Source organism: Salmonella sp. 32020114201800008SM (genome assembly GCF_017572025.1).
Classification (GTDB): domain Bacteria; phylum Pseudomonadota; class Gammaproteobacteria; order Enterobacterales; family Enterobacteriaceae; genus Salmonella; species Salmonella enterica.
The window spans coordinates 1-57,671 of sequence record NZ_JAGEQM010000004.1 but is presented as its reverse complement, the minus strand read 5'-3'; the positions used below and the strand labels follow the sequence as shown (position 1 = coordinate 57,671).

General features: G+C 52.6%; 54 protein-coding genes, 2 tRNA genes and 1 other RNA gene (1 of these 57 running past the window's edge). 23 read left to right on the top strand and 34 right to left on the bottom strand.

All coding sequences use genetic code 11. The annotated features are described in order from the left end of the window. The 8 genes from tdcD to garL form a co-directional block, all read right to left on the bottom strand. On the bottom strand, nucleotides 1–167 hold the beginning of the coding sequence (gene tdcD, locus J4613_RS12520) for a propionate kinase (RefSeq protein WP_001001855.1). The gene continues 1,042 nt to the left of window position 1, outside the view; only the first 167 of its 1,209 coding nucleotides appear in the window; its start codon is at nucleotides 165–167; its stop codon lies beyond the left edge, outside the window. A gap of 66 nt (nucleotides 168–233) precedes the next feature. Then, nucleotides 234–1,565, bottom strand: a complete 1,332-nt coding sequence (gene tdcC, locus J4613_RS12515) for a threonine/serine transporter TdcC (protein WP_000108129.1) — start codon at nucleotides 1,563–1,565, stop codon at nucleotides 234–236. 20 nt (nucleotides 1,566–1,585) lie between these two features. Next, a complete protein-coding gene (gene tdcB / locus J4613_RS12510; protein WP_000548368.1) occupies nucleotides 1,586–2,575 on the bottom strand; it encodes a bifunctional threonine ammonia-lyase/L-serine ammonia-lyase TdcB in 990 nt (329 codons plus the stop codon). 97 nt (nucleotides 2,576–2,672) lie between these two features. After that, the gene (gene tdcA / locus J4613_RS12505; protein WP_001094907.1) at nucleotides 2,673–3,611 is read right to left on the bottom strand and encodes a transcriptional regulator TdcA; all 939 of its coding nucleotides are present in this window, start codon (nucleotides 3,609–3,611) and stop codon (nucleotides 2,673–2,675) included. A gap of 1,259 nt (nucleotides 3,612–4,870) precedes the next feature. After that, nucleotides 4,871–5,245, bottom strand: an RNA gene (gene rnpB / locus J4613_RS12500) — RNase P RNA component class A. Between the two features lie 32 nt (nucleotides 5,246–5,277). Continuing rightward, nucleotides 5,278–6,423 (bottom strand): glycerate 2-kinase, encoded by a 1,146-nt coding sequence (gene garK, locus J4613_RS12495; protein ID WP_080194142.1) that lies wholly within the window; start codon nucleotides 6,421–6,423, stop codon nucleotides 5,278–5,280. 97 nt (nucleotides 6,424–6,520) lie between these two features. Next, nucleotides 6,521–7,411: a 2-hydroxy-3-oxopropionate reductase gene (garR, locus tag J4613_RS12490; protein WP_000178106.1), complete on the bottom strand. Its 891-nt coding sequence runs from the start codon at nucleotides 7,409–7,411 to the stop codon at nucleotides 6,521–6,523. A gap of 25 nt (nucleotides 7,412–7,436) precedes the next feature. Then, nucleotides 7,437–8,207 carry a 2-dehydro-3-deoxyglucarate aldolase gene (gene garL, locus J4613_RS12485; protein ID WP_001057715.1) on the bottom strand — a complete coding sequence of 257 codons (771 nt, stop codon included), beginning with the start codon at nucleotides 8,205–8,207 and terminating at the stop codon, nucleotides 7,437–7,439. 529 nt (nucleotides 8,208–8,736) lie between these two features. On the opposite strand from garL, the gene garD reads away from it, so the two are divergent. After that, nucleotides 8,737–10,308 carry a galactarate dehydratase gene (gene garD, locus J4613_RS12480; RefSeq protein WP_001273723.1) on the top strand — a complete coding sequence of 524 codons (1,572 nt, stop codon included), beginning with the start codon at nucleotides 8,737–8,739 and terminating at the stop codon, nucleotides 10,306–10,308. A 239-nt stretch (nucleotides 10,309–10,547) separates the two neighbouring features. Here garD and J4613_RS12475 read toward each other — a convergent pair whose 3' ends face one another. Then, a complete protein-coding gene (locus J4613_RS12475) occupies nucleotides 10,548–11,495 on the bottom strand; it encodes a sugar kinase (protein WP_111742234.1) in 948 nt (315 codons plus the stop codon). A gap of 10 nt (nucleotides 11,496–11,505) precedes the next feature. Further along, complete coding sequence (locus tag J4613_RS12470; protein ID WP_001118363.1) at nucleotides 11,506–12,339, bottom strand: DeoR/GlpR family DNA-binding transcription regulator; 834 nt, start codon at nucleotides 12,337–12,339, stop codon at nucleotides 11,506–11,508. Between the two features lie 333 nt (nucleotides 12,340–12,672). Here J4613_RS12470 and J4613_RS12465 point away from each other — a divergent pair, with 333 nt between their 5' ends. From J4613_RS12465 to J4613_RS12420, 10 genes are all read left to right on the top strand, one after another. Beyond that, on the top strand, nucleotides 12,673–13,527 hold the full coding sequence (locus J4613_RS12465; RefSeq protein ID WP_000469985.1) for a tagatose bisphosphate family class II aldolase: 855 nt from the start codon (nucleotides 12,673–12,675) through the stop codon (nucleotides 13,525–13,527). Nucleotides 13,528–13,537: 10 nt separating this feature from the next. After that, on the top strand, nucleotides 13,538–14,452 hold the full coding sequence (gene pfkB, locus J4613_RS12460) for a 1-phosphofructokinase (protein ID WP_001520582.1): 915 nt from the start codon (nucleotides 13,538–13,540) through the stop codon (nucleotides 14,450–14,452). 26 nt (nucleotides 14,453–14,478) lie between these two features. After that, entirely contained in the window at nucleotides 14,479–15,906 is a 1,428-nt protein-coding gene (locus tag J4613_RS12455; RefSeq protein WP_208293655.1) for a PTS fructose transporter subunit IIBC, read from the top strand. Further along, entirely contained in the window at nucleotides 15,893–16,699 is an 807-nt protein-coding gene (locus J4613_RS12450; protein ID WP_001175243.1) for an HPr family phosphocarrier protein, read from the top strand. Before J4613_RS12455 ends, J4613_RS12450 begins: the two co-directional genes overlap by 14 nt. 197 nt (nucleotides 16,700–16,896) lie before the next feature. After that, nucleotides 16,897–18,168, top strand: a complete 1,272-nt coding sequence (gatZ, locus tag J4613_RS12445) for a tagatose-bisphosphate aldolase subunit GatZ (RefSeq protein WP_000658627.1) — start codon at nucleotides 16,897–16,899, stop codon at nucleotides 18,166–18,168. A 14-nt stretch (nucleotides 18,169–18,182) separates the two neighbouring features. Continuing rightward, nucleotides 18,183–18,647: a PTS galactitol transporter subunit IIA gene (gene gatA, locus J4613_RS12440; protein ID WP_000080445.1), complete on the top strand. Its 465-nt coding sequence runs from the start codon at nucleotides 18,183–18,185 to the stop codon at nucleotides 18,645–18,647. 30 nt (nucleotides 18,648–18,677) lie between these two features. Continuing rightward, nucleotides 18,678–18,962, top strand: a complete 285-nt coding sequence (gene gatB / locus J4613_RS12435) for a PTS galactitol transporter subunit IIB (protein WP_000824293.1) — start codon at nucleotides 18,678–18,680, stop codon at nucleotides 18,960–18,962. Between the two features lie 3 nt (nucleotides 18,963–18,965). After that, nucleotides 18,966–20,339 carry a PTS galactitol transporter subunit IIC gene (locus J4613_RS12430; protein ID WP_000490601.1) on the top strand — a complete coding sequence of 458 codons (1,374 nt, stop codon included), beginning with the start codon at nucleotides 18,966–18,968 and terminating at the stop codon, nucleotides 20,337–20,339. A gap of 43 nt (nucleotides 20,340–20,382) precedes the next feature. Next, complete coding sequence (gene gatD / locus J4613_RS12425; RefSeq protein ID WP_000844174.1) at nucleotides 20,383–21,426, top strand: galactitol-1-phosphate 5-dehydrogenase; 1,044 nt, start codon at nucleotides 20,383–20,385, stop codon at nucleotides 21,424–21,426. 110 nt (nucleotides 21,427–21,536) lie between these two features. Beyond that, nucleotides 21,537–22,310, top strand: a complete 774-nt coding sequence (locus J4613_RS12420) for a DeoR/GlpR family DNA-binding transcription regulator (protein WP_001083899.1) — start codon at nucleotides 21,537–21,539, stop codon at nucleotides 22,308–22,310. 157 nt (nucleotides 22,311–22,467) lie between these two features. Here J4613_RS12420 and rsmI read toward each other — a convergent pair whose 3' ends face one another. Next, a complete protein-coding gene (gene rsmI, locus J4613_RS12415) occupies nucleotides 22,468–23,331 on the bottom strand; it encodes a 16S rRNA (cytidine(1402)-2'-O)-methyltransferase (protein WP_000812290.1) in 864 nt (287 codons plus the stop codon). Nucleotides 23,332–23,394: 63 nt separating this feature from the next. Here rsmI and J4613_RS12410 point away from each other — a divergent pair, with 63 nt between their 5' ends. The 4 genes from J4613_RS12410 to dolP are packed head-to-tail and all read left to right on the top strand — an operon-like array spanning nucleotide 23,395 to nucleotide 26,987. Next, the gene (locus J4613_RS12410; RefSeq protein WP_080171553.1) at nucleotides 23,395–25,437 is read left to right on the top strand and encodes a penicillin-binding protein activator; all 2,043 of its coding nucleotides are present in this window, start codon (nucleotides 23,395–23,397) and stop codon (nucleotides 25,435–25,437) included. Further along, nucleotides 25,395–25,790 carry a YraN family protein gene (locus tag J4613_RS12405; RefSeq protein ID WP_000057285.1) on the top strand — a complete coding sequence of 132 codons (396 nt, stop codon included), beginning with the start codon at nucleotides 25,395–25,397 and terminating at the stop codon, nucleotides 25,788–25,790. Before J4613_RS12410 ends, J4613_RS12405 begins: the two co-directional genes overlap by 43 nt. Before the next feature lie 21 nt (nucleotides 25,791–25,811). After that, nucleotides 25,812–26,402, top strand: coding sequence for a DnaA initiator-associating protein DiaA (diaA, locus tag J4613_RS12400; RefSeq protein WP_000893481.1), 591 nt, complete (start codon nucleotides 25,812–25,814; stop codon nucleotides 26,400–26,402). A gap of 9 nt (nucleotides 26,403–26,411) precedes the next feature. Continuing rightward, nucleotides 26,412–26,987, top strand: coding sequence for a division/outer membrane stress-associated lipid-binding lipoprotein (gene dolP / locus J4613_RS12395; protein WP_000643280.1), 576 nt, complete (start codon nucleotides 26,412–26,414; stop codon nucleotides 26,985–26,987). A gap of 66 nt (nucleotides 26,988–27,053) precedes the next feature. Here the strand turns inward: dolP and J4613_RS12390 are convergent, their stop codons facing one another. Then, nucleotides 27,054–27,689 carry an NAD(P)H-binding protein gene (locus J4613_RS12390; protein ID WP_001521094.1) on the bottom strand — a complete coding sequence of 212 codons (636 nt, stop codon included), beginning with the start codon at nucleotides 27,687–27,689 and terminating at the stop codon, nucleotides 27,054–27,056. 130 nt (nucleotides 27,690–27,819) lie between these two features. Between J4613_RS12390 and yhbO the strand changes: the two genes are divergently transcribed. After that, entirely contained in the window at nucleotides 27,820–28,338 is a 519-nt protein-coding gene (yhbO, locus tag J4613_RS12385) for a protein/nucleic acid deglycase (RefSeq protein WP_000037599.1), read from the top strand. Here yhbO and J4613_RS12380 read toward each other — a convergent pair. Further along, on the bottom strand, nucleotides 28,318–28,761 hold the full coding sequence (locus J4613_RS12380) for a YhbP family protein (RefSeq protein WP_000380404.1): 444 nt from the start codon (nucleotides 28,759–28,761) through the stop codon (nucleotides 28,318–28,320). The two genes, yhbO and J4613_RS12380, sit on opposite strands and share 21 nt — an antisense overlap. 37 nt (nucleotides 28,762–28,798) lie before the next feature. Between J4613_RS12380 and J4613_RS12375 the strand changes: the two genes are divergently transcribed. Beyond that, nucleotides 28,799–29,116: a GIY-YIG nuclease family protein gene (locus J4613_RS12375; protein WP_079951118.1), complete on the top strand. Its 318-nt coding sequence runs from the start codon at nucleotides 28,799–28,801 to the stop codon at nucleotides 29,114–29,116. Here J4613_RS12375 and J4613_RS12370 read toward each other — a convergent pair. Continuing rightward, complete coding sequence (locus J4613_RS12370) at nucleotides 29,103–29,606, bottom strand: N-acetyltransferase (protein WP_000908562.1); 504 nt, start codon at nucleotides 29,604–29,606, stop codon at nucleotides 29,103–29,105. The two genes, J4613_RS12375 and J4613_RS12370, sit on opposite strands and share 14 nt — an antisense overlap. Beyond that, nucleotides 29,600–30,124 carry an SCP2 domain-containing protein gene (locus tag J4613_RS12365; protein ID WP_000884721.1) on the bottom strand — a complete coding sequence of 175 codons (525 nt, stop codon included), beginning with the start codon at nucleotides 30,122–30,124 and terminating at the stop codon, nucleotides 29,600–29,602. The genes J4613_RS12370 and J4613_RS12365 overlap by 7 nt, the downstream gene beginning before the upstream one ends. A gap of 216 nt (nucleotides 30,125–30,340) precedes the next feature. Here J4613_RS12365 and J4613_RS12360 point away from each other — a divergent pair, with 216 nt between their 5' ends. The 3 genes from J4613_RS12360 (at nucleotide 30,341) to J4613_RS12350 (ending at nucleotide 33,408) form a co-directional block, all read left to right on the top strand. Beyond that, nucleotides 30,341–31,336, top strand: a complete 996-nt coding sequence (locus J4613_RS12360) for a peptidase U32 family protein (protein ID WP_000421309.1) — start codon at nucleotides 30,341–30,343, stop codon at nucleotides 31,334–31,336. Beyond that, complete coding sequence (locus J4613_RS12355; RefSeq protein WP_111742233.1) at nucleotides 31,327–32,223, top strand: U32 family peptidase; 897 nt, start codon at nucleotides 31,327–31,329, stop codon at nucleotides 32,221–32,223. Before J4613_RS12360 ends, J4613_RS12355 begins: the two co-directional genes overlap by 10 nt. A 177-nt stretch (nucleotides 32,224–32,400) precedes the next feature. After that, nucleotides 32,401–33,408, top strand: a complete 1,008-nt coding sequence (locus J4613_RS12350) for an LLM class flavin-dependent oxidoreductase (RefSeq protein ID WP_000130411.1) — start codon at nucleotides 32,401–32,403, stop codon at nucleotides 33,406–33,408. A 90-nt stretch (nucleotides 33,409–33,498) separates the two neighbouring features. Here the strand turns inward: J4613_RS12350 and mtr are convergent, their stop codons facing one another. The 12 genes from mtr to J4613_RS12290 all read right to left on the bottom strand — a co-directional run bounded on the left by mtr (nucleotide 33,499) and on the right by J4613_RS12290 (nucleotide 47,291). Further along, nucleotides 33,499–34,743 carry a tryptophan permease gene (mtr, locus tag J4613_RS12345; RefSeq protein ID WP_000224380.1) on the bottom strand — a complete coding sequence of 415 codons (1,245 nt, stop codon included), beginning with the start codon at nucleotides 34,741–34,743 and terminating at the stop codon, nucleotides 33,499–33,501. A 153-nt stretch (nucleotides 34,744–34,896) separates the two neighbouring features. Continuing rightward, complete coding sequence (deaD, locus tag J4613_RS12340; protein ID WP_000807244.1) at nucleotides 34,897–36,786, bottom strand: ATP-dependent RNA helicase DeaD; 1,890 nt, start codon at nucleotides 36,784–36,786, stop codon at nucleotides 34,897–34,899. Next, nucleotides 36,779–36,859, bottom strand: coding sequence for a protein YrbN (yrbN, locus tag J4613_RS12335; RefSeq protein WP_010723222.1), 81 nt, complete (start codon nucleotides 36,857–36,859; stop codon nucleotides 36,779–36,781). The genes deaD and yrbN overlap by 8 nt, the downstream gene beginning before the upstream one ends. Nucleotides 36,860–36,964: 105 nt before the next feature. Continuing rightward, nucleotides 36,965–37,849 (bottom strand): lipoprotein NlpI, encoded by an 885-nt coding sequence (nlpI, locus tag J4613_RS12330; protein ID WP_000802069.1) that lies wholly within the window; start codon nucleotides 37,847–37,849, stop codon nucleotides 36,965–36,967. Nucleotides 37,850–37,958: 109 nt separating this feature from the next. Further along, on the bottom strand, nucleotides 37,959–40,094 hold the full coding sequence (pnp, locus tag J4613_RS12325; RefSeq protein WP_001670767.1) for a polyribonucleotide nucleotidyltransferase: 2,136 nt from the start codon (nucleotides 40,092–40,094) through the stop codon (nucleotides 37,959–37,961). 241 nt (nucleotides 40,095–40,335) lie between these two features. Further along, on the bottom strand, nucleotides 40,336–40,605 hold the full coding sequence (gene rpsO / locus J4613_RS12320; protein ID WP_000059465.1) for a 30S ribosomal protein S15: 270 nt from the start codon (nucleotides 40,603–40,605) through the stop codon (nucleotides 40,336–40,338). A 150-nt stretch (nucleotides 40,606–40,755) separates the two neighbouring features. After that, nucleotides 40,756–41,700: a tRNA pseudouridine(55) synthase TruB gene (truB, locus tag J4613_RS12315; protein WP_000089674.1), complete on the bottom strand. Its 945-nt coding sequence runs from the start codon at nucleotides 41,698–41,700 to the stop codon at nucleotides 40,756–40,758. Beyond that, a complete protein-coding gene (gene rbfA, locus J4613_RS12310; RefSeq protein WP_001040199.1) occupies nucleotides 41,700–42,101 on the bottom strand; it encodes a 30S ribosome-binding factor RbfA in 402 nt (133 codons plus the stop codon). The genes truB and rbfA overlap by 1 nt, the downstream gene beginning before the upstream one ends. Before the next feature lie 220 nt (nucleotides 42,102–42,321). Then, on the bottom strand, nucleotides 42,322–45,000 hold the full coding sequence (gene infB, locus J4613_RS12305) for a translation initiation factor IF-2 (protein ID WP_000133064.1): 2,679 nt from the start codon (nucleotides 44,998–45,000) through the stop codon (nucleotides 42,322–42,324). 24 nt (nucleotides 45,001–45,024) lie between these two features. Next, on the bottom strand, nucleotides 45,025–46,527 hold the full coding sequence (nusA, locus tag J4613_RS12300; protein WP_001031038.1) for a transcription termination factor NusA: 1,503 nt from the start codon (nucleotides 46,525–46,527) through the stop codon (nucleotides 45,025–45,027). Between the two features lie 27 nt (nucleotides 46,528–46,554). Further along, entirely contained in the window at nucleotides 46,555–47,007 is a 453-nt protein-coding gene (gene rimP / locus J4613_RS12295) for a ribosome maturation factor RimP (RefSeq protein ID WP_000105461.1), read from the bottom strand. Nucleotides 47,008–47,214: 207 nt separating this feature from the next. Next, nucleotides 47,215–47,291 (bottom strand) — tRNA-Met (locus J4613_RS12290). A gap of 343 nt (nucleotides 47,292–47,634) precedes the next feature. Between J4613_RS12290 and argG the strand changes: the two genes are divergently transcribed. Then, nucleotides 47,635–48,978, top strand: coding sequence for an argininosuccinate synthase (gene argG / locus J4613_RS12285; protein WP_000207653.1), 1,344 nt, complete (start codon nucleotides 47,635–47,637; stop codon nucleotides 48,976–48,978). A gap of 197 nt (nucleotides 48,979–49,175) precedes the next feature. On the opposite strand, the gene J4613_RS12280 is transcribed toward argG, so the two are convergent. From J4613_RS12280 to rlmE, 6 genes are all read right to left on the bottom strand, one after another. Then, nucleotides 49,176–49,262 (bottom strand) — tRNA-Leu (locus J4613_RS12280). 13 nt (nucleotides 49,263–49,275) lie between these two features. Beyond that, complete coding sequence (gene secG / locus J4613_RS12275; RefSeq protein ID WP_000272680.1) at nucleotides 49,276–49,608, bottom strand: preprotein translocase subunit SecG; 333 nt, start codon at nucleotides 49,606–49,608, stop codon at nucleotides 49,276–49,278. Nucleotides 49,609–49,830: 222 nt separating this feature from the next. Continuing rightward, nucleotides 49,831–51,168, bottom strand: coding sequence for a phosphoglucosamine mutase (gene glmM, locus J4613_RS12270; protein WP_000071169.1), 1,338 nt, complete (start codon nucleotides 51,166–51,168; stop codon nucleotides 49,831–49,833). Then, on the bottom strand, nucleotides 51,161–52,009 hold the full coding sequence (gene folP / locus J4613_RS12265) for a dihydropteroate synthase (RefSeq protein WP_000764711.1): 849 nt from the start codon (nucleotides 52,007–52,009) through the stop codon (nucleotides 51,161–51,163). The genes glmM and folP overlap by 8 nt, the downstream gene beginning before the upstream one ends. A gap of 104 nt (nucleotides 52,010–52,113) precedes the next feature. Further along, on the bottom strand, nucleotides 52,114–54,048 hold the full coding sequence (ftsH, locus tag J4613_RS12260) for an ATP-dependent zinc metalloprotease FtsH (protein ID WP_001107480.1): 1,935 nt from the start codon (nucleotides 54,046–54,048) through the stop codon (nucleotides 52,114–52,116). A gap of 103 nt (nucleotides 54,049–54,151) precedes the next feature. Beyond that, entirely contained in the window at nucleotides 54,152–54,778 is a 627-nt protein-coding gene (gene rlmE, locus J4613_RS12255; RefSeq protein ID WP_000145974.1) for a 23S rRNA (uridine(2552)-2'-O)-methyltransferase RlmE, read from the bottom strand. 126 nt (nucleotides 54,779–54,904) lie between these two features. On the opposite strand from rlmE, the gene yhbY reads away from it, so the two are divergent. Then, on the top strand, nucleotides 54,905–55,198 hold the full coding sequence (gene yhbY, locus J4613_RS12250) for a ribosome assembly RNA-binding protein YhbY (protein WP_001592995.1): 294 nt from the start codon (nucleotides 54,905–54,907) through the stop codon (nucleotides 55,196–55,198). A gap of 155 nt (nucleotides 55,199–55,353) precedes the next feature. Here yhbY and greA read toward each other — a convergent pair whose 3' ends face one another. Beyond that, nucleotides 55,354–55,830, bottom strand: a complete 477-nt coding sequence (greA, locus tag J4613_RS12245; RefSeq protein WP_001148008.1) for a transcription elongation factor GreA — start codon at nucleotides 55,828–55,830, stop codon at nucleotides 55,354–55,356. Nucleotides 55,831–56,077: 247 nt separating this feature from the next. On the opposite strand from greA, the gene dacB reads away from it, so the two are divergent. Then, nucleotides 56,078–57,511, top strand: coding sequence for a serine-type D-Ala-D-Ala carboxypeptidase (gene dacB, locus J4613_RS12240; RefSeq protein WP_082318833.1), 1,434 nt, complete (start codon nucleotides 56,078–56,080; stop codon nucleotides 57,509–57,511). Nucleotides 57,512–57,671 lie beyond the last annotated feature (160 nt).

The window sequence follows — 57,671 nt, the reverse complement described above, 5'->3', positions numbered from 1 at the left end:
GCGAGGTTTATCGGCTTATCGCCATTAATAGATAAAAAGGCGTTTTCAGTATTCATCCCATCTGCTATTCCCGCCATTAAAACATCACAGGTAGCGACATCCAGTACAGAGAATTTGATAGAAGATGATCCGCAATTAATGACCAGAACGACCGGAAATTCATTCATGTAGTGCCTCCGTCGATGTCAGCCTGCGTCCACGCCCTGGGGCGGAACGCAGGCTAAACGTGAGGATTAGAACAATTTGTAGACAATATTCAGGATGGTCAGCAGACCAATCAGGGTGACGAACACGTTATCCAGACGACCACGGTACTTCGCCAGCGACGGCGCTTTACGAATGGCGTACATCGGCAGCAGGCATAACAGCGAGGCGATAATCGGCGCGCCCATCGCTTCAATCAGGTCCAGAATGTTCGGGTTTGCGTAAGCTACGACCCAGGTAGACCCCATAATGAAGATCATGCTGATGGTGTTAAGCTTGCCCATAGAGACTTTGGTTTTATCGCCTTTATAACCGAATTTCAGCACCAGGCCGTTCAGCCCTTCCAGCGTCCCCAGGTAGTGACCGAAGAAAGATTTGAAAATAGCAACCAGCGCGATGATAGACGCGCCATACTCCAGCACCGTTGCAAAAGTAGATTTTGTCCCCGACAAAGAGGCGAAATGGTTGGCCAGGTAGGAAAGTACCGGAATGTTCTGCGCTTTCGCATCCGCCATGTTCTGTGGAGAGAGCGTAAACAGGCAGCTAAAGGCGAAGAACATCACCACGGCGACCATCAGCATACTGGCGCGCGAGATGATCTGTGAACATTTACGCTCGGTAAATTCGCGGCCAAACTCTTTCTCATACTCTTCCCGCTTAGACACCACGAAGGAAGAGACGATGGGCGAAAAGTTAAAGGAGAACACCATGATAGAGATGCCCAGCCACACCGTAACCAGTATGCCATCGTGCCCGGTCAGCGCGATATTACTGAGATCAACCTGATCGATAACCGCCGAGTTCCAGTAAGGAATCAGCGATAATGAGATTAGCACCAGGCTGGCGATAAACGGCCATACCAGGTAACTCATCACCTTAACCATCAGATCTTTACCAAACCAGATCACAAAGGCCATCAGCAGCAGCAAGAACAGCGCCACGAAACCGCGATTCAACGCTGGCATCTGCAACTGGTTTTCCCAAAACGTCATGAACGTGTTAGTGATGGTGACGCCATAAATCCACAGCAGCGGACAAATCGCAAAGAAGTAAAGGAACGTGATAACTACCCCGCCCGTTTTACCAAAGTGCTCTTCGACCGTTTCCGTAATATTGCCGGACGGATTAGATCCGGATAAACACAGACGCGCCAGCGCCCGGTGACAATAGAACGCAATGGGGTAAGCTAAAACCAGCATCAGCAGAATGGGGATAAGCCCGCCAAACCCGGCGCGGATAGGGAAAAACAGCACCCCGGCGCCAATGGCGGTACCAAATAAACCCAGCGTCCACGTCGTGTCCGATTTACGCCATGACGACTGTTTTGCCTGGCTGGATACAATGCTATCAGTAGTACTCATATCCTATCCTCACGAAAAGATTAAGCGTCAACTAAACCCGTAATTTGTGATACACGAGAAAGATCGATATTGCCGCCAGAAATAATACTGACCGTTTTTCTGTTCTGAATATGGCTATCTAATTTCCCGCTTAATAGTGCGGCGCAGGCCAGAGCGCCAGCGCCTTCAGTAATAACCTTATTGCGCTGAATTAAAGCGATCATGCTGTTACGAATTTCATCTTCGCTAACCAGAACAATGTCATCGACTAATTCACGAACAATTTCATAGGTTAAATTACCCGGGCGGGAGACATCACAACCATCCGCCAGGGTGCCGGTCGTTCGGTGCGTGGTTATTTCGCCAGCGTAATAAGACGCCGCCATACCGTGAACATTTTCGGCCTGTACGCCGATAACTTTAATGGTCGGGTTAATCGATTTAATCGCAATGGCAATACCTGCAATTAAACCACCGCCGCCAATAGGCACGATGACATTATCGACATCGTACAGATCTTCCATAATTTCCAGACCAATAGTGCCCTGCCCGGCAATGACTTTTGGATCGTCGTAAGGCGGAATAAAAATGCGGCCTTCGGTTTCGACAATTTCACTCACCTTAGCAATGGTGTCATTGAAGTTGTCACCGTGGAGCACCACTTCCGCCGAATAATCACAGGTGGCCGCCACTTTTGACTTTGGCGCGCCCTTCGGCATCACGACTTTGCCGTCAATACCCAGCATTGCGCAAGAAAGAGAAACGCCCTGTGCATGATTACCTGCGGAACAGGCCACGACGCCTTTACGTTTTTCCGCCTCCGTTAACGAGCTAAGTTTGTTAAAAGCGCCACGAATTTTAAATGAACCCGTACGCTGCATATTTTCAAACTTGAGAAATATTTCGCCTTTGCAACGTTCACTAAAATAGTTAGAGCGAGGCATTCCCGTTTTATATATCTTCCCCGCCAGTCTTTTTTTCGCTTCGAGGATATCTTCAATTGCAACCGGGAGATCGTATGTAATGTGCATTATAACCTCTTAACCTGGGTATTAAAAATAAGTTACCGTTGCCCACTGTTCAAAAGAAACAGGTGGCGTCAATTTCGCTAAATATGTTTATTCCATATCATTCAATTTCTATTAACTGCCTGCGTCTGCATCCATTATATGATGAATATTGCTTAGCCAATTCTACTAATACTGAAGCGGCTTTTTTGATACGATAATTTTTAGACCATACCGCCGCATAACGTGCGACGGGTAACGTGTCTTTGATTGGTATCGTGATAAATTGATTAGAGCCAAAAGGCGTGGTCATATCGCAGGGAATAACAGTTAAGAAATCAGCATTGAGAACAAGATTATATATTGTGACAACGGAATCTGTTTTAACAATGTTTTCGATGCTGATGCCATTTCGTTGTAGAGTGGTGAGTAATTCGCTGTAGTAGCCCATATTCGTTTGCGGCAACACCCACTGTTCGTCTTTTAACGATTCCAGTGTGATGGTGCCGGTGCATGTTCGGGACTTGCTGGCTACCAGGACAAACTCTGATTCAAACAGCGGCTCGACATGCAGATCCTGTAGTTGCATTTCATTACTGAGCGTACCGATAGCAAAGTCCAGCCGCCCGTCGCGCAGGGCCGGCAGGAATGAAGAGAGCTGGGCTTCGTACATGGATACCTGCGCTTTTGGAAAGACCTCTTTGAACTTATGAATCATATCGGACATGAAGGTAAAGCCAATCAGCGAAGGAAAGCCAAACGAGACGTCGACAACGGTATTGCACGTCATACTGTTCATCTCGTTGATCATGTTTTTCATTTCGCGGGTGATAGATTCAGACCAGGAAAGCAGTACCTGTCCCGCTTCGGTCAACGTAACGCCGGTATTTTTGCGTACAATTAGCTCAACGCCAAAATAGGCCTCAACATCGCTAATGATTTTACTGACGGCGGGTTGGGTTAACCCTAACGATTTTGCGGCAGAACCGATAGAACCACTTCTAATGACTTCCTGAAAGACCACCAAATGCTGTGTTTTAGGGAGAACAAGAGTATTCATATCTACCGCTCTGAAATAACATTGTGAACGGCAGGAAGTGTAGCAAATTAAATCTTAAAGGTTATGTGCGACCACTCACAAATTAACTTACCACAATTTTTACATGGTTTTTATTAAATAAAGAAAACCTGATATTTCAATAGGTTATAAAAATAAAGCAGTAACTTAGCCTGATTTCAATCAAAAAACAGGGGCGGGATAACGATATATTATGGCGATAACCAGCCTATTTTATCTCCTATTTTTGATATCCCATGAAGACGATATTTCAATCAATTACGGGACATTTTATCGGCAATTCCAGCGTTAAATTTAAAGCATAATTTCTCAAATTTAAGTATAAACCGAAGGTAAATGCGCTTAAAAACCGTTACGCGTCACATTTTTTTACCTTATTTGTTTGTAAAGAAACATTTAATAAAATTTTAACCAAAATATTTCATACATTTAATTTTCATTTACAACAAATAATTTACACCGCTTTCTTGCTGTTTTTCAGGATGTAATTTTGTGAAAGAAATCGATTGCTTTTCACTTCAACTAAAAATAGCGCAATCCATAGCGTTTTGTGTTTCTCATCACAAAAACGAATAATATTATGTCACCACGGCTGTCAATTAATTGCCGGATGGTGACGCTGGCGTCTTCTGGAACCTCTATACCCCTCACCGGCCTGATAAGCAAAAACCCGCCAGCTTACACTGACGGGTTTTATGAAGAGATGATACTGACCGATAAGCCGCTTTCTTTTGGGTATAGCGTCGTGGACAGTCATTCATCCTGTCGTCCGGTAAAAGCAAAAACCCGCCGAAGCGGGTTTTATGAAGAGGTGAAACTGACCGATAAGCCGCTTTCTTTTGGATATAGCGTCGTGGACAGTCATTCATCCTGCCGCCCTGTAAAAGCAAAAACCCGCCGAAGCGGGTTTTATGAAGAGGTGAAACTGACCGATAAGCCGCTTTCTTTTGGGTATAGCGTCGTGGACAGTCATTCATCCTGCCGCCCTGTAAAAGCAAAAACCCGCCGAAGCGGGTTTTATGAAGAAGTGAAACTGACCGATAAGCCGCTTTCTTTTGGGTATAGCGTCGTGGACAGTCATTCATCCTGCCGCCCTGTAAAAGCAAAAACCCGCCGAAGCGGGTTTTATGAAGAAGTGAAACTGACCGATAAGCCGCTTTCTTTTGGGTATAGCGTCGTGGACAGTCATTCATCCTGCCGCCCTGTAAAAGCAAAAACCCGCCGAAGCGGGTTTTATGAAGAGGTGAAACTGACCGATAAGCCGGGTTCTGTCGTGGACAGTCATTCATCTAGGCCAGCAATCGCTCACTGGCTCAAGCAGCCTACCCGGGTTCAGTACGGGCCGTACCTTATGAACCCCTATTTGGCCTTGCTCCGGGTGGAGTTTACCGTGCCACGGACTGTTACCAGCCGCGCGGTGCGCTCTTACCGCACCCTTTCACCCTTACCTGATCCCACTTGCGTGGGCCATCGGCGGTTTGCTCTCTGTTGCACTGGTCGTGAGTTTCCCCCCCAGGCGTTACCTGGCACCCTGCCCTATGGAGCCCGGACTTTCCTCCCCTCCGCCCGTCTCCCCGAAAGGACGACGACGAAGCGGCGACTGTCTGGTCAGCTTCGGCGCGCAGTATAGAGGGTTCGCGCGACTTTGTCACCCTGCGCTGCGCATTCCTATCGCCAGAGCGGCAGCAACATTTCTGGATGCCCGATAAATATTGTCAAAAGCGCCCCGAAAAGCCTCCTCCAGCGTCACGATGCGCGTGAGTACGCTAAAGACAGCGTCGATGCCATAATGATGCACTATCCCTACATCGTGCGTCAGGCTGCCGGCAATGCCAATCACTGGCTTATGATATTTTTTCGCCACATTCGCGACGCCAATCGGCACTTTACCGCGAATACTTTGGCTATCAATCCGCCCTTCTCCCGTCACCACCAGCGTACAGTCGTGGATATGCTCCTCCAGGTTCAGTGCCGCCGTGACAATTTCGATCCCGCTGCGTAATTCCGCACCGAGAAAAGCCATTAACGCCGCCCCCATACCGCCTGCCGCGCCTGCGCCGGGCGCCGCCTTTACGTCGACATTCAGCGATTTTTTTATGATGTCGGCATAGTGAGCAAGATTTCTGTCCAGCTCAACAATGTTCTCTTCGGTCGCGCCTTTCTGCGGCCCAAAAATTCGTGATGCGCCGTTGTCGCCGAGCAGAGGATTAGAGACATCGCAAGCGACACGAATCGCGCAGAGTTTTAAACGGGGATCGAGCTCTGAAATATCAATGTCGCTTAGACAATGAAGGCTTCCGCCACCGTAACCGATATCCGCGCCGTTTGCATCGCGCAGTTTTGCGCCTAACGCCTGCATCATCCCTGCGCCGCCGTCATTTGTCGCGCTGCCGCCAATGCCGATAATGATATTGCTTGCGCCGCTTTCCAGCGCCTGCAATATCAGCTCCCCCGTTCCCCGCGAGGTAGTAATCAAAGGGTTGCGTTTTTCTGGTGGAACCAGCGCCAGTCCGCTGGCCGCCGCCATTTCAATAAACGCGGTTTTACCATCCCCGGACATTCCCCAGCAGGCTTTCACTTTTTCACCCAACGGCCCGGTCACCCATGCGGTGCGTTCAACGCCCTGCGTCGCGGCAATCATGGCTTCGACCGTTCCTTCGCCGCCATCGGCAACCGGAACAGAGACATATTGCGCATCGGGGAAAATTTCCCGAAATCCTTTTTCTATCGCCTGCGCTACCTCGGCGGCAGAAAGGCTTTCTTTATAGGAGTCGGGGGCAATTACGATTTTCATAGTGGTAGCCTGTTACTGCACAACGCCGGATGGCGTTTCACTTATCCAGCCTGAAATTCAGGCCCGGATCGCTACACGCCATCCGGGCACAACGTCGTTAGCGAGTGACTTCCACTTTCGCCAGTTTTTCGTAGTAGCACGCCAGCGCGCTATGGTCGTCATTACCGTGTCCATCCGCGCGTAACGCCTGCATCATTTCCATAACGGCGGCGGTCAGCGGGAGCTGCGCGCCAACGCCGTGGGAGGTATCCAGCGCATTCGCCAGATCTTTAATGTGCAGATCGATACGGAAACCTGGTTTAAAGTTTCGGTCCATGACCATCGGCGCTTTCGCATCCAGTACCGTGCTGCCAGCCAGACCGCCGCGAATCGCCTGATAGACCAGATCCGGGTTGACGCCCGCTTTAGTCGCCAGCGTCAGCGCTTCAGACATGGCGGCGATATTCAACGCCACGATCACCTGGTTAGCCAGTTTTGTGACGTTGCCTGCGCCGATATCCCCGGTATGCACCACGGAACCCGCCATCGCTTTCATCAGGTCGTAGTACTTGTCGAAAATGGCTTTATCGCCCCCCACCATCACCGACAGCGTGCCATCAATCGCCTTCGGCTCGCCGCCGCTGACCGGCGCATCCAACATCTCAACGCCCTTCGCCTTCAGCGCATCGCTGATTTCACGGCTTGCCAGCGGCGCGATAGAACTCATATCAATCAATACGGTTCCCGGCTTCGCGCCTTCGATGATACCGTTCTCGCCCAGCGCAACCTCTTTCACATGCGGAGAGTTAGGCAGCATCGTGATGATGACGTCACACTGTTCAGCGATCGCCTTCGCCGTAGAGGCCGTTTCCGCGCCTGCGGCAATGACGTCGGCAATCGCTTCAGGATTACGATCGGACACCACCAGCGAATACCCTGCTTTCAGTAAGTTTTTGCTCATGGGCTTACCCATGATGCCTAAGCCAATAAAGCCAACTTTCATCGTCATAGCGTTCTCTCTTTCCATACCAGGATTATTTTTTAAAGGTGTCGGCAAGCTTCTGCGTGCTGGCGCGGAATGCGCCTAAATCGCTGCCAACGGCGACAAAGGTCGCGCCCCATTCCAGATAACGGCGGGCATCCGCCTCTACCGGCGCCAGAATGCCGCAAGGTTTACCGTGCGCTTTAGCGCGGGCGAAAATATGTTGAATCGTCTGCTGCACGTCAGGGTGAGAAGCATTGCCGAGATGACCCAGCGCGGCGGCCAAATCGCTTGGGCCGACAAAAATGCCATCAACGCCTTCCGTTGCGGCGATGGCATCAACATTGTCGACACCCAACTGGCTTTCGATTTGAACAATAATGGTGATGTTTTTGTTCGACTGCGCAAAGTAATCAGGCACCGTACCGAACATATTCGCGCGGTGAGAAACGGAAACGCCGCGAATGCCTTCCGGCGGGTAACGCGTCGAGGCGACGGCGCGAGCCGCTTCCTCTTGCGTTTCAACAAAGGGGATCAGGAAGTTATAAAACCCAATATCCAGCATCCGTTTGATAATGACCGGTTCATTGGTTGGCACACGTACCACAGGCGCGCTGGCGCTGCCTTTCAATGCCATTAACTGAGGAATTAAGGTGGTCACATCGTTCGGCGCATGTTCGCCATCCAGCACCAGCCAGTCAAATCCCGCCAGACCAAGAACTTCGGTGGTGATTGGGCTTGCCAGTGCAGACCAGCAGCCAATCTGCACCTGTTGCGCCGCCAGCGCCGCTTTAAACTTATTCGGGAAAATAGCGTTATTCATCGCTTATACCTTCGCTTATTTCTTTAATTCTCTACATGTGATGCCGCCACCATAACTTATAGCAACGACAATAAAATGCTTATCTGAAATCAGAATGGGTCTCCGCATTCTATTTCTAATGTGGTACACATCCTGTAGCACAATATACCGTTCTGATACCTTTATCGTCTTTTATTATTATCATGGTATTTTCAAATAACTCGTCAGATACACTGAATTCGCCATTCAGTATAAACAGCCTATGGCGGATAATCATTGTGCAAACGCTCATTAAAAAGGGATTATTTAACGCTTATTTTTGAGCATACGCCCATGATACTGGGCGCTAATGCACACATTTACGCTTTACCCGGCCTACATAAAAAATTTCATAATTTGCGGTGATCTGGATCACATTCTTATATTTATACTCCTGTCATTCTTATTTCATTATGCATGAACTTTATTTCTTATATTGAGATTTAACGATTTAACCATAACCAAAATAGATAATCCTATTTCTATCATCCAGGCTGGAGAATGTTGAACAATGGCCAATATCGAAATTCGCCAGGAATCGCCATCGGCGTTTTATATAAAAGTACATGAAACCGATAATGTCGCAATTATTGTTAATGACCACGGTCTTAAAGCCGGAACACGTTTTCCGGATGGCCTGGAACTGACTGAACATATTCCGCAAGGCCATAAAGTTGCTCTGACGGATATCCCCGCTCACGGCGAAATCATCCGTTATGGCGAAGTCATCGGTTATGCGGTACGCGACATCCCGCGCGGAAGCTGGATCGACGAGTCGCTGGTTGAACTGCCAAAAGCGCCGCCGCTGAATACGCTACCGCTGGCGACCAAAGTACCGGAACCGCTGCCGCCGCTGGAAGGCTATACGTTTGAGGGCTATCGTAACGCCGATGGCAGCGTCGGCACCAAAAATCTGCTTGGCATTACCACCAGCGTGCACTGTGTGGCGGGCGTGGTCGATTATGTGGTGAAAGTGATTGAGCGCGATCTCCTGCCCAAATACCCGAATGTCGATGGCGTTGTAGGGCTAAACCATCTGTACGGCTGCGGCGTGGCAATCAACGCGCCGGCGGCGGTCGTGCCGATTCGCACGATTCATAATATCGCGCTCAACCCCAATTTTGGCGGCGAAGTGATGGTGATTGGCCTCGGTTGCGAAAAACTGCAGCCGGAACGACTGCTGGAAGGCACCGAGGATGTCCCCGCCATCGCCGTTGAAAGCGCCAGTATTGTGCGTTTACAGGACGAGCAGCATGTCGGCTTTAAATCAATGGTCGACGATATTTTACGGGTCGCCGAACGCCATCTGACGAAACTGAACCAACGCCAGCGCGAAACCTGCCCGGCCTCCGAGCTGGTCGTCGGGATGCAGTGTGGCGGCAGCGATGCGTTTTCCGGCGTCACGGCAAACCCGGCGGTGGGTTATGCTTCCGATCTGCTGGTACGCTGCGGCGCGACCGTCATGTTCTCGGAGGTCACCGAAGTGCGCGATGCCATTCATCTTCTGACGCCGCGCGCCATCAACGAAGCCGTGGGTAAACGCCTGCTGGATGAAATGGCCTGGTACGATAACTACCTTGATATGGGGAAAACCGATCGCAGCGCTAACCCGTCCCCTGGCAACAAAAAAGGCGGTCTGGCGAACGTCGTGGAAAAAGCGTTGGGCTCTATCGCTAAATCGGGTAAGAGCGCCATTGTCGAAGTATTGTCGCCGGGCCAACGCCCCACCAAACGCGGCCTGATTTACGCCGCGACGCCCGCCAGCGATTTCGTCTGCGGCACGCAGCAGGTCGCTTCCGGCATTACCGTACAGGTCTTTACCACCGGACGCGGCACGCCGTACGGGCTGATGGCGGTGCCGGTCATTAAAATGGCGACGCGTACCGAGCTGGCGAACCGCTGGTATGACTTAATGGATATCAATGCAGGCACCATCGCCACGGGTGAAGAGACAATCGAAGATGTGGGCTGGAAGCTGTTTCACTTTATTCTCGATGTCGCCAGCGGCCGGAAAAAGACTTTCTCAGATCAATGGGGATTGCATAACCAGCTGGCAGTGTTTAACCCGGCACCTGTGACCTGATCTATTCTGGAAAGCGCCTCGCAAAACATGGCTTAAGGGCCATGTTTTCATATGTTTGATAAACTGCGCCATGTTCATACCGGATATGGCAAAAACATCTAACCCACCATAAAACCATTCAAATTCAATAAATTGAAATTCTATGCCAGGCGCAACCTTACGTTTCTCACTAATTTGAGTCGCAGCACATGCAATTTGAGGTATGTCGAATATAACGACAGCCTATTAATCACCTTTACTTAATTCTGCTGCCTCATCAATTCTTTAATTTGTACCAGCGTGGACGTGCCTTCCATCGGCCCACGCGCAGAGATAGCCAGCGATCCTGCGGCATTAGCATGGGCTAAAGCATCGGGTACGGAATATCCCGCAAGAAACAGGCTGACAAAGGTTGCGCCAAAGCAATCGCCAGCGCCTGTAGGATCAACCACCTTCACCGGATACCCAGCCACATGATGTTGTTCGTCTTTTGAATAGTAACTGGCTCCACGGGCGCCACGTTTAATGATGACATGGGCAATTCCACGCTTGTGAAGCCTTGCGACAATTTTCTCTTCATCGCGGGATTTGCTCAGGCCGAAATAATCCAGTTCGCCATCGCTTGGCAGGAAGAAATCCGTGTAATCAAGAATATATTCAAAGGCCTGCGACATTTCGCGGATCTTTAGCATCTCTTTACGGATATTAGGATCGAAAGAAATTGTGCCACCATTTTCTTTTACAATGCTAATCGCCTTGCGTACGGCATCGATCAAACGAAAGGAAAATAATGACGATCCCATAATATGAAAGTGGCGATATTGCCTGAGTAATGTTTCATCAAGGTGGTCGGCACTCAGCAAACCGCACGCACTGTCCGGCATGTTGAAAATAAAATCTCGCTGGGCCTGGCTTCGGTAGCTGACAAAAGCACTACCTGTTGTGGCGTTCGGCAGTACGGAAATTCCCTGTACATTTACGCCATCGCGCGACAATCGGGTAATATTCATAACGCCAAAGGCATCGTTGCCAACACAGCTAAACAACAATGAACGAAAACCAAGTTTAGCAACCTGATCGGCAAATATGGCAGGCGCCCCACTGGGATACGGCCCCCAAAATTCCCCCGGTGAGGAAAATCCTTGGTTCTCTTTTTTTGCCAGAAACTCGACGAGCAATTCACCCAATGTTGCGATTGTTATGTTCATGCGTTGTCCTTCATCTTGCCTGATGCAGGGTCGGGTTTATCCAGGTCAGACATTCGTTATTGGTATAGCTGTTGGTTAAGCCGTCGGCCAGAAACCGTGAGTGGTACTCAGCGGCGACAATCTGTGGCGTAATAATCGCGCTCAGCGTATTCAGTTTTCCTACCGGATAACGCGCCACATCATGAATCGGACGCTGCGCCACCACGGCAATACTCTGTCCACTAAGGCGCAGGCATTCACTTAGCAAAGCAGCTGCACTTTCGTTTTTCACGTTGAGCGTGCCATCCTCGCTGATATGGTCCACCATCACCAGACAACATGACGGTTGAAATTGTTGCAAAGATTGGATGGCGATTTCGCCCCCCAACGCCTGACCACTATGCCCCAGTACACCGCCCAACAACACAATTTCACCATCGATATAATCACGGGCCGGTGCAACATGGCTAAGATCGTTGATGATAAGGCACAGATCCCGATAATCGCCCAGGAAAGGAAGCGCTTTACGCAACACCTCTCCGGCCCCCAGAAACACGGTATCGTCGTCGCAGACCAGACGGGCAACTTGCTTAGCCAGTTCAAGCTCTACGCTATGCTCTAACGCCTGCGACTGCACCACTTCATGGCTTACCGCTGCTCTGACGGGTTGGGCCGTGTAAATCGCTCCGCCAAAGGAGCGTTTCAGATAGCCTTGCTGCTCCAGGTAATTGAGATCATTACGGATCGTTACCCCTGAAACCGATAACATTTCAGCCAAATCGTCTACTTTTATTTCGCCGTTTTTACGGACGATTTCGGCAATGTCCAGACGCCTTTTCAACAGGCTGGTAGATGGTTTTGCCACAACATACCCTTTTTTTCCGCTTCGTCGGGAAGTTATCCCGTGCTTTAACTTTCATTTTTAAACTTCTGACAGGGGATGTCAATTTTGCACCACGTCACCGAATGCTCAATGGAAAACATCACAATAAAATCAAGTAATTATAGAATTTTCATATCTCCCATTTACTTACAAAACAAAATTTAAATCCACACTTTTTCTTTCATTTAAGAAAAATTATCCTGCTTTTGTGTTGATGATCACAATCATGTGTGGCAATGATCGTTACATTACTTTCAAAACGAAGGTTATTTTTATTTTAAACTTTAATTTCGAAAGTTATAAACGGAGACCACTATGTTCATTATTTCCAGTAAAAATATGCTCCAGAAGGCCCAGCATGCAGGCTATGCCGTGCCAGCCTTTAACATCCATAACCTGGAAACCTTGCAGGTGGTGGTAGAAACCGCCGCAGAAATGCGCTCACCGCTGATCGTTGCCGGAACACCAGGCACGTTTAGCTATGCCGGAATGGGTAACATTGTGGCGATCGCGGGCGATCTGGCTCGTGAATACAATCTGCCACTGGCCATTCATCTGGATCATCATGAATCGTTAGCCGATATTGAAAGCAAAGTTATGGCAGGGATCCGTTCAGTCATGATCGATGGTTCCCACTTTCCCTTTGAAGAGAATGTGGCGCTGGTGAAAAGCGTGGTCGATTTTTGCCATCGCTACGACACCAGCGTGGAGGCAGAACTGGGCCGCCTTGGTGGGATCGAAGATGATTTAGTGGTAGACAGCAAAGATGCCCTTTACACCAATCCACAGCAAGCACGTGAGTTTGTGGCGCGCACCGGCATTGATTCGCTGGCGGTTGCTATCGGCACGGCACACGGCATGTATGCCGCTGAACCTAAACTTGATTTTGAGCGACTGGCAGAAATACGCGCTCTGGTGGATATCCCTCTGGTATTGCATGGGGCATCTGGTTTGCCGGAAAGCGATATTCGCCAGGCCATCAGCCTTGGGGTATGCAAAGTCAATGTTGCCACCGAACTGAAAATCGCCTTCTCCGACGCCTTAAAAGAGTATTTCCTACAAAACCCGAAAGCCAATGATCCCCGCCACTATATGCAACCAGCAAAACAGGCGATGAAAGAGGTGGTACGCAAAGTAATTCATGTTTGCGGCTGTGAAGGGCAACTGTGAGGAATCGCCTGTGATCTACACGCTAACACTTAATAGCGCGATTGATATGAATATATTTAGCGATCCTTTACAGCCAAATATTGTCAATCGCACTCACCACACCGAGTTTTGCCCAAATGGTAAAGGGGTAAATGTTGCGCTGGTTCTGGATCACTTTCAAATACCTGCGCATATATTAGGCATTTTTGGTGGTTTCACCGGGCATTATATTGTAGAAAGCCTGCGTACCCGAAAAATGCCAGTCACACCAGCATGGGTAGAAGAACCCACGCGGATTAATATTTTCATTCATGACGGTAAGCAGGAATATAAACTGGTCAACCCTGGCTCATATATTCCAGATGAATGTAAACAACAAATTATCACGATTATTTCGCAACTGCCCGATGCAGACTATCTGGTGATAAGCGGCAGCCTGCCACAAGGTATTGAAAGCCGCTTTTACGCAGAAATTATGCATATTTGTCAGCAAAAAAATATCGGCGTAATTTTAGATATTAGTCATCCGTCATTACGTCAGTTACTGGAGTTCAAACCGTTATTAATTAAACCAAATGATGAAGAGGTTAAAGCAATATTCGGTTTAACTGTCTCTGACGACAATGATGCGAAAAATACTCTAACCACTTTACATGCACTTGGTGCACAAAATGTTCTGCTAACCCTTGGCGCTAAAGGAATGTATTTCTCCAATGGGATTGATTACTGGTTTTGTAGCGCGCCAACGGTTGATTTGGTGAGCTCCGCCTGTGCAGGCGATGCTGCACTGGCCGCCTTTCTCAGCCAGTGGTTATCTACAGGAGAAGTGGAATATGCCTTATCTCTTGCCAGTGCAACAGGAGCTGATGTCGCAAGTTCTGCCGGACTAGGCCAACTTGCGGCAATAGAAACCTTACTTTCGCAAATCCACGTCAGAAAGCTGTAGGTTAAATTACAATATAAGGTCTGCTTATGAAAAAGATCATTGCAGTGACCGGCTGCCCTACCGGTATTGCGCATACATTTATGGCTGAAGAAGCCTTAAAAAATGCCGCGAAAAAATTATCTGTTGAAATAAAAGTTGAAACCAATGGTGCCAGTGGCGTTGAAAATGCTATTCAACCTGCTGATCTGGTAGATATTACCGGAGTCATTATTGCGGCGGATAAAGATGTCTTACCTGATCGCTTTAATGGTTTACCGGTTATTGAAGTACCGGTAAAAGAAGCAATCCATCATCCTGCGGAGCTGATTAACAAAGTTATTAATGGTGAAGCCCCAATACGTAAAGGCGAATCAACCACCAGCACGGAAATTATCGAAAAAGAATCACTGGGGCGACAAATTTATAAGCACCTGATGAGTGGTGTTTCAAATATGCTACCTTTTGTAGTTGCCGGAGGCATATTAATTGCGGTGTCGTTTTTATGGGGAATTTATTCCGCTGATCCTAATTCAGCTGAATACAATGCAACCGCCGCAATGCTAATGAAAATCGGTCAGCAAGCCTTTTCGATTATGGTTCCGGTCTTTACCGCTTATATTGCATTCTCTATTTCTGGCAGACCAGGGATGGTGGCTGGATTTGTCGGCGGCTTACTGGCAAATGCTACCGGCGCAGGATTTCTTGGTGGGATAATTGCCGGATTCGCCGCCGGTTACCTGATGTTATGGGTAAAGAATCGACTCGAAGGCTTACCGCGTCAGTATGAAAGCCTGAAATCGATTTTTATTATGCCGCTCATTGGCGTACTGGTTATTGGCGTGTTGATGTCGCTGCTTGGGCAACCTGTCGCAGCTATCAATAATAGCATGATGAACTGGCTGGCATCGCTACAGGAAGCGAATCCAATATTGCTGGGTATTGTGGTGGGTGCAATGTGCTCCTTTGACTTTGGCGGCCCGGTAAACAAAGCCGCTTATGTCACCGGCACGCTTTTACTGGGCCAGGGCAACTTCTACTTTATGGCTGGTGTGTCTGCCGCATGTATTACTCCACCACTGGTAATTGCTCTGGCGACCACCTTCTTTCCAAAAGGTTTTAGCGAGGAAGAACGTGCCGCAGGCATGGTTAACTATATCCTCGGTTGTACACACATCACTGAAGGCGCGATTCCTTTCGCAGCGAAAGATCCTTTGCGTGTCATCCCGATGATGATGATTGCTTCCAGCATTTCCGCAGTACTTAGCTACAGCTTGCGTATTCAGGTTCCGGCTCCTCACGGCGGCTTCTTAATTTTACCTTTGGTGAGTCAGCCGCTGGCCTGGGTGTTATGTATCCTTGCGGGCTCTGCATGTGGTGCGGTGATGCTTGGCCTATGGAGATTGTGGGCTGTGCGCAAAAATTCAGTCAACACAACTCCTGTAGCAAAGGCTGGAGGTCAGAATGCAGCTCTGTGAACACGATATTTTTATCAGCGATGAGCGTCTCGATAAAGTCACCGCTCTGCACCGTGTGGTGGAAAAGTTATCTGCGGCTGGCAATACCACGACTGACTATTTACGCGGCATGTTGGATCGCGAAGCACAGATCTCCACTTATCTGGGAAATGGAATCGCGATCCCACACGGTACGCCAGAGTCTCGCGATGCGGTATTACAAACCGGTGTAAAGGTAATCGTTTTTCGCCACGGCGTTGACTGGGGTGACGGCAATACCGCGTATCTGGTCACCGGAATTGCCGCGCGCTCCAATGAACATCTTGAGATTTTGCGCCAACTGACTCGCGTGCTCAGCGATGACGCTATTCTGCAAGCACTGGCTAAAGCCGAATCCCCCAGTCAGGTTTTAGCGCTACTGACTGGATCGACGACCAATACGCCAGCAGCCGTGGAGTTGCAGGAGGGTGAGCAGGCAACGTTTGTCATCCATAATCCGCATGGTTTACATGCCAGACCCAGTGCGGTACTGGTGAAGTTTATCAAACAGTTTCAAAGCCACATTACGGTAGAAAATCTGGATAGCGCCTCCGGCCCGGTGGACGGGAAAAACCTGATGCGAGTGGTGTCGCTCGGCGCGAAAAAGGGGCATCGCTTGTTGTTCCGGGCGCAGGGCGAAGATGCACAGCAGGCACTACGTGAAATCGGGGAGCTTATCGCCTCTGGTGCAGGCGAGATGATCACCGTTCCCGTTACCCCACCACCAGAAGTCATGCAGCCAAAGCGCAGTTGGCTATCTCGATTGTTTAATTAGCCTTCATTTGTTCCTCCGTGCCCGCTCCGGCGGGTACGGTTTTTCATGACAAAGTGAAGTTACAGACATTACACACCATTTCGTTACCTTACATTTCCTTTCGCAACTTTCATTTATCAGATCAAAATCACAAAACAACATTACGAAAGCCTATAAATTCTTTCGAAGAAGAAAAACGAAAGAACTCGGAGATAAAAGTGAAAGAAATAATTGCTCGTCATAAAGCAGGAGAACATCTGGGCATCTGTTCAGTTTGTTCTGCTCATCCCCTGGTTATCGAATCAGCTCTGCTTTTCGATCTCAATACTGACAACAAGGTATTGATTGAAGCCACATCCAATCAGGTGAATCAGTTTGGCGGTTATACCGGAATGAAACCGGCTGATTTTCGTGATTTTGTTTATGGCATTGCTCAGGAAGTGGGATTTCCACGTGAGCGGTTGATTCTTGGCGGCGATCATTTAGGGCCTAACTGCTGGCAGAACGAACCGGCAGCGGCGGCAATGGAAAAGTCAGTTGAGTTAATAAAAGCGTATGTCGCCGCTGGTTTTAGCAAAATTCACCTGGACGCGTCGATGTCCTGCGCTGACGACCCGACACCGTTGGATCCGATGGTCGTTGCACGCCGTGCCGCCGTGCTTTGTAAAGCAGCAGAAGAGACCGCAAACGAAGAACAAAAATGCCATCTGACTTATGTCATCGGCACGGAAGTGCCCGTTCCTGGCGGTGAAGCCAGTACCATCGGCAGCGTTCATGTCACCCGCGAAGTCGATGCTGCCCGTACGCTGGAAACTCACCAAATCGCGTTTCGTGAATCAGGTCTGGAAGAAGCACTGTCACGCGTGATCGCCATTGTGGTGCAGCCGGGCGTTGAATTTGATCATACCCAGATTATTCATTATCAGCCGCAGGCGGCACAGGCGCTCTCCGCATGGATAAAAGAAACGCCGATGGTCTATGAAGCGCATTCGACTGATTATCAGACGCGACAGGCCTACCGTGCGCTGGTACGCGATCATTACGCCATTCTGAAGGTCGGCCCGGCGCTCACTTTCGCGCTGCGCGAAGCCATTTTCGCACTTGCGCAAATGGAAAACGAGCTGATCTCCCCGGAACAACGTAGTCGGGTACTGGAGGTCATTGATGAAGTTATGCTAAACGAACCGGGCTACTGGAAAAAATACTACCGTCCAACCTGGAGCCAGGCGATGGTCGACATCCACTTTAGTTTGTCTGACCGTATTCGCTATTACTGGCCGCACCCGCGTATTCGTCAAAGCGTAGAGAAGTTAATCGCCAATCTGAACAACGTCACATTGCCGCTGGGATTAATTAGCCAGTTTATGCCCGTACAGTTTGAACGCCTGTCTGAGGGCGTGCTCACCCCTACGCCGCATAACCTGATTATTGACAAAATTCAGGATGTTCTGCGCGCTTATCGCTTCGGTTGCACGCCGGATGTCGCCTGAATAATGGAGAATTTATGAGCCAACTATTTGTCCGAACCGGAATCACATTCGACTCGAGCCAACAGGCGCTGGCGCACATTGGCAAAGAGATGCTGGCGAAAGGCGTGGTACATGATAGTTATCCGCAGGCGCTGGTGGAACGTGAAGCGTCTTTTCCTACCGGCATTGCGCTGGAGCGTCACGCCGTCGCTATCCCTCATTGCGAGGCGGTTCATGCGAAATCACCCGCTATCTATCTGATTCGTCCAGATAAGCCGGTCATGTTTCAACAGGCGGATGATGACGAAGAGATTGCCGTTTCGTTAATCATCGCCTTAATCGTTGAAAACCCGGCGGCACAGCTAAAACTTCTGCGCCGCCTGTTTAGTGAGCTACAGAACCCAAGCACCCTCGATGCCCTGTTAAGCGCGCCGGATGCCGAACTGGCGATACGCTTTCAGGAAACCATCCTTGAGCCTGAGCAGTGCGTCCAGGTTTGATAATAAATTGATAATAATGAGGAATACCCTATGAAACGTAAAGTAATTGTGGCCTGTGGCGGTGCGGTTGCAACCTCAACGATGGCTGCGGAAGAAATTAAAGAGCTATGTGATGCCAACCATATTGAGCTCGACTTAGTGCAGTGCCGGGTCACCGAAATCGAAACCTATATGGACGGCGCCGATCTTATCTGTACCACTGCCAGGGTCGATCGCGCCTTTGGCGATATTCCCGTCGTTCACGGCATGCCTTTTGTTTCCGGCGTGGGCATTGAAGCATTACAGCAAAAAATTCTGTCCATTCTCATGGGGTAACGTATGTTTAGCGAAATAATGCGTTATATCCTCGACTTAGGCCCAACGGTGATGCTGCCTCTGGTGATCATCGTGTTCTCTAAACTGCTGGGAATGAAGCTTGGGGATTGTTTTAAATCGGGTTTGCATATTGGTATCGGCTTCGTGGGTATTGGTCTGGTCATCGGCCTGATGCTGGATTCTATCGGCCCCGCGGCGAAAGCCATGGCGGAACATTTCCAAATCAATCTCCACGTTATTGACGTCGGCTGGCCGGGTTCATCGCCCATGACCTGGGCGTCACAAATCGCGCTGGTCGCGATCCCTGTCGCCATCGGGGTTAACGTCCTGATGCTGGTGACCCGCATGACCCGCGTGGTGAATGTCGATATCTGGAATATCTGGCACATGACCTTCACGGGCGCCATGCTGCATCTGGCGACCGGTTCATACTGGCTGGGGATTCTGGGCGTTGTGGTTCATGCCGCCTTTGTCTACAAACTGGGGGACTGGTTTGCCAAAGATACCCGCGACTATTTTGGCCTCGAGGGGATTGCAATCCCACACGGCTCATCCGCGTACCTGGGCCCCGTGGCGGTGCTCGTTGATACCATTATCGAGAAAATTCCGGGTCTCAATCGTATTCACTTTAGCGCAGATGATGTCCAGAAACGCTTCGGACCGTTTGGCGAGCCGGTGACTGTCGGCTTCGTGATGGGGCTGGTGATTGGTGTACTGGCAGGCTACGACGCCAAAGCCGTTCTGCAACTGGCGGTCAAAACCGCAGCGGTGATGCTGCTTATGCCACGCGTCATTAAACCTATTATGGATGGCCTAACGCCTATCGCGAAACATGCGCGTAAACGTCTACAGGCCAAATTTGGCGGGCAGGAGTTCCTGATAGGCCTTGATCCAGCGCTACTGCTCGGTCATACCTCTGTTGTCTCCGCGAGCCTGATATTCATTCCGCTGACCATCCTGATTGCCGTCTTAGTACCGGGGAACCAGGTGCTGCCGTTCGGCGACCTCGCCACCATCGGTTTCTTTATTGCGATGGCGGTTGCGGTACACCAGGGCAACCTGTTCCGCACGCTGATTTCAGGTGTCATTATCATGGGCATCACCCTGTGGATAGCCACCCAGACGATTGGCCTGCATACCCAACTGGCTGCCAATGCCGGAGCGCTAAAAGCTGGCGGACAAGTCGCCTCGCTGGATCAGGGCGGTTCCCCCATCACCTGGCTGCTGATTCAACTTTTTACCTGGCAGAATATCGTCGGCTTCGCCGTCATTGCCATTATCTATCTGGCTGGCGTACTGCTGACCTGGCGTCGCGCCCGACAGTTTGTCGCGGCTGAGAAAGCCACGGCGCTACAGCAAAGTCAAATCGCCTCTTAATTTTAGGGGAGCAATCGCTCCCCTCACCTTCCTGGAGAATGTTATGAAATCAGTGGTTATTCACGCTGAGGGAGACGTGCGCGTTGAAGAACGCCCCTTACCACAACTGCAAGCCGAGGACGATGTGTTGGTCAAGGTCGTTAGCTCAGGGCTTTGCGGGTCGGATATCCCGCGTATTTTCGCGCAGGGCGCCCATTATTATCCTATTACGTTAGGTCATGAATTCAGCGGCTACGTTGAATCCTACGGCACAGGCGTAACGGATATGCAGCCCGGCGATGCCGTCGCTTGTGTCCCGCTTCTTCCCTGCTTTCACTGTCCGCAATGCGAACGCGGTTACTTTTCTTTATGCAAACAGTATCAGTTTGTAGGATCGCGCAGCGAAGGCGGTAATGCGGAATATGTGGTGGTCAAACGGGCCAATCTTTTCCGCTTGCCGTCTGATATGCCAATTGAAGATGGCGCGTTTATCGAACCGATTACCGTGGGCTTACACGCCTTTCATCTGGCGCAGGGCTGCGAGGGGAAAAACGTAATTATCGTCGGGGCCGGGACAATTGGCCTGCTGGCCTTACAGTGCGCGCGGGAACTGGGCGCGCGAAGCGTAACGGCGATTGATATCAATCCGCAGAAACTGGAACTGGCGAAAGCGCTCGGCGCAACGCATACCTGTAATAGCCGGGAAATGACCGCCGACGACATCCAGACCGCGTTGTCCGACATTCAGTTTGATCAACTGGTTCTCGAAACGGCAGGAACTCCCCAGACCGTCTCGCTGGCTATCGATATCGCCGGGCCGCGCGCGCAACTGGCGCTGGTGGGGACGTTACATCACGATCTCACCCTGACAACGCGTACATTCGGGTTAATTTTGCGTAAAGAGCTCACGCTCCTCGGCAGTTGGATGAACTACTCCGCGCCATGGCCAGGAGAGGAATGGGAAACCGCAGCGCGCCTGTTGGCTGAAAAACGTCTTCAACTGACCCCTCTCATTGCCCATCGCGGCGATGCGGAAAGCTTTGCAGAAGCAGTCAAAGCGCTTAATGGCGCGCCCATGCAGGGCAAAATCTTACTTCAACTTTCCTGATGGTACGAGCCAGCAACCTGCGCTGGCTCACATTTCCTTTCGAAATTTAGCGTTCACCTTTCGCAATCCTTCGATTAAACTAGTTACAGTTAATTATCAGGCAAATCAATATGAACTCATTTGAGCGAAGAAATAAAATTGTCGACCTGATTAATACGCAAGGCAGCGTGCTGGTGATGGACCTTTCAAATACCTTTGGTATTTCTGAAGTGACTATCCGTGCTGACCTGCGTCTGCTGGAAGAGAAAGGCCTTGTCACCCGTTTTCATGGCGGCGCGGCAAAACCGGGAAGTCATCTGGCGGAAGGCGACAATCAGGAAGTCATTCTGGAAGATCGGTATCAACTCGCCAGCGATCCGAAAAAGCGGATTGCCCAAGCGGCTGCGGCAATGGTTGAAGAAGGAATGACCATCATTCTGGATAGCGGGAGCACAACATTACTGATTGCGGAAGCGCTCGCGCGAAAAAGCAATATTACGGTGATCACTAACAGCTTGCCTGCCGCTTTTACGCTATCAGAAAATAAAGATCTCACGCTGGTGGTCTGCGGCGGTACGGTACGGCATAAAACCCACTCAATGCACGGCACGATTGCGGAACGATCGCTACACGGCATCAGCGCCGATGTCATGTTTGTCGGGGCGGATGGTATTGATGCGACAAACGGTATTACCACGTTTAACGAAGGTTATTCCATTAGCGGCGTCATGGCGGCGGCGGCACACAAAGTTATCGCGGTACTGGACGCGACCAAATTTAACCGTCGCGGCTTTAACCAGGTATTGCCGATGGACAAGATCGACTGTGTGATAACCGATGACACCATCAGCAAACAGGATAAAGCGGCATTAGCGAAAACAGGCGTGGAATTAATGATCGTCTAAAAAGGAGTCGGTTATGCGTTGCTGATCGCGAGAGTAAGCCCGAAGGAAAGGTCCGGCCCGCTATCACCGCCCAATGCCCCCATCAATTTACCCACATCAATCACCTGATTGAGTATTAACGTGATGGCGATAAAAGGCGGTTCCCGGGCGCTCGCTTTTACTCTTCCTGCTGCCCCAGCGCATACTTATACAGCGCATTTTTCTTCACGCCGTGAATTTCTGCTGCCAGCGCCGCCGCTTTTTTCAGCGGCAATTCGGCCTGTAGCAGCGCCAGCGTGCGCAGCGCGTCGGCGGGCAGGTCGTCTTCTTGCGCTTTATGGCCTTCGACAATCAGCACCATTTCGCCTTTGCGACGGTTTTCATCTTCTTTGACCCACGCCAGCAGCTCGCCGACCGGCGCGCCGTGAATGGTTTCCCAGGTTTTGGTCAGCTCACGCGCCAGTACCACATAACGGGATTCTCCCAATACCGCGACGATATCTTCCAGGCTATCTAACAGGCGGTGGGTTGACTCATAAAAAATCAGCGTTCGCGGTTCCGTTTCAATGGCTTTTAGCGCATCACGGCGGCCTTTGGATTTCGCCGGTAAAAAGCCTTCATAGCAGAAACGGTCGGATGGCAGGCCAGCGGCGCTCAGGGCGGCAATCGCCGCACACGGCCCCGGTAGCGGCACCACGCGAATCCCCGCTTCGCGACAAGTACGCACCAGGTGGTAGCCCGGATCGTTAATCAGCGGCGTACCGGCGTCGGAAACCAGCGCAATGTTCTGCCCTTCTTTTAGCTTCGCGACCAGCGTTTCCGCTTTTTGTTGTTCGTTATGGTCGTGCAGCGCGAACAATCGGGCATTAATCCCAAAATGTTGCAGCAATAAACCGGTGTGACGAGTATCCTCGGCGGCAATCAGATCTACAGCCTGTAACACCTCCAACGCACGCTGGGTAATATCCGCCAGATTACCGATAGGAGTAGGTACAATAAAGAGTTGGCCCTGAGAATTATCCGCCGATTCGTTTTGTTTCATTGTGTCGTCCGTATTGCCGATTTAATATTGAGCATTGCGTAAAAAAATATCACTGGATACAGTATGGTACCCTCAACATTTTCTCGTTTGAACGCCGCACGCGCGCTGCCTGTCGTCCTGGCTGCGCTACTTTTCGCCGGGTGCGGCACCCAGGCGCCAGATCAAAGCGCAGCCTATATGCAGGGTTCAGCGCAAGCTGACTCCGCCTTTTACCTGCATCAGATGCAGCAAAGCGCAGATGATAGCAAGACCAACTGGCAATTACTCGCCATTCATGCACTGCTGAAAGAAGGAAAAAGCCAGCAGGCCGTCGAGTTGTTCAATCAACTCCCGCAAAATCTGAACGATACCCAGCGTCGCGAACAGTCTTTATTAGCGGTAGAAATCAAACTGGCGCAAAAAGATGTCGCAGGCGCGCAGGCCTTGCTGGATAAACTAAAACCCGCCGACTTTGCGCCAAATCAACAAGCGCGTTACTGGCAGGCGCAGATCGTTGCCAGCCAGGGACGCCCGTCGCTTACCCTGTTGCGGGCGTTAATCGCCCAGGAACCGCTACTGGCGGCGAAAGATAAACAAAAAAATATCGACGCCACCTGGCAGGCGCTCTCCGCCATGACGCCGGATCAGGCCAGGACGTTAGTTATCAACGCTGATGAAAATGTGCTTCAGGGCTGGCTGGATCTGCAACGCGTCTGGTTTGACAACCGCAACGATCCAGACATGCTGAAAGCTGGGATCGCCGACTGGCAAAAACGCTACCCGCAAAATCCGGGGGCGAAAATGCTGCCGACGCAGCTCGTCAATGTACAACGTTTCAAACCGGCTTCCACCAGCAAAATCGCTCTGCTGCTGCCGCTGAACGGTCAGGCTGCCGTGTTTGGCCGTACCATCCAGCAAGGTTTCGAAGCCGCGAAAAACCTCGGCACCCAGGCGGTAGAGATGCAGCCTGCCGCCGCGCCTGATGCGCCAGTAGAACCTGGCGTGGAGGAGACGCAACCACAAATGACCAACGGCGTCGCCAGTCCGTCGCAGGCCTCGGTGAGCGATCTGACTGATGACGCTCCAGCCCAGTCCGCTACGCCAGTCAGCGCGCCACAGACTCCCCCTGCTACAGCAAGCGCGCCGGCGGATCCCTCCGCTGAATTAAAAATCTATGATACCTCTTCCCAGCCGTTGGATCAGGTGCTCGCTCAGGTTCAGCAAGACGGCGCCAGTATCGTGGTCGGGCCGTTGTTGAAAAACAATGTGGAAGCGCTGATGAAAAGCAACACGCCGCTCAACGTGCTGGCGCTCAACCAGCCGGAAACGGTACGTAGCTTCCCTAATATCTGCTATTTCGCGCTCTCTCCGGAAGATGAAGCCCGTGACGCGGCGCATCATATTTATGACCAGGGCAAGCAGTCGCCGCTGCTGTTGATCCCACGCAGCGCGCTTGGCGATCGCGTGGCGAACGCCTTCACCCAGGAGTGGCAAAAACTGGGCGGCGGCATCGTGTTACAGCAAAAATTCGGCTCCGTAGCCGAGCTGAAAATGGGCGTGAACGGCGGCGCGGGTATCGCGTTGACGGGCAGTCCGGTCGCCGCCAGCGTGCCTGCGCAGCCTGGCGTCACCATTGGCGGTCTGACCATCCCTGCGCCGCCGACCGACGCGCAAATCACCGGCGGCGGACGCGTAGACGCGGTCTATATTCTGGCTACGCCGGAAGAGATTGGCTTTATCAAACCGATGATCGCCATGCGTAACGGCACCCAGAGCGGCGCGACGCTGTATGCCAGCTCTCGCAGCGCGCAAGGCACCTCCGGCCCCGACTTCCGTCTGGAAATGGAGGGTTTACAATACAGTGAAATTCCTATGCTGGCAGGCGGCAATATGCCGTTGATGCAGCAGGCGCTGAGCGCTGTACATAACGACTATTCTCTGGCGCGGATGTACGCCATGGGCGTGGATGCCTGGACGCTGGCGAACCACTTTTCGCAGATGCGTCAGGTGCAGGGGTTTGAGATCAATGGCAATACCGGCGCATTAACCGCCAGCCCGGATTGTGTGATTAACAGGAAGTTATCATGGCTCAAATACCAGCAAGGGGAGATTGTTCCCGCCAGCTAACGCGTAAACAGGCTGGCGACGCGTGGGAAGCTGCCGCGCGTCGCTGGCTGGAAAGCAAAGGACTGCGGTTTATCGCCGCCAACGTGCGCGAGCGCGGCGGCGAAATCGATCTGATCATGCGCGACGGAAAAACGACGGTTTTTGTTGAGGTCCGCTATCGGCGCTCCGGGCTTTATGGCGGCGCGGCGGCTAGTGTGACCCGCAGCAAGCAACACAAATTATTACATACTGCCCGCTTGTGGCTCGCCCGCCAGAATGGGAGTTTTGATACTGTGGATTGTCGGTTCGATGTGTTAGCCTTCACCGGAAATGAGATTGAGTGGTTTCGGGATGCGTTTAACGACCACTCATAATTGAAGATTTTAAGGATTAGCGTGCTCGAAAGAATCAAAGTTTGCTTTACAGAAAGCATTCAAACTCAAATTGCTGCGGCGGAAGCGCTTCCGGATGCCATTTCCCGCGCCGCCATGACGCTGGTTCATTCCCTGCTTAACGGCAACAAAATCCTCTGTTGTGGAAACGGGACGTCCGCGGCCAACGCACAGCATTTTGCTGCCAGCATGATTAACCGCTTTGAAACGGAGCGACCCAGTTTACCCGCCATTGCACTAAATACCGATAATGTGGTCTTAACTGCGATCGCTAACGATCGCCTGCACGATGAAGTTTATGCAAAACAAGTCCGGGCGCTGGGACATGCAGGCGATGTTTTATTGGCGATCTCTACGCGTGGTAATAGTCGCGATATCGTAAAAGCCGTTGAAGCAGCCGTCACACGTGACATGACCATTGTGGCGCTAACCGGGTATGACGGGGGCGAGCTGGCCGGACTATTAGGGCCGCAGGATGTTGAAATTCGTATCCCTTCACACCACAGCGCGCGCATTCAGGAAATGCATATGCTGACGGTAAACTGCCTGTGCGATTTGATCGATAACACGCTTTTTCCTCACCAGGATGATTAAGGAGTACACATGAAGGCATTTTCGCCGCTCGCAGTCCTTATTTCTGCGTTGCTATTGCAAGGTTGCGTCGCCGCCGCGGTAGTGGGTACGGCAGCCGTCGGCACCAAAGCCGCAACCGACCCGCGTAGCGTGGGCACCCAGGTGGATGACGGAACGCTGGAACTGCGTGTCAGCAGCGCGCTGTCGAAAGATGAGCAAATCAAAAAAGAGACGCGCATCAATGTCACGGCTTATCAGGGCAAAGTTTTGTTAGTGGGCCAGTCGCCAAACAGCGAACTCTCCGCACGCGCTAAACAGATAGCGATGGGCGTTGAAGGCACCACCGAGGTCTATAACGAGATTCGCCAGGGTCAGCCTATCGGCCTGGGGACCGCCTCTAACGATACCTGGATCACCACGAAAGTTCGCTCACAGCTACTGACCAGCGATCAGGTAAAATCGTCAAACGTGAAAGTCACCACCGAAAATGGCGAAGTGTTCCTGCTGGGCCTGGTGACTGAACGTGAAGGTAAAGCGGCAGCGGACATCGCCAGCCGGGTGAGCGGCGTGAAACGCGTGACCACCGCCTTTACGTATATTAAGTAACCGGTGTGCCGGGTGGCGATAAGAATGTGTAAACCGCGTCGCCATCCGGTAAATCATCCGGCTTCGCTATTCCGCTTTTTCCCGCAGTTGCGATGAGGTCAGAATCGTCACGCCTTCTTGTGCTGGCGCCAGCGCTTCCGCCAGCATGGCCCGCGCCACATCCCGCGCATCGATCGATTTCCAGTTTCCTGGCAACAGCCGGAATAGCGGAGCGAAAAGCGTTTCATTCACCCGCCGCGTTGTTCTGTCGCCGAGCAGCATAGAAGGTCGGGCAATCGTCAAACGAGGCCAATTTTGCGCGATTAACGCCTCCTCCATTTCTCCTTTCACCCGATTGTAGAAAAACGGAGAGTGCGCGTTTGCTCCCATTGCGCTGACCACCACCATGTGCTGCGCACCCAGTCGACGTCCGGTCAGCGCAGTATCAACCACCAGCGTATAATCCGCATGAATAAACGCCGCTTTACTTCCCGCTTCACGCCGGGTCGTGCCCAGGCAGCAAAAAACAATATCTACCGGGTCGGTCACCTGAGCTAACGCATCGGTAAGCTGCGGATCGTGAGGGTTATAAACGCCGACAATATCCGTCAGCGGGCGACGCGTCGGCGCGGCGATAGCGCTCACCTGCGGCGTGTTGATTAACATTCTCAGCAGATGTCCGCCGACCAGTCCGGTCGCGCCGGTAATCAGTACCTGACTCATCCTCGCTCCTTTACAGATTTGTCCACCTTGCACTCTCGGCCCTATCGACCAGGCTTAATAGTCTACGAGGTAAGTATCCATCATTGTGGAAAATTTGCCTTACCCGACGCCACCACTGCGGAGGAAACGCATGAGTAAGAAAATTGCCGTTTTGATTACCGATGAATTTGAAGATTCAGAATTTACCTCGCCGGCTGCAGAATTCCGTCAGGCCGGCCATGAGGTCATCACCATCGAAAAAGAGGCGGGTAAAACGGTGAAAGGAAAAAAAGGCGAGGCCAGCGTCACCATTGATAAGGCTATTGATGACGTTCGTCCCGACGAGTTCGACGCCTTGCTATTGCCGGGAGGTCATTCGCCGGACTACCTGCGCGGCGACAGCCGTTTCGTGGATTTTACCCGCGATTTCGTTAACAGCGGTAAACCGGTTTTTGCCATTTGCCACGGCCCACAGTTGTTGATCAGCGCCGATGTCATTCGTGGCCGCAAACTCACGGCGGTGAAACCGATTATTATCGATGTGAAGAATGCGGGCGCGGAATTTTACGATCAGGAAGTCGTCGTCGATAAAGATCAGCTGGTGACCAGCCGCACGCCTGACGACCTGCCGGCATTTAACCGCGAGGCGCTACGCCTGCTGGGCGCGTGAGTCGCGTAACCAGTGCAGTTTTTTACCAAACCCCAGCGTGTTGTCGGTGAATTTAATTTCATCCAGCCGGATTTCCCATACCGGCGCTGGCAGCACCCTGGCGACCGGGAAGCGACGAAGGTAAGCTTTACGCGCGGCGTCGCTCTCCTGCCCCTCCAGACGGCGAATTTCCCCTTTAAACTGCACGCCGCGAATGCGCGCCACCGTTTTCGGCTGACCATTGACCGTTCCCGCAACTGGCGCGCACGCGCCGGACATTTGCGCATGGCGGGTTTTATCATCCGTTAACAGATACAGCGCGACGTTTTGCGCATCGAACAAATAAAACGCATTGGCGCACCACAGCTCTCCCTCATGGTGTACGCACCAGGTCACCACGTGTTGTTTCGCCAGCCAACGGCCAATAGCGGTAAGTGTGTCCATCTTTATTCTCGCTTATACTGGGAACCTGAAAATTATCATGCTGATGGCGACAATGGCACCCTGGTATCTGTATCTGATTCGTACTGCAGACAATGCGCTTTACACCGGAATAACCACCGATGTGGCGCGTCGTTACAGGCAGCATCAAACGGGAAAAGGCGCAAAAGCATTACGGGGAAAAGGCGAGTTAACGCTGGCGTTTGCGGCGCAGGTCGGCGATCGCTCGCTGGCCCTGCGCATAGAGTATCGCATCAAACAGCTCACAAAGCGCCAGAAGGAGCGCCTTGTGACGGAACGCGAAGCGTTTGAGGCGCTGCTGTCCAGCCTGCAAACGCCGGTGCTTAAAAACGATTGAAGTGGTCGTGATACTCCACCAGCCCCGTCACGCCCTCCAGCGCATCCTCAGCCAAACGGTGTACCTGGAAAGCGCTTTCCGTACCGGGCCAACGGCAGTGAAGATCGTAATGTGCGGCCAGTTCAAAACCGAAGCGGCTATATAACGCCGGATCGCCCAGCGTCACGACCGCCGCGTAGCCGAACTCGTTGAGCGAATCCAGCCCTTCATACACTAACTGGCGCGCCAGTCCTTGCCCGCGATACTTTTCATCGACCGCCAGCGGCGCCATGCCGACCCACTGTAAATCTTCGCCCTGCACATCAACCGGGCTAAAGGCGACATAGCCCACCACCTGGCCTTCATCATCCGTGGCCACCAGTCCGAGCGTCAGAAAACCATCTTCACGCAAATCGTGAACCAGCTTCGCTTCCGCATCGCTTTCGAATGAACGGCGTAACAGCGCATCAATACCAGGCGCATCAATGGGAATTTCTACTCGAATTAGCATGGTTCACCTACCGAGGTCTGTTTGGTTTCCGGCGAGTTTTTCATTCCCGCCTCAACAAAATCCGCCAGTTGCAGCAGCATAACGCGTAACGCTTTCGGCATCTGCTCCAGTTCGATGGCGTCCATCAGATTCTTCACATACAACCCTAACTCAGTATCGCCTTCAATGACCAGTCGACGCTGGAAAAAGAGCGTATCCGGGTCCTGTTTACGGGCAGCTATCATTAGCAGATCGCTGGCGTCGGCGCTAAAACTGACGTCAGCATCCGCCTGCTGGCTAACGATCAGCTTTTCATTTTCAACCGTGGTATACCATTTTAAGTCGATGTCACGAACATGAATGCTTAACCAACGACCTTCGAGGAATTCCAGCTCTCCATCGGCCAGCGCCTGACGAAACTGCCAGCTCAGAACCTGTTCCAGAACCTGGCGCTTTAGCGCAAAGGGCGTCAGTTTAACCGGTACACTCATCAGAGACGGGCCAGCATGGACTAAGCGTGAACGCAGTTTATCTAACACGAGCTTTACTCCCTGTTTCAATAGTCCTGTTATTTTGCCATATCCAATAAATCACATGGCGGCGTAAATCAACAATTGGGTCTGATTTTCTACCCCATTATTGGTGTTACCAATACGCCTTTAACTGCCTTAAATCAAAAATTGTCGCAGCAAGGTTAACTAAAATCCCTGTTCGTTAACAATTTTGCGTCTCAGACGTAACCCTCAGGATAAATTATGGAGCTGCTCTGCCCTGCCGGAAATCTCCCGGCGCTGAAGGCGGCCATCGAAAACGGCGCTGACGCCGTTTATATCGGGTTAAAAGACGATACCAATGCCCGTCATTTTGCCGGCCTTAACTTTACCGAAAAAAAATTGCAGGAAGCGGTGAGTTTTGTTCACCAGCATCGCCGCAAATTACACATCGCCATTAATACTTTTGCGCATCCGGACGGCTATGCCCGCTGGCAGCGCGCCGTGGATATGGCGGCGCAGCTTGGCGCCGACGCGCTGATTCTTGCCGACCTCGCTATGCTGGAATATGCCGCAGAGCGTTACCCGCATATTGAGCGCCATGTTTCCGTTCAGGCCTCGGCAACCAACGAAGAGGCGATTCGCTTTTATCACCGCAACTTTGATGTCCACCGCGTAGTACTGCCGCGTGTACTGTCGATTCACCAGGTAAAACAACTGGCCCGCGTCACGCCGGTGCCGCTGGAAGTATTCGCGTTTGGCAGCCTGTGCATTATGGCGGAAGGTCGCTGCTATCTTTCTTCTTACCTGACGGGGGAGTCGCCCAATACCGTCGGCGCCTGCTCTCCCGCCCGCTTTGTCCGTTGGCAGCAAACGCCGCAGGGGCTGGAATCGCGCCTGAATGATGTCCTGATTGACCGTTACCAGGATGGCGAAAACGCAGGCTACCCAACGCTGTGTAAAGGCCGCTATTTAGTGGACGGCGAGCGCTATCACGCGCTGGAGGAGCCAACCAGCCTGAACACGCTGGAACTGCTGCCGGAGCTCATGGCGGCGAACATCGCTTCGGTGAAGATCGAAGGCCGCCAGCGCAGCCCGGCCTATGTCAGCCAGGTGGCGAAAGTGTGGCGCCAGGCGATCGATCGCTGCAAAGCCGCCCCGCAAAACTTCGTTCCACAGCGCGACTGGATGGAGACGCTCGGCGCGATGTCCGAAGGCACCCAAACCACGCTTGGCGCATATCACCGTAAATGGCAGTGAGAGGAGCTATGAAATATTCCTTAGGACCGGTGCTTTATTACTGGCCGAAAGAGACGCTGGAAGATTTTTATCAGCAGGCCGCAAAAAGCAGCGCTGACGTCATTTATCTGGGCGAAGCGGTGTGCAGCAAGCGTCGCGCAACCAAAGTCGGCGACTGGCTGGAAATGGCGAAATCCCTCGCCGCCAGCGGTAAGCAGGTGGCGCTCTCCACCCTGGCGCTGGTACAGGCGTCATCTGAATTAAGCGAGCTGAAACGCTATGTGGACAACGGCGATTTTCTGCTGGAAGCCAGCGATCTTGGCGTGGTGAATCTGTGCGCCGAGCGCAAACTGCCGTTTGTCGCCGGCCATGCGCTGAACTGCTACAACGCGGTCACGCTGCGCCGGTTGCTGAAAGAAGGCATGGTACGCTGGTGTATGCCGGTGGAGCTGTCTCGCGACTGGCTGGTGAATTTGCTTAATCAGTGCGATGAACTGGGCATCCGCAATCAGTTTGAAGTGGAAGTGTTGAGCTACGGCCATCTGCCGCTGGCCTACTCCGCTCGCTGCTTTACCGCCCGTTCGGAAGACCGCCCGAAAGATGAGTGCGAAACCTGCTGTATCAAGTATCCAAACGGTCGTGACGTGTTCTCGCAAGAGAATCAGCAGGTGTTTGTGCTTAACGGTATTCAGACCATGAGCGGCTATGTCTATAACCTTGGCAACGAACTGACGTCGATGCAGGGATTGGTCGATATCGTGCGCCTGTCGCCGTTGGGTACGGAGACATTTGCCATGCTTGATGCCTTTCGCGCTAACGAAAACGGCGGCGCGCCATTAGCGCTTGCCGCGCATAGCGACTGCAACGGCTACTGGAAGCGGCTGGCCGGGCTGGAGCTACAGGCCTAGCCGGATGGCGGCATAAAGACCTTATCTGGCCTACAAATAGCGATCCCGTAGGCCCGATAAGCGCAGCGCTATCGGGCATTGTTTTTGCCGTCAGTCTCATAAAGCTCACTTTGTTAACAACATTCGCTAATCTTTAATGCAGTATTAAAAGATTAACCGGTAACAAAGTGAGCCGTTATGACTGACAAAACTATTCCGTTCTCGGCGCTGGATCTGGCGCCGATCCCTGAAGGAGCTTCGGCAAAAGAAGCCTTCACGCACTCGCTGGATCTCGCACGGCTGGCTGAAAAGCGCGGTTATCACCGCTACTGGCTGGCAGAACATCACAACATGACCGGTATCGCCAGCGCGGCGACCTCGGTATTGATTGGTTATCTGGCGGCCAATACCACAACATTACATCTTGGCTCCGGCGGCGTGATGCTGCCTAACCATTCACCGCTGGTGATTGCCGAGCAGTTCGGCACGCTGAATACGCTCTATCCGGGACGTATCGACTTAGGGTTGGGACGCGCGCCGGGTAGCGATCAGCCGACGATGCGCGCGCTACGTCGCCATATGAGCGGCGATATCGATAACTTTCCACGCGATGTCGCAGAGCTGGTGGACTGGTTCGACGCTCGCGACCCTAATCCGCATGTGCGCCCGGTGCCCGGCTACGGCGAGCAGGTCCCGGTCTGGCTGCTGGGCTCCAGCTTGTATAGCGCACAGTTGGCGGCCCAGCTTGGCCTACCGTTCGCCTTTGCTTCGCATTTCGCGCCGGATATGTTGTTCCAGGCGCTGCATCTGTACCGTACCCAGTTCAAACCTTCAGCGCGGCTGGAAAAACCGTACGCGATGGTGTGTATCAATATTATCGCCGCCGACAGCAACCGCGACGCCGAATTCCTGTTTACCTCTATGCAGCAGGCTTTTGTGAAGCTACGCCGTGGAGAAACCGGCCAACTGCCGCCGCCGATTGAGAATATGGAGACCTTCTGGTCGCCATCCGAGCAGTATGGCGTGCAACAGGCGCTGAGTATGTCGCTGGTCGGTGATAAGGCGAAAGTCCGCCACGGGCTGGAATCCATCCTGCGGGAGACCCAGGCGGATGAAATTATGGTAAACGGGCAGATTTTCGATCATCAGGCGCGGCTGCATTCGTTTGATTTGGCGATGGATGTGAAGCAGGAATTGTTGGGGTAGTGCGTTGTTTTGCCCGGTGACGCTTCGCTTACCGGGCCTACAGCATCAAGTAGGCCGGATAAGGTGCAACCGCCATCCGGCACAATAACGTTACTGGTACACCGGCAGCAAATTAAAGCTCGACAGAATATGGATAACCGCGTTGCCAACACCGAAGACCAAAATCAGGGCAATCATCGGTTTACCGCCCCAGACGCGGAATTTCGGGCTGCCGAAACGTTCGCGAGATTTACGCGCCAACAGCGCAGGCACAATGGCCGCCCAGATAGTTGCAGCTAAACCTGCATAGCCAATGGCGTACAGGAAGCCGTTCGGCCACAGCAGGCCACCGACAATTGGCGGCACAAACGTCAGCAGTGCGGTTTTAAAACGCCCCATTGCCGAGTCATCCAAACCAAACAGATCCGCCAGATAGTCAAACAGCCCCAGCGTCACGCCAAGGAAGGAACTGGCGACAGCAAAGTTAGAGAACACCACCAGCAGCAGATCCAGGCTGCGGCTGTTCAGCACGCCGCTCAACGCCTGTACCAGCACATCAATATTGCCGCCTTTCTGCGCAATGCCGATAAATTCCGGACGCGGGATGTTGCCCATCGTCCCCAGCAGCCAGACGGAATAGAGCGCCAGCGCCAGTAACGTCCCATAAATCAGGCATTTGACGATGGTGCGCGGATCTTTGCCGTAATATTTCATCAGGCTCGGTACGTTACCGTGATAACCAAAAGAGGCCAGACAAAATGGCAGCGTCATCAGCAGGTACGGCGTATATGACGCGTGGCTTTCAGCCACGTTAAACAATGTGGTCGGCGTGACGTGCCCCAACAGGCTGCCGAAGGTCAGGAAGAAAGTAATCACTTTCGCGCCCAGCACAATCGCCGTCATCCGACTGACCGCCTTCGTACTCAGCCACACAACAAACGCCACCAGCAGCGCAAAGGCAAAACCTGCCGCTCGCGCCGGAACGTTCAGCGACATCTCAGCAAAGGTATGATGCAGAATTGAGCCGCTCGCCGAGATATAGGCGTAAGTCAGGATGTAGAGCACAAAGGCAATGGAAATACCGTTGACAATGTTCCAGCCTTTCCCCAACAGATCTTTGGTGATGGTGTCGAAACTCGAACCAATGCGGTAGTTAAGGTTGGCTTCGAGGATCATCAGCCCGGAGTGCAGCATACAAAACCAGGTAAAGACCAGCGCCGCCATCGACCAGAAGAACCACGCCCCGGACATGACCACCGGCAGGGAGAACATCCCCGCGCCAATGATGGTGCCGCCGATAATCACCACGCCGCCAAGCAGCGAAGGTGACGTTTGGGTGGTGGTAAGTGTTGCCATTCAGCTCTCTCTCCAGTCATTTATAGTATGACTATCTCTCAATACGCTGCACTGTACCAGTACACGAGTACAAAAGAAATAAAAAAAGCCCCGATTGTGACGATCGGGGCTGTATATTTTACTTTACGCTGTGAATGCGCAGGTCAGCGTGAGTTACGCATCACCGCCGAAACGACGGCGACCGGTAGAGTCATCACGACGCGGACCACGGCTTTCACGACGTTCGCCGCTGAAGCGACGACCATCACCACGACCGCCTTCACGACGTTCGCCGCTGAAATTACGACCGCCTTCACGACGCTCGCCACTGAAGCTACGACCACCGCCGCGACGTTCGCCGCCCGCGTGCGGAACAGCATCACCCAACAGCTGCATATTCATCGGCTTGTTCAGAATGCGGGTACGCGTGAAGTGCTGGAGCACTTCGCCCGGCATACCTTTCGGCAGCTCGATGGTGGAGTGAGACGCGAACAGCTTAATGTTACCAATGTAACGGCTGCTGATGTCGCCTTCGTTAGCGATAGCGCCCACGATATGACGAACTTCAACGCCGTCATCACGGCCCACTTCAATGCGGTATAACTGCATATCGCCAACGTCACGACGTTCACGACGCGGACGATCTTCACGATCGCCACGCGGGCCACGGTCGTTACGATCGCGCGGACCACGGTCATCACGGTCACGGAATTCACGCTTAGGACGCATCGGCGCATCCGGCGGCAGAATCAGCGGACGCTCGCCCTGCGCCATTTTCAGCAGTGCGGCAGCCAGCGTTTCGAGATCCAGCTCTTCACCTTCAGCAGACGGCTGGATTTTCGCCAGCAGCGCACGGTACTGATCCAGATCGCTGCTTTCCAGTTGCTGCTGAACTTTCGCGGCGAATTTTTCCAGACGGCGTTTACCCAGCAGTTCTGCGTTCGGCAGTTCCACTTCCGGAATGGTCAGCTTCATGGTGCGTTCGATGTTGCGCAGCAGACGACGCTCGCGGTTCTCAACGAACAGCAGCGCGCGACCGGCGCGACCCGCACGGCCGGTACGACCGATACGGTGAACGTAGGACTCGGAATCCATCGGGATATCGTAGTTCACCACCAGGCTGATACGTTCAACGTCCAGACCACGTGCCGCAACGTCGGTAGCGATCAGGATGTCCAGACGACCATCTTTCAGGCGTTCCAGAGTCTGCTCACGCAGCGCCTGGTTCATATCGCCATTCAACGCGGCGCTGTTGTAGCCGCTACGTTCCAGCGCTTCTGCTACTTCCAGGGTCGCGTTTTTGGTACGCACGAAGATAATCGCCGCATCAAAGTCTTCCGCTTCCAGGAAACGCACCAGCGCTTCGTTTTTACGCATACCCCAGACAGTCCAGTAGCTCTGGCTGATGTCAGGACGGGTAGTCACGCTGGACTGAATGCGCACTTCCTGCGGCTCTTTCATAAAGCGGCGGGTAATGCGACGAATCGCTTCCGGCATGGTGGCGGAGAACAGAGCGGTCTGATGACCTTCCGGGATCTGCGCCATAATAGTTTCAACGTCTTCGATGAAGCCCATACGCAGCATTTCGTCGGCTTCATCCAGCACCAGACCACTCAGTTTAGAGAGGTCGAGGGTGCCGCGTTTTAAGTGATCAAGCAGACGTCCCGGCGTACCGACAACGATCTGCGGCCCCTGACGCAGGGCGCGTAACTGCACGTCATAACGCTGACCGCCGTACAGGGCAACCACGTTTACGCCGCGCATGTGTTTAGAGAAATCCGTCATGGCTTCGGCAACCTGTACCGCCAGTTCGCGGGTTGGCGCCAGCACCAGAATCTGAGGTGCCTTCAGCTCAGGATCAAGATTGTTGAGCAGCGGTAAAGAGAACGCTGCGGTTTTGCCGCTACCGGTCTGGGCCATGCCCAGCACGTCGCGACCGCCCAGCAGATGCGGAATGCACTCTGCCTGGATTGGAGATGGTTTTTCGTAACCCAGATCGGTAAGGGCTTCAAGGATAGGAGCCTTCAGCCCCAGATCTGCAAAAGTGGTTTCGAATTCAGCCATGTAGTACGTGTGCCTCAAAATTAATGGCGGCCAGTCTACATAACTCATCATGAAATTGATCTGCAATTTTCATTGAAAAGTGTGAACCGGCTCAAAGTAGGTGTATTAACGAACAACAACGCCCTCACCCGCGAAGGTGATGGCAATCAAAAAGATTACGGGCTGATATGTTCGTCAGCTATTGCTGGTCCGATTCTGCCAGGTCATCTTGGTCCTGGCCCAGGAGCGATAATTCCAACAATGCGTATCGGTGCTCAACAAAGTTATGAACGTTGTTGGCCACCGCCAGTTTGAACAGAGCCGTGGCGCTGTCCAAATCCCCCAGACTTAGGTAATACTTACCTAAATAGAAGTTGGTTTCACTGAGATGCTCAGCGAGCGAGGTGTTATCCGTTGCGTCCGCCTTGAGCCTTTCCATCAGCGTTGCTTCGCTAATGTCGCCCAGGTAGAACTCGACAATGTTCCATCCCCATTGCTCTTTATCCGATTTTTCGAAGCGTGCTTTTAACGCTTCTTTCGCCTGCTTCTCATTAAGCTTCTGCTCAACAAGATACAGCCACAGGCTGCGGTAAGGATCATTGGGATCGTCTTGATAAAACGCCAGCAGATCATCTTGCGCTAACTTATCACGGCCGCCGTAATACAATGCGATACCGCGGTTTAAGTGCGCGTAGTTGTAAGTTGGATCAAGCTCTAGTACAGAATCAAACGCTTCATAGGCAGCATCAAAATTGCCTGCCTGCGTTAAATAAATGCCTAAGTAATTGAATACTTCAGGCATATCCGGTCTGATTGCCAGCGCTTGTGAAAAATCATTTCGCGCTAATGCCCTCAAACCAAGACTATCATACAACACTCCGCGCTCATATAAAAGCTGTGCGCGTTCGTCATCGGTTAAAGCCCGACTGGCAAGAATCTGTTCCATACGCGCCAGAATCACTTCCTGCTGTAAAGTCGGTTGCAATGGTACTGCGAGGACTTCACTTTTACGCCAGGCGGAATTACTGCATCCTGCAAGCGTAAGTGCTGTCGCAACGAAACACCAGCGCAAAAAAGGCTTCATTTCCCACTCCCGAAGACAACGATTGAATGAACGTCCTGTTCCCCGGTGGCTCAACAAGGCGTCCAGCCAGGTCTAAAGCCCTCCGCACTGCGGAGGGCAAAAGGCTACCTTACTCGGCCTGTTCGCTCGCCGGAGCTTCCGGCGCAGCCGCAGGTTGAGACTGCTCGGTTGCTTCTTTAATGCTCAGACGTACACGGCCCTGGCGGTCAACTTCCAGAACCTTAACCGGGACTTCCTGACCCATCTGCAGATAATCGGTCACTTTCTCTACACGCTTATCCGCGATTTGAGAGATGTGAACCAGACCTTCTTTACCGCCGCCGATGGCAACAAACGCGCCAAAGTCAACGATACGGGTCACTTTACCATTGTAGATACGGCCGACTTCGATCTCTGCGGTAATCTCTTCGATACGACGGATAGCGTATTTCGCTTTTTCACCGTCGGTCGCCGCGATCTTCACAGTACCGTCATCTTCGATTTCGATGGTGGTGCCGGTCTCTTCAGTCAGCGCGCGGATCACAGAACCGCCTTTACCGATCACGTCTTTGATCTTGTCCGTGCTGATCTTGATGGTATGGATACGCGGCGCAAATTCAGAGATATCGCCGCGCGGCGCGTTGATCGCCTGTTCCATCACGCCCAGGATGTGCAGACGCGCACCTTTAGCCTGGTTCAACGCAACCTGCATGATCTCTTTGGTGATACCTTCAATTTTGATATCCATCTGCAGCGCAGAGATACCGTCGCGGGAACCCGCCACTTTGAAGTCCATATCGCCCAGGTGATCTTCGTCGCCCAGAATGTCAGACAGTACAACGTAGTTGTCGCCTTCTTTCACCAGACCCATAGCGATACCTGCTACGGCGGCTTTAATTGGCACGCCAGCGTCCATCAGCGCCAGAGAAGCGCCGCACACGGAAGCCATAGAGGAAGAACCGTTGGATTCGGTGATTTCAGACACCACGCGAACGGTGTACGGGAATTTATCCATGTCCGGCATCACTGCCAGCACGCCGCGCTTCGCCAGACGACCGTGACCAATTTCACGACGCTTCGGAGAACCGACCATGCCGGTTTCGCCTACGGAGTACGGAGGGAAGTTGTAGTGGAACAGGAAGCTGTCAGTGCGCTCGCCCATCAGTTCATCAAGCACCTGCGCGTCACGGGCAGTACCCAGAGTCGCGGTAACCAGCGCCTGCGTTTCACCACGGGTAAACAGAGCGGAACCGTGAGTACGCGGCAGTACGCCAGTGCGCACGTCCAGACCACGGATCATGTCTTTTTCACGGCCATCAATACGCGGCTCGCCTGCCAGTACGCGGCTACGCACCACGTTTTTCTCGATGGCGTGCAGGATTTCGCCCAGCTCGTTAGCATCCAGAGTTTCATCTTCTGCAATAAGCTGCTCGATGGTTTCGGATTTGATTACGTCAACCTGAGCATAGCGTTCTTGTTTATCGGTGATGCGGTACGCGTCGCTCAGACGAGATTCAGCCAGCGCAGCAACACGCGCGTTCAACGCGTCGTTGACGGCTTCCGGCTGCCAGTCCCAACGCGGTTTACCGGCTTCTTTCACCAGATCGTTGATCGCCTGGATAACAACCTGCTGCTGCTCGTGACCGAATACCACCGCGCCCAGCATAGTGTCTTCGCTCAGCAGTTCAGCTTCGGATTCCACCATCAGCACAGCCGCTTCGGTACCGGCAACCACCAGGTCCAGCTTGCTTTCTTTCAGCTCGTCCTGGGTCGGGTTCAGCACGTACTGGTCATTGATGTAACCTACGCGCGCCGCGCCGATTGGGCCGTTGAACGGAATGCCGGACAGCGACAGCGCAGCGGATGCGCCGATCATGGCAACGATGTCTGGGTTAACCTGCGGGTTAACGGAAACGACGGTCGCAATAACCTGCACTTCGTTAACGAAGCCTTCCGGGAACAGCGGACGAACCGGGCGGTCAATCAGACGCGCAATCAGGGTTTCGCCTTCGCTTGGACGGCCTTCACGACGGAAGAAGCTGCCCGGGATACGACCAGCAGCGTAGGTACGCTCCTGATAGTTAACGGTCAGTGGGAAGAAGTCCTGGCCTGGCTTGGCTTTTTTCTGGCCGACAACGGTAACGAATACGGCGGTGTCATCCATGCTTACCATAACAGCGGCAGTGGCCTGACGCGCCATCATGCCAGTTTCCAGCGTAACGGTATGCTGACCGTACTGGAATTTACGAACGATCGGATTAAGCAAAATAATATCCTTTCCAATTTTTGACGGCATAATACGCGCCGTCGTTAATACCCGATCTTCTGCGCATCCTCGCGACTAATGACAACCCTAACCCTGATATGGGTAAAGCCTCTCATTAGCCGCGCGAACCTCTGCAACGGAAGATCATTCATAGCAACAATACATTAGTTTCCAGCGAATTGCTGCCATCTGCTGGAAAAAAGGGGCCATGAAGGCCCCCTCTTTCTGAAACTCGAAAGAATTAGCGACGCAGACCCAGACGCTCAATCAGCGCGGTGTAGCGTGCAACATCTTTACGTTTCAGGTAGTCGAGCAGTTTACGACGCTGAGAAACCATACGCAGCAGACCACGACGGCTGTGGTGATCTTTTTTATGCTCTGCAAAGTGACCCTGCAGGTGGTTAATCTGTGCAGTCAACAGAGCAACCTGAACATCGGTAGAACCGGTGTCGTTTGCGTCACGACCGAACTCAGAAACGATTTTAGCTGTAGCTTCAGTACTTAGAGACATTTTAAAACTCCAAAGTATTTAAGAATGAGAGGACGCCGATCTCTAATTCAGCGATCCCAGTGTACGCCGCGTAAACTGTTAAATAATTTACGCGACGTTAAGCGGCGGTATTCTACTCGCAGCGCTCTCTTATCGCAAGACGAAGCGACATTACGCTGGGTACTCTACTACCAGCCGACGAGGCGCGACACGGCCTTCGTCGTCAATTTCGCCCATACCGATAAATTTATCGTCTTCACCTTCCGTCACACGAACCAGTCCCTTCAACGGCGCGCCCGTGGTACGAACCGGGTTGCCATTTTTGAAGTATACCGAAGATGTTAACGGCAGATTAACAACAGGGTAGTCCGAAGCTGGACTGTCCATTGGCATCAATAATGGATCGAGCAACTGCGCCGCCGGAACGCCCTGCTGCTCCGCCTGTGCTACCAGCGTCTGCAAATGCTCCAGCGTCACCATACGATCCACCGGATACTTGCTGACCGTCAGACGACGCAGGTACGTTACGTGCGCGCCACAGCCCAGTTTTTCACCTAAATCATCAATAATGGTACGAATATAGGTGCCTTTGGAGCAGTGAACTTCCAGCTCCAGCTCGTTACCTTCATGGCGAATAAACAGCAGCTCATAGACGGTAATCGGGCGGGCTTCGCGCGGCACTTCGATACCCTGGCGGGCATATTCGTACAGCTTCTTGCCCTGATACTTCAGCGCCGAATACATCGAGGGAATCTGTTCGATATCCCCACGAAAGGTCTCCAGCGCGCTCGCAAGCTGCTCAGCGCTGAAAGTCACCGGACGCTCCTGCACGATTTGACCATCGGCGTCAGAAGTATCCGTGCGCTGCCCCAGACGGGCAATAACACGATAGCGTTTGTCAGAATCCAGCAGGTACTGCGAAAATTTGGTCGCTTCGCCGAGGCAAATCGGCAACATGCCGGTCGCCAGCGGGTCCAGCGCGCCGGTATGCCCGGCGCGGTTGGCATTGTAGATGCGCTTAACTTTCTGCAGCACGTCATTGCTGGACATACCCTGCGGCTTATCCAGCAGCAGAACGCCGTGAATGTCGCGGCCACGACGACGAGGACGACTCATCAGTCCTCCTTGCTGTCGTCCGGGTTCACACGACGTTCTTCGTCATGTTTCACCACGTTAGTCACCAGGTTGGACATACGCATCCCTTCCACCAGCGAGTTGTCGTAGAAGAAGGTCAGTTCCGGTACGATGCGCAGACGCATCGCTTTACCCAGCAAGCTGCGGATGAAACCAGACGCTTCCTGCAACGCTTTGATGCCCGCTTTTACTGCGTCTTCATCTTTGTCGTTCAAAAAAGTGACAAACACTTTGGCATAGGCCAGGTCACGGGACATTTCGACACCGGAAACGGTGGTCATCATACCCAGGCGCGGGTCTTTAATTTCGCGCTGCAGGATGATTGCGATCTCTTTTTGCATCTCTTGCGCTACGCGCTGAGGGCGACCAAATTCTTTCGCCATAATAAATTCTCCAGAATAAAGACAAAAAAGGGGCCATAAGCCCCTTTTTAAATTTCTTGCCGGGTGGCGCTTCGCTTACCCGGCCTACGCCTAATCATCTTCTAAGGATTTTGGATTGCAACAAGGCGGCAAGCTCGTAAATCCCCGGGAGCATAGATAACTATGTGACCGGGGTGAGCGAGCGCAGCCAACGCCGTTGCGGCCCAAAAGACGACGAAGATTAAGCGATGGTACGTTGGATCTCGATAATCTCGAATACTTCGATCATATCGCCAACGCGAACGTCGTTGTAGTTCTTCACGCCGATACCACATTCCATGCCGTTACGGACTTCGTTAACGTCATCTTTGAAGCGGCGCAGGGATTCCAGCTCGCCTTCATAGATAACCACGTTGTCGCGCAGTACGCGGATTGGGTTATGGCGTTTAATCGTACCTTCGGTAACCATACAGCCCGCGATCGCGCCGAATTTCGGCGATTTGAACACATCGCGCACTTCAGCCAGACCGATGATCTGCTGTTTCAGTTCCGGAGACAGCATACCGCTCATCGCCGCTTTCACTTCGTCGATCAGGTTATAGATGACGGAGTAGTAACGCAGATCCAGGCTTTCAGATTCGATCACTTTACGCGCAGAGGCATCGGCACGAACGTTGAAGCCCACCAGAATGGCGTTGGACGCCGCAGCCAGGGTCGCGTCGGTTTCGGTGATACCACCTACGCCAGAACCGATGATCTTCACTTTCACTTCGTCGGTAGACAGTTTCAGCAAGGAGTCGGAGATCGCTTCCACAGAACCCTGTACGTCGGCCTTCAGCACGATGTTCACTTCGTGAACTTCGCCTTCGGTCATGTTGGCGAACATGTTCTCGAGTTTAGATTTCTGCTGACGCGCCAGTTTAACTTCACGGAATTTACCCTGACGATACAGAGCGACTTCACGGGCTTTCTTCTCGTCACGCACCACGGTCACTTCGTCACCGGCAGCCGGAACGCCGGACAGGCCGAGGATTTCCACCGGAATGGACGGACCCGCTTCCAGCACTTCCTGACCCAGTTCGTTACGCATCGCACGCACGCGGCCGTATTCGAAGCCACACAGCACGATATCGCCCTTATGCAGCGTACCTTCGCGTACCAGAACGGTTGCAACCGGACCACGACCTTTATCCAGGAAGGATTCGATCACCGCGCCGCTCGCCATACCTTTGCGTACCGCTTTCAGTTCCAGAACTTCGGCCTGCAGCAGGATAGCATCAAGCAGTTCGTCAATACCGGTACCCGCTTTCGCAGACACGTGAACGAACTGGCTTTCACCGCCCCACTCTTCCGGCAGAATGCCGTACTGGGACAGTTCGTTCTTAACGCGATCCGGATCGGCTTCCGGCTTATCGATTTTGTTCACTGCAACCACGACCGGCACACCTGCCGCTTTCGCGTGCTGGATAGCTTCGATAGTCTGCGGCATCACGCCGTCGTCTGCCGCTACCACCAGAACCACGATATCCGTTGCCTGGGCGCCGCGAGCACGCATAGAAGTAAACGCGGCGTGACCCGGGGTATCCAGGAAGGTGATCATCCCGTTGTCAGTTTCAACGTGGTAAGCACCGATGTGCTGGGTAATGCCGCCCGCTTCGCCAGAGGCCACTTTCGTGGAACGAATGTAGTCCAGCAGAGAGGTTTTACCGTGGTCAACGTGGCCCATGATGGTCACAACCGGTGCGCGCGGTTCAGCAGCAGCGCCGGTATCACGGTCGCTCATTACCGCTTCTTCCAGTTCGTTTTCACGACGCAGGATAACTTTGTGGCCCATCTCTTCGGCAACCAGCTGTGCGGTTTCCTGGTCGATGACCTGGTTGATGGTGGCCATAGCACCCAGCTTCATCATCGCTTTGATGACCTGAGAGCCTTTAACCGCCATCTTGTTCGCCAGTTCGCCAACGGTGATGGTTTCACCGATCACCACGTCACGGTTAACGGCCTGAGCGGGCTTCTGGAAGCCTTGCTGTAAAGAAGACCCTTTACGCTTGCCGCCTTTACCGCCGCGAACCGCAGCACGCGCTTCTTCGCGATCGGCTTTGGATTCGGCATGTTTGCCTTTTTTCGCCGGACGCGCCGCTTTTGCATTACGGCCACGACCACGACCGCCTTCTACTTCACGATCGTTTTCGTCTTCGGCCTGGCGCGCGTGCTGAGAAGTGGTGACATGATAGTCACTGGTGTCTTCTACTGGCTCAGGCGTTGCGGTCCATTTGTTTTCTTCCGCCATGCGGCGAGCTTCTTCTGCTACACGACGCGCTTCTTCTTCGAGTTTGCGACGTGCTTCTTCTTCCGCTTTACGCTTCAGCTCTGCAGCTTCATTCTCACGGCGGGCTTTTTCGGCCTGGGCGGTTTTGGTCATATCGTCAGTCTGTTGATTGCTCACTTTGTCTTTTTCCGCAGCTTCACGTTTCGCTTTTTCAGCGGCTTCACGCTTAGCTTGTTCTGCGGCCTCGCGTTCAGCTTTTTGTTGCGCCTCGCGTTTGGCCTGTTCTTCTGCCTCACGACGGGCTTGCTCTTCCGCTTCACGCTGCGCCTGCTCTTCCGCGGCCAGGCGTTCAGCCTCTTGCGGATCGCGTTTCACAAAGGTGCGCTTCTTGCGGACTTCGATTTGTACCGATTTACTTTTTCCACCGGTACCTGGAATATTCAGGGTGCTGCGCGTTTTACGCTGCAGCGTCAGTTTATCGGGACCAGAAACCGCTTCGCGGTTCAGGTGCGCCAGTAAAGTCTGTTTTTCTTGTGCGGACACAGAGTCGTCAGCAGATTTCCGGATACCTGCATCAGCAAACTGCTGTACCAGGCGATCCACGGAAACCTGTCTCTCTGCGGCCAGCGCTTTTAGGGTTACATCTGTCATGCTGTTCCTTCCTGCTACAGTTTATTACGCTTCGTCGCCGAACCAGCAAATATTACGGGCAGCCATAATCAGCTCACCGGCTTTTTCGTCGGTCAACCCTTCGATATCAGCCAGATCATCAATGCCCTGGTCGGCGAGATCTTCCAGCGTACAAACACCACGAGCCGCCAGTTTGAAAGCCATATCGCGATCTAATCCTTCCAGATTCAGCAGATCGTCAGCCGGTTTGTTATCACCGAGGCTTGCTTCCTGGTCCTGCGCCAGAGTGGCCAGTGCGTTTTTAGCACGCTCGCGCAGTGCTTCAACGGTCGGCTCATCAAGGCCGTCAATTTCCAGCAGTTCTTTCATTGGCACATAGGCCAGTTCTTCGAGCGTGGAGAAACCTTCTTCTACCAGAACGGTCGCGAACTCTTCATCAATATCAAGATATTTAGTAAAGATCTCGATAGCGGCATGTGCTTCAGCCTGATGTTTAGCCTGCAAGTCATCAACGGTCATTACGTTGAGTTCCCAGCCGCTCAATTGCGAAGCCAGGCGGACGTTCTGACCATTACGTCCGATCGCCTGCGCCAGATTACCGGCTTCAACGGCGATATCCATGGTATGTTTATCTTCGTCCACCACGATAGACGCGACGTCTGCCGGCGCCATCGCATTAATGACGAACTGCGCCGGGTTATCATCCCACAGCACGATATCGATACGCTCACCGCCCAGTTCGGTAGAGACCGCCTGAACGCGCGCGCCGCGCATCCCCACGCAAGCGCCGACCGGATCGATACGTTTATCGTTGGTTTTCACTGCGATTTTCGCACGAGAACCCGGATCGCGAGCCGCCGCTTTAATTTCAATCACTTCTTCGCCGATTTCCGGCACTTCGATGCGGAACAGTTCGATCAGCATTTCCGGCTTGGAACGGGTGACAAACAGCTGCGCGCCACGCGCTTCCGGTCGAACAGCATACAGCACGCCGCGGATACGGTCGCCCGGACGGAAGTTTTCACGCGGCAGCATATCTTCACGCAGAATCACCGCTTCAGCGTTACCGGCCATCCCTTCGGATTTAATTTCCAGAGAGATATTGTCGCGGTTCACTTTCTTCACCACGCCAGTGACGATTTCGCCTTCCTGGTCGCGGAACTGATCGACAACCATCGCCCGTTCAGCTTCACGGACCTTCTGTACGATAACCTGTTTCGCAGTCTGCGTGGTGATACGGTCAAAGGTGACAGATTCAATCTGATCTTCAACATAGTCGCCGACATTCAGGCTTTCGTCTTCAAAACGCGCCGCTTCCAGCGTAATTTCCTTCGTCGGCATGGTCACTTCTTCAACGATCAACCAACGGCGGAAAGTATCAAAATCACCGCTTTTACGATCGATTTCTACACGAACATCGATCTCCTGCTCATATTTTTTCTTTGTTGCTGTCGCCAGCGCACTTTCCAGCGCTTCAAAAATTTTCTCGCGTGGCAGCGCTTTTTCGTTGGAGACGGCTTCAACAACAGCCAAAATTTCTTTGTTCATCGCGGGCTTTTCACCTCATCCAGACTGTTAAAAGTGGGGAACCAGGTTCGCCTTCTGGATATTACTCAGCGCGAACACTTCATCTTTGCCTTCGACTGTGACGGTAATCATTTCACCGTCCACCGCTTTGATAATGCCCTGCCACTTGCGACGGTTCTGTACCGCCATGCGAAGAACCAGCGCAACTTCTTCACCCTGGAAACGCGCATAATGATCGGCAGTGAACATAGGACGGTCGAGACCCGGTGACGAGACTTCAAGGTTGTAAGCCACGGAGATAGGATCTTCAACGTCCAGCACCGCGCTTACCTGGTGGCTCACATCAGCACAATCATCAACATTGATGCCATCTTCACTATCAATATAGATGCGCAGTGTGGATGTGCGACCGCGAATAAATTCGATGCCGACCAGCTCGTAGCCTAAGGCTTCAACTGGCGCTGTAATCATCTCTGTTAATTTTTGCTCTAATGTGGACAAGCCCACCCCCAAGACATAAAAAAAGGGCCTAAAGCCCAGTTATTCTGTAGTCAGATAACAAAAAACCCCGATAAATCGGGGCTTTAGATAACTGAACCCTATAACCGCAACGGCGGTCTGGTGTACCTTCCGAAAGAATTTTTTTCAAATCCAGCTACGAAGGACATAATCTTCACAGTATATTTGAAAAAGAACTCTAAGGGAAAGTGGTTGCGGGGGCCGGATTTGAACCGACGACCTTCGGGTTATGAGCCCGACGAGCTACCAGGCTGCTCCACCCCGCGCCTGAAACGTGGCAAATTCTACTCGTTTTGGGCAAAATTTGCAAATACTGCTGGGATTTGGTACCGAGGACGGGACGTAAAATCTGCGCACAGTATAGTGACCAGGCATGAGTTATGTCAACCCTATTCCCAATATGCAGATGAATGAATATCACTCTTCGTTATACTCATCCCACCTCTCCGGCTTATACATGCATTTCACAACGTTATTTCAGTAAACCTTCACTAAACGCTTCCTGTCTCTGCTAAAAGATGATTAAATGAAAACTCATTTATTTTGCATAAAAATGCACTAAAGCAGAAACCGATCTCATTATCAGTCAATCAAGCAGGGTTCTATTCTATGACGACGATTCTTAAGCATCTTCCAGCAGGTCAACGTATTGGTATCGCTTTTTCCGGCGGTCTGGACACCAGCGCCGCGCTGCTGTGGATGCGACAAAAAGGAGCTGTCCCATATGCCTATACTGCGAATCTGGGACAACCGGATGAGGATGACTATGACGCCATTCCTCGTCGCGCAATGGAGTATGGCGCAGAGAATGCTCGCCTGATTGATTGCCGCAAGCAGTTGGTTGCAGAAGGGATCGCAGCGATTCAGTGCGGCGCTTTCCATAATACGACTGGCGGACTGACCTATTTCAATACCACGCCGCTGGGCCGTGCCGTAACCGGCACGATGCTGGTCGCCGCGATGAAAGAAGACGGCGTGAATATCTGGGGCGACGGCAGTACCTATAAAGGCAACGATATTGAACGTTTCTATCGTTACGGCCTGCTGACGAATGCTGAATTACAGATTTACAAACCGTGGCTGGATACCGACTTTATCGATGAGCTGGGTGGTCGCCATGAGATGTCTGAATTTATGATTGCCTGCGGTTTCGACTATAAGATGTCAGTCGAAAAAGCCTACTCCACCGACTCCAACATGCTCGGCGCCACGCATGAAGCGAAAGATCTGGAGTTTCTTAACTCCAGCGTCAAGATCGTCAACCCGATTATGGGCGTGAAGTTCTGGGACGAGAGCGTGAAGATCCCGGCAGAAGTTGTGACCGTCCGCTTCGAGCAGGGTCACCCTGTTGCCCTGAACGGTAAAACCTTCAGCGATGATGTTGAGATGATGCTGGAAGCGAACCGCATCGGCGGCCGTCACGGCCTGGGTATGAGCGACCAAATTGAAAACCGCATCATTGAAGCAAAAAGCCGCGGTATTTATGAAGCCCCCGGAATGGCACTGCTGCACATCGCTTACGAGCGTCTGTTGACCGGTATTCACAACGAAGACACCATTGAGCAATATCACTCTCATGGTCGTCAGTTGGGCAAACTGCTGTATCAGGGCCGCTGGTTCGACTCGCAGGCGCTGATGCTGCGTGACGGCCTGCAACGTTGGGTCGCCAGCCAGATTACCGGTGAAGTGACGTTGGAGCTGCGTCGCGGCAACGACTACTCCATCCTGAACACCGTGTCAGACAACCTGACCTATAAGGCTGAGCGTCTGACCATGGAGAAAGGCGAGTCCGTATTCTCACCGGACGATCGTATTGGCCAGTTGACCATGCGTAATCTGGACATTACCGATACCCGCGAGAAACTGTTCGGCTACGCGAAAGCGGGTCTGTTAACCGCCTCTTCCGCGACCGGTCTGCCGCAGGTTGAGAATCTGGAAAACAAAGCGAAGTAAACATTTATCATTTTAAGGCCGCGAAAGCGGCCTTTTTTATGCGCGGAATATAAGGTGTCTGTAGGCCTGATAAACGTAGCGCCATCATGGGTTGTAATAATGTCGGATGACGGCGTAAACGCCTTATCCGACCTACAGACAACCACAAATAACAGACGAAAAAAAAGACGCTTTTCAGCGTCTCTTTTCTGGAATATTGGTACCGAGGACGGGACTTGAACCCGTAAGCCCTATTGGGCACTACCACCTCAAGGTAGCGTGTCTACCAATTCCACCACCTCGGCACGGATACTGCTATTAGCGCGGGATATCGCTGGTCGGCTGGGCCGGTGCAGCAGGTTGAGTCTGCTCGGTCTTCGCCGGCGCGCTCAGATTTTCCCACTCGCTTCCTTTATTGGTTTTGTTGCTATTGATATTACCCAACACCAGACTGATGATGAAGAACAGCGTCGCCAATACCGCCGTCATTCGGGTCATGAAGTTACCAGAACCACTTGAACCAAATAGCGTAGCGGAAGCGCCTGCTCCGAAGGAGGCTCCCATATCAGCGCCTTTACCTTGCTGCAGCATGATCAGACCTACAAGGCCAATTGCCACAATAAGGAAAACAACTAAAAGAGCTTCGTACATAATCAACCTGTTCCTTGCGGAGTTGCCGCGTACCAATGCTTCTACCAATAAAGCGGGATTTTTACTGTTTCCCACTGAAGCGGGTGTGAATACTAACCAAAGCGAATGACCTTCGCAAGGGCAATTTAAGCGCATTGTATCAACTGCGGAAAAAAACAGCAAAAGCGTTGTTTTTTGCGGGCCGTAAGGCGGCAACCGCCGCCTTTTTAGTCACTTAAACGCTTAAACGGCTTTTACCGCATCCGCGATACGATGGGCGAATGCCGTAACCTGCGCTTCATCCTCGCCTTCAACCATCACGCGAATCAGCGGTTCGGTACCGGATTTACGTAGCAGTACCCGCCCACGATTGCCGAGCGTGGCTTCTACGTCCGCCGTTACCGCTTTCACCGCTTCATTTTCCAGCGGATCGCCGCTACCGGCGGTGTAACGCACGTTAACCAGAATCTGCGGGAACATTTTCATACCGCTGCACAGATCGTGCAGACTCATATGATTACGCACCATCGCCGCCAGAACTTGTAGCCCCGCTACAATACCGTCGCCAGTGGTCGTTTTATCCAACAGAATAACGTGACCAGAGTTTTCCGCGCCGATGCGCCAGCCTTTTTCCTGCAATTTTTCCAGCACGTAGCGGTCGCCCACTTTCGCCCGGGCAAACGGAATGCCAAGCTGCTTGAGCGCCAGCTCCAGCCCCATATTGCTCATCAGCGTCCCCACCGCGCCGCCGCGCAGTTGCCCCTGGCGCAGCCCTTCGCGCGCGATGATATACATGATCTGATCGCCATCGACTTTATTGCCTTCATGGTCAACCATGATGACCCGGTCGCCGTCGCCGTCAAGCGCGATGCCGAGGTCCGCCTTCTCCGCCAACACGCGCGCCTGCAACGCGCGCACGTCGGTCGCGCCCACTTCTTCGTTAATGTTGACGCCGTTTGGCTCACAGCCGATGGCGATAACGGTCGCGCCCAGCTCGCGCAGCACATTCGGCGCGATATGGTAGGTAGCGCCGTTGGCGCAATCCACAACCACTTTCAGGCCATTGAGGCTCAGTTCGTTCGGGAAGGTGCCTTTACAGAACTCAATATAGCGTCCGGCGGCATCGACGATGCGGCTCGCTTTCCCCAGCTCGGCGGAGTCTACGCAGGTGATCTCTTTTTCCATTTCGGCTTCGATGGCTTCTTCCACATCGTCAGGCAGTTTCGTACCGTCGATAGAGAAGAATTTAATGCCGTTATCATAGAACGGGTTATGCGAAGCCGAGATAACGATACCCGCCTCCGCGCGGAAAGTCCGCGTCAGATAGGCGACGGCTGGCGTTGGCATAGGTCCGGTAAACGAGGCCGACAGTCCCGCAGCGGCAAGGCCCGCCTCCAGCGCGGACTCCAGCATATAGCCGGAAATACGCGTATCTTTACCGATAATGATTTTACGCGAGCCATGACGCGCCAGCACTTTTCCGGCAGCCCAACCCAGTTTAAGCACGAAATCAGGTGTAATGGGGGCATTGCCTACACGTCCGCGAATCCCATCGGTACCGAAATATTTACGATTACTCATAGCGTTTGTTTCCCTTTGCAGACAGAGTGGCTTCCACCACCCGCATTGCCTCTACGGTTTCTTTGACGTCATGGACGCGAATGATCTGCGCGCCCTGCATCGCGGCAATTACCGCGCACGCAAGGCTGCCGTTCAGACGGTCTGATGGTCCCACGTTAAGTAACTGACCAACCATCGTTTTACGTGACATGCCCACCAACAGCGGCAGGTTAAAATGATGAAACTCACCCAGTCGCGCCAGTAAGGTATAATTGTGAGAGAGATTTTTACCGAAACCGAATCCTGGGTCGAGCAACAATTTCTCTTTTGCGATGCCGGCCTTCTCACAACGTGCTATTTGCTCAATAAAGTAGCGATTCACCTCGGCAAAGACATCGTCATATTTCGGCGCCTCCTGCATGGTTTTGGGGTTGCCCTGCATGTGCATAAGACTGACCGGCAAGCCGGTTTCCGCTGCCGCTTCCAACGCGCCGGGTTCGGAGAGTGAACGGACATCATTGATAATATGCGCGCCCGCCCTTGCCGCTTCACGGATCACCTCGGGTTTAGAGGTATCCACAGAAATCCACACTTCAAAACGTTGCGCGATTGCTTCCAGTACCGGAATAACGCGATCCAGCTCTTCTTCCACGCTCACTTCTGCCGCGCCTGGTCGCGTTGATTCCCCCCCCACATCAATAATTGTCGCCCCGGCATTCACCATTAAATTCGCATGTTTCACCGCCTCAATCAGCGTGTTATGCGCGCCGCCGTCGGAGAACGAATCCGGCGTTACGTTCAGGATACCCATAACATGCGGATGAGTGAGATCGAGCGTGGCGCCCTGAGCGAAGAGTTTCATGGTCAAAATCCCTGTTTTATTTGTGGTGAGTTAAAAAAAGAAAAACCCCGGGGCAAGCCCCAGGGTTTCGGTGAGCGCTAAACATAATGTTGCACAACAAACGTTTATTTGTCGCCCAGCTGCTCTGACATCGTGTTGCCCGGGTTCGGCGTGCGTGGTTCATCAACCGGACGCGGCGCCTGAGGCGTACCATTGCTGTCAGAGTTATTGGTGCCGTTTGGATCTTCCCAGCCCGCAGGCGGACGCACTTCACGACGCGCCATCAGGTCATCAATCTGCGGCGCATCGATGGTTTCATATTTCATCAACGCATCTTTCATCGCGTGCAGAATATCCATATTGTCAGTCAGGATCTGACGAGCGCGATTGTAGTTACGTTCAATCAGCGCTTTCACTTCCTGGTCGATGATACGCGCAGTTTCATCAGACATATGTTTCGCTTTTGCGACGCTACGGCCGAGGAACACTTCGCCCTCTTCTTCCGCATACAGCAGCGGACCAAGTTTGTCGGAGAAGCCCCACTGAGTCACCATGTTACGCGCCAGGTTAGTCGCGACTTTAATATCGTTCGACGCCCCGGTAGAAACATGTTCGGCACCGTAGATGATCTCTTCCGCCAGACGACCGCCGTACAGGGTGGAGATCTGGCTTTCCAGTTTCTGACGGCTGGCGCTGATCGCGTCGCCTTCAGGCAGGAAGAAGGTCACGCCCAGCGCACGACCGCGCGGGATAATCGTCACTTTGTGCACCGGATCGTGTTCCGGCACCAGGCGACCGATAATCGCGTGGCCCGCTTCGTGGTACGCGGTCGACTCTTTCTGCGCTTCCGTCATCACCATGGAGCGACGTTCGGCGCCCATCATGATTTTGTCTTTCGCTTTCTCGAACTCAACCATCGACACAACGCGTTTGTTGCCGCGTGCGGCAAACAGCGCCGCTTCGTTGACCAGGTTCGCGAGGTCAGCACCGGAGAAGCCCGGCGTACCGCGCGCAATGATCGCCGCATCAATATCCGTCGCTAACGGTACGCGACGCATATGCACCTTCAGAATCTGCTCACGACCGCGCACATCCGGCAGGCCTACCACCACCTGACGGTCAAAACGGCCTGGACGCAGCAGCGCCGGGTCCAGAACGTCCGGACGGTTAGTTGCGGCGATAACGATGATACCTTCGTTACCTTCGAAGCCGTCCATCTCAACCAGCATCTGGTTCAACGTCTGCTCACGTTCATCGTGACCGCCGCCCAGACCTGCGCCACGCTGGCGACCTACGGCGTCGATTTCATCGATGAAGATAATGCACGGCGCCGCTTTCTTGGCCTGTTCGAACATGTCACGCACACGAGACGCGCCGACACCGACGAACATTTCCACAAAGTCAGAACCGGAAATCGTAAAGAATGGCACCTTCGCTTCACCCGCAATGGCTTTTGCCAGCAGGGTTTTACCGGTACCCGGCGGGCCGACCATCAGGACACCTTTCGGAATTTTACCGCCCAGCTTCTGGAAACGGCTCGGTTCACGCAGGTATTCGACCAGTTCCGCCACTTCTTCTTTCGCTTCGTCACAACCCGCAACGTCAGCAAACGTGGTTTTGATCTGATCTTCCGTCAGCATACGCGCCTTGCTCTTACCGAACGACATGGCGCCTTTGCCACCGCCGCCCTGCATCTGACGCATGAAGAAGATCCAGACGCCGATCAGCAACAGCATCGGGAACCAGGAAATGAAGATAGAAGCCAGCAGGCTTGGCTCTTCAGGTGGTTCGCCAACAACCTTGACGTTTTTAGTCAGCAGGTTATCAAGCAGCTTCGGATCATTAATCGGAATGTAAGTCGTGTAACGGTTACTATCTTTCTTGGTAACGTTGATCTCACGTCCGTTGATACGCGCTTCGCGAACCTGGTCCTGATTGACCTCTTGCAGGAAGGTAGAGTAATCCACCTTACGGCCATTAGACTCGCTGGGCCCAAAGCTCTGGAATACTGACATCAGCACAACGGCAATGACCAGCCAGAGTATTAGGTTTTTCGCCATGTCACTCAAGGGATTAACCTCTTATTACAACTGTGTTAAAAACAGCGTCAGGATACTCTATATCCAGTTTCTTTCAAACCTTACGTCTGAAATCTGCCGGTTATCACTTTCGCCCGGTCGCTACAATGTACACTTCACGCGAACGCGCACGCGAAGAGTCCGGCTTACGAACTTTAACCTTCGTAAACAGGGAGCGAATTTCCCTTAGATACTCATCGAAACCTTCGCCCTGGAACACCTTCACTACAAAACTTCCGCCTGGCGCCAGCACATCGCGGCACATCTCTAACGCCAGCTCCACCAGATACATGGCGCGGGGGATATCCACCGCCGGTGTTCCGCTCATGTTTGGTGCCATATCCGACATGACAACTTGTACTTTACTGTCACCCACGCGTTCCAGTAACGCTTTCATGACAAGTTCATCACGAAAATCGCCCTGAAGAAAGTCCACACCAACGATAGGATCCATAGGTAAAAGATCACAAGCGATGATGCGGCCTTTGCCGCCAATCTGCGTGACCACATACTGTGACCAGCCTCCTGGCGCAGCGCCGAGATCGACTACCGTCATTCCCGGCTTAAAAAGTTTGTCACTTTGCTGTATTTCATCAAGTTTAAACCAGGCACGGGAGCGTAGCCCCTTTTTCTGCGCCTGTTGAACATATTTATCGCTAAAGTGTTCCTGAAGCCAGCGGCTTGAGCTGGCAGAACGCTTTTTACCTGTCATTTAACTTTCCCGTCGGGGCAGTTCATCGTAGCCAATGGCGTAAATTTCTACACGCCTATTTGGCGATATAAGGGAGATGGCGGTAGAATGACCCGTTTTCAATCCCAACGTAAGCAAAAATATACGATGAATCTGAGTACTAAACAAAAACAGCACCTAAAAGGTCTGGCACATCCGCTCAAGCCTGTTGTTATGCTTGGCAATAATGGTTTGACCGAAGGGGTACTGGCCGAGATTGAACAAGCGTTAGAGCACCATGAACTTATCAAGGTGAAAATCGCCTCGGAAGATCGCGAAACAAAAACCTTGATCGTGGACGCTATCGTGCGCGAAACCGGCGCCTGTAACGTACAGGTCATCGGTAAAACGCTGGTGCTGTATCGCCCAACTAAAGAGCGTAAAATCTCGCTGCCGCGTTAAGGATATCCTAAAGTCGAACACAAAATCTGTGTAAAACGAGGGGTTTTCCACGAGCAGGAGAGCAAAATGCCACGCTCTCTCCGTTGATAAAAGGCCGCTATGCGGCCTTTTTCCTTTCTTTACAATACACCAACAATTTGCGTATTGAGTACTGCTTAAAGGTATTCCACTTTAAGCACTTCGTATTCCACATCGCCGCCAGGCGTTTTGATCACCACGACGTCATCCTGCTCTTTGCCGATCAGACCGCGAGCGATTGGCGAGTTTACCGAAATGAGATTTTGCTTAAAATCCGCCTCATCATCGCCAACAATGCGGTAGGTCTGCTCTTCGTCGGTGTCCAGGTTCAGCACCGTGACGGTAGCACCGAAAATCACGCGACCATTGTTCGGCATTTTAGTGACATCAATCACCTGCGCATTCGACAGTTTTGCTTCGATATCTTTAATGCGCCCTTCGCAGAAACCCTGCTGTTCGCGTGCAGCATGATACTCCGCGTTTTCTTTTAAATCGCCATGTTCGCGCGCTTCGGCGATAGCGGCGATGATTTCAGGACGGCGCACAGATTTCAGAAAATCCAGCTCTTCGCGCAGTTTTTCGGCTCCGCGTAAGGTCATCGGAATAGCTTGCATTTGTTATACCTCTTGAACATTCCTGTAGGGGGCAATGAACTCTACCCCGGCTGCTAAGCCAGCCCCGGCATATGCCATACCAGGGTCAGAAGCAAAAAAACACCAACCCGGGCGCGCAGTCCCAGGTCAGCTACAATTTCCTCTTTGATAACCATTTTACCCTGGAGTTCCCTATGGGTCATCGTTTACTTTTTAGGGCGTTGCGCCGTAGTATGACGGCTTGTTTCCAGGGTGTTAGCGCGAGATTATGCGATTTTCCAGATTTATCATCGGATTGACCACCAGTATAGCGTTCAGCGTTCAGGCCGCGAATATTGACGAATACATCAAACAGCTTCCGGCCGGCGCCAACCTCGCGCTGATGGTGCAAAAGATTGGCGCGCCCGCGCCGGCTATTGATTATCATAGTCAGCAGATGGCGCTTCCCGCCAGTACCCAAAAGGTGATTACCGCGCTGGCGGCGCTGATTCAACTCGGCCCGGATTTCCGTTTTACGACCACGCTGGAGACTAAAGGCAACGTCGATAACGGCATCCTGAAAGGTGACTTAATTGCGCGCTTCGGTGGCGATCCAACGCTAAGACGTCAGGATATTCGCAATATGGTCGCGACGCTGAAAAAGTCCGGCGTCACGCAAATCGACGGTAATGTGCTTATCGACACGTCGATTTTCGCCAGCCACGATAAAGCGCCAGGCTGGCCGTGGAACGACCTGACGCAGTGTTTCAGCGCGCCTCCCGCCGCCGCCATTGTTGACCGCAACTGTTTTTCTGTGTCGCTTTATAGCGCGCAAAAACCAAACGATTTAGCCTTTATTCGCGTGGCCTCTTATTATCCGGTAACGATGTTCAGCCAGGTACGGACTCTGCCGCGCGGTTCGGCAGACGCGCAGTATTGCGAGCTGGATGTTGTGCCTGGCGATTTGAACCGTTATACGCTTACCGGCTGTTTACCACAGCGCGCCGACCCGCTGCCGCTGGCCTTTGCTATTCAGGACGGCGCCAGCTACGCGGGCGCGATCCTCAAGCAGGAACTGAAAGAGGCCGGGATAACTTACCGCGGCACGCTACTGCGCCAGACGCAGGTTAACGAGCCCGGAACGATCGTCGCCAGTAAACAGTCGGCGCCACTGCACGATCTGCTTAAGATTATGCTGAAAAAGTCAGACAACATGATCGCCGATACTGTTTTTCGGATGATTGGTCATGTCAGGTTTAACGTGCCTGGCACCTGGCGGGCGGGATCGGACGCCGTTCGCCAGATCCTGCGCCAACAGGCGGGAATTGATATCGCCAATACCATTATTGCCGACGGTTCCGGTCTTTCTCGCCATAATCTGATCGCTCCCGCCACGATGATGCAGGTGCTGCAATATATCGCCCAACACGATAACGAGCTGAACTTTATCTCTATGCTGCCGCTGGCGGGCTATGATGGTTCATTACAATACCGCGCCGGGCTGCATCAGGCGGGCGTAGACGGTAAGGTTTCAGCGAAAACCGGGTCACTGCAGGGCGTGTATAATCTGGCGGGCTTTATTACCACCGCAAGCGGGCAACGGATGGCATTTGTACAGTATTTGTCCGGCTACGCGGTTCCACCTGCCGATCAGCGTAATCGACGTATTCCGCTGGTACGCTTCGAGAGTCGATTGTACAAGGATATTTATCAGAATAACTGAGTGCATTATTGCCGGATGGCGGCGCTAACGCGTCTTATCCGGCCTTGTATCCTGAACAGATAGCTGATTAGCTGTCAGCTATCTGAAACGGGAGAAGCTTGTATCCGGCCTGAAGACTCTGAGCTTCCGATGTAGCTTAAGCCTCCCGTTTCACCTTTCA

What these genes read in the sequence shown, in the direction of transcription:
- tdcC (WP_000108129.1), bottom strand. Translation starts at nt 1,565, where the DNA reads ATGAGTACTACTGATAGCATTGTATCCAGCCAGGCAAAACAGTCGTCA.
- tdcB (WP_000548368.1), bottom strand. Translation starts at nt 2,575, where the DNA reads ATGCACATTACATACGATCTCCCGGTTGCAATTGAAGATATCCTCGAA.
- tdcA (WP_001094907.1), bottom strand. Translation starts at nt 3,611, where the DNA reads ATGAATACTCTTGTTCTCCCTAAAACACAGCATTTGGTGGTCTTTCAG.
- garK (WP_080194142.1), bottom strand. Translation starts at nt 6,423, where the DNA reads ATGAAAATCGTAATTGCCCCCGACTCCTATAAAGAAAGCCTTTCTGCC.
- garR (WP_000178106.1), bottom strand. Translation starts at nt 7,411, where the DNA reads ATGACGATGAAAGTTGGCTTTATTGGCTTAGGCATCATGGGTAAGCCC.
- garL (WP_001057715.1), bottom strand. Translation starts at nt 8,207, where the DNA reads ATGAATAACGCTATTTTCCCGAATAAGTTTAAAGCGGCGCTGGCGGCG.
- garD (WP_001273723.1), top strand. Translation starts at nt 8,737, where the DNA reads ATGGCCAATATCGAAATTCGCCAGGAATCGCCATCGGCGTTTTATATA.
- J4613_RS12475 (WP_111742234.1), bottom strand. Translation starts at nt 11,495, where the DNA reads ATGAACATAACAATCGCAACATTGGGTGAATTGCTCGTCGAGTTTCTG.
- J4613_RS12465 (WP_000469985.1), top strand. Translation starts at nt 12,673, where the DNA reads ATGTTCATTATTTCCAGTAAAAATATGCTCCAGAAGGCCCAGCATGCA.
- J4613_RS12455 (WP_208293655.1), top strand. Translation starts at nt 14,479, where the DNA reads ATGAAAAAGATCATTGCAGTGACCGGCTGCCCTACCGGTATTGCGCAT.
- J4613_RS12450 (WP_001175243.1), top strand. Translation starts at nt 15,893, where the DNA reads ATGCAGCTCTGTGAACACGATATTTTTATCAGCGATGAGCGTCTCGAT.
- gatA (WP_000080445.1), top strand. Translation starts at nt 18,183, where the DNA reads ATGAGCCAACTATTTGTCCGAACCGGAATCACATTCGACTCGAGCCAA.
- gatB (WP_000824293.1), top strand. Translation starts at nt 18,678, where the DNA reads ATGAAACGTAAAGTAATTGTGGCCTGTGGCGGTGCGGTTGCAACCTCA.
- J4613_RS12430 (WP_000490601.1), top strand. Translation starts at nt 18,966, where the DNA reads ATGTTTAGCGAAATAATGCGTTATATCCTCGACTTAGGCCCAACGGTG.
- gatD (WP_000844174.1), top strand. Translation starts at nt 20,383, where the DNA reads ATGAAATCAGTGGTTATTCACGCTGAGGGAGACGTGCGCGTTGAAGAA.
- J4613_RS12420 (WP_001083899.1), top strand. Translation starts at nt 21,537, where the DNA reads ATGAACTCATTTGAGCGAAGAAATAAAATTGTCGACCTGATTAATACG.
- rsmI (WP_000812290.1), bottom strand. Translation starts at nt 23,331, where the DNA reads ATGAAACAAAACGAATCGGCGGATAATTCTCAGGGCCAACTCTTTATT.
- J4613_RS12410 (WP_080171553.1), top strand. Translation starts at nt 23,395, where the DNA reads ATGGTACCCTCAACATTTTCTCGTTTGAACGCCGCACGCGCGCTGCCT.
- J4613_RS12405 (WP_000057285.1), top strand. Translation starts at nt 25,395, where the DNA reads ATGGCTCAAATACCAGCAAGGGGAGATTGTTCCCGCCAGCTAACGCGT.
- dolP (WP_000643280.1), top strand. Translation starts at nt 26,412, where the DNA reads ATGAAGGCATTTTCGCCGCTCGCAGTCCTTATTTCTGCGTTGCTATTG.
- J4613_RS12390 (WP_001521094.1), bottom strand. Translation starts at nt 27,689, where the DNA reads ATGAGTCAGGTACTGATTACCGGCGCGACCGGACTGGTCGGCGGACAT.
- yhbO (WP_000037599.1), top strand. Translation starts at nt 27,820, where the DNA reads ATGAGTAAGAAAATTGCCGTTTTGATTACCGATGAATTTGAAGATTCA.
- J4613_RS12380 (WP_000380404.1), bottom strand. Translation starts at nt 28,761, where the DNA reads ATGGACACACTTACCGCTATTGGCCGTTGGCTGGCGAAACAACACGTG.
- J4613_RS12375 (WP_079951118.1), top strand. Translation starts at nt 28,799, where the DNA reads ATGCTGATGGCGACAATGGCACCCTGGTATCTGTATCTGATTCGTACT.
- J4613_RS12370 (WP_000908562.1), bottom strand. Translation starts at nt 29,606, where the DNA reads ATGCTAATTCGAGTAGAAATTCCCATTGATGCGCCTGGTATTGATGCG.
- J4613_RS12360 (WP_000421309.1), top strand. Translation starts at nt 30,341, where the DNA reads ATGGAGCTGCTCTGCCCTGCCGGAAATCTCCCGGCGCTGAAGGCGGCC.
- J4613_RS12355 (WP_111742233.1), top strand. Translation starts at nt 31,327, where the DNA reads ATGGCAGTGAGAGGAGCTATGAAATATTCCTTAGGACCGGTGCTTTAT.
- J4613_RS12350 (WP_000130411.1), top strand. Translation starts at nt 32,401, where the DNA reads ATGACTGACAAAACTATTCCGTTCTCGGCGCTGGATCTGGCGCCGATC.
- mtr (WP_000224380.1), bottom strand. Translation starts at nt 34,743, where the DNA reads ATGGCAACACTTACCACCACCCAAACGTCACCTTCGCTGCTTGGCGGC.
- deaD (WP_000807244.1), bottom strand. Translation starts at nt 36,786, where the DNA reads ATGGCTGAATTCGAAACCACTTTTGCAGATCTGGGGCTGAAGGCTCCT.
- yrbN (WP_010723222.1), bottom strand. Translation starts at nt 36,859, where the DNA reads ATGAAAATTGCAGATCAATTTCATGATGAGTTATGTAGACTGGCCGCC.
- nlpI (WP_000802069.1), bottom strand. Translation starts at nt 37,849, where the DNA reads ATGAAGCCTTTTTTGCGCTGGTGTTTCGTTGCGACAGCACTTACGCTT.
- rpsO (WP_000059465.1), bottom strand. Translation starts at nt 40,605, where the DNA reads ATGTCTCTAAGTACTGAAGCTACAGCTAAAATCGTTTCTGAGTTCGGT.
- truB (WP_000089674.1), bottom strand. Translation starts at nt 41,700, where the DNA reads ATGAGTCGTCCTCGTCGTCGTGGCCGCGACATTCACGGCGTTCTGCTG.
- rbfA (WP_001040199.1), bottom strand. Translation starts at nt 42,101, where the DNA reads ATGGCGAAAGAATTTGGTCGCCCTCAGCGCGTAGCGCAAGAGATGCAA.
- infB (WP_000133064.1), bottom strand. Translation starts at nt 45,000, where the DNA reads ATGACAGATGTAACCCTAAAAGCGCTGGCCGCAGAGAGACAGGTTTCC.
- nusA (WP_001031038.1), bottom strand. Translation starts at nt 46,527, where the DNA reads ATGAACAAAGAAATTTTGGCTGTTGTTGAAGCCGTCTCCAACGAAAAA.
- argG (WP_000207653.1), top strand. Translation starts at nt 47,635, where the DNA reads ATGACGACGATTCTTAAGCATCTTCCAGCAGGTCAACGTATTGGTATC.
- secG (WP_000272680.1), bottom strand. Translation starts at nt 49,608, where the DNA reads ATGTACGAAGCTCTTTTAGTTGTTTTCCTTATTGTGGCAATTGGCCTT.
- glmM (WP_000071169.1), bottom strand. Translation starts at nt 51,168, where the DNA reads ATGAGTAATCGTAAATATTTCGGTACCGATGGGATTCGCGGACGTGTA.
- folP (WP_000764711.1), bottom strand. Translation starts at nt 52,009, where the DNA reads ATGAAACTCTTCGCTCAGGGCGCCACGCTCGATCTCACTCATCCGCAT.
- ftsH (WP_001107480.1), bottom strand. Translation starts at nt 54,048, where the DNA reads ATGGCGAAAAACCTAATACTCTGGCTGGTCATTGCCGTTGTGCTGATG.
- rlmE (WP_000145974.1), bottom strand. Translation starts at nt 54,778, where the DNA reads ATGACAGGTAAAAAGCGTTCTGCCAGCTCAAGCCGCTGGCTTCAGGAA.
- yhbY (WP_001592995.1), top strand. Translation starts at nt 54,905, where the DNA reads ATGAATCTGAGTACTAAACAAAAACAGCACCTAAAAGGTCTGGCACAT.
- greA (WP_001148008.1), bottom strand. Translation starts at nt 55,830, where the DNA reads ATGCAAGCTATTCCGATGACCTTACGCGGAGCCGAAAAACTGCGCGAA.
- dacB (WP_082318833.1), top strand. Translation starts at nt 56,078, where the DNA reads ATGCGATTTTCCAGATTTATCATCGGATTGACCACCAGTATAGCGTTC.